A 56,449-nucleotide genomic window follows, 5' to 3' on the forward strand; every position below is an offset into this window, starting at 1 on the left:
TCGACCAGTTTCCGAACATCGACTTTCCCACCGTCGTGGTGGTGATGGACTATCCCGGCGCCTCGCCCGAGATCGTCGAGAGCGAAGTCACCAAGAAGGTCGAAGAGGCCGTCAACACGGTGGCCGGCATCAACTCGCTGTTCTCGCGCTCGTACGAAAGCACCTCGGTCGTCGTGGTCGAGTTCAACCTCGACGTGGACGGCCGCCAGGCGGCTGAAGACGTGCGCGAGAAGGTCGCGCTCATCCGCCCCAACCTGCGCGAAGAGGTCAAGGAGCCGCGCATCTCGCGCTTCGACCCGCAAAGCGCGCCGATCTTCAACGTGGCCGTGCGCGCGTCCGAGGGCGCGTCCGAGGGCGCGGCCGACTGCGCGGCAGGCACGGCCGGCGGCGCATCGTGCAAGAGCAGCCAAGAGCTGACCACCTGGGCCACCCAGGTGCTGCAAAAGCGCCTGCAGAACGTGCGCGGCGTGGGCTCGGTCAGCGTGGTCGGCGGGGTCGAGCGCGAGATCAACCTCTACCTCAAGCCCGCCGCGCTCGAAGCGCTGGGCGTGAGCGTCGATCAGGTCGTGGCCGCCGTGCGCAGCGAAAACCAGGAGTTGCCCATGGGCGCCCTGCGCTCGCTCGAACAAGAGCGTGTGGTGCAGATCAACGCGCGCCTCAAGCGCCCCGAAGACTTCCGCGAGATCGTGGTCGCGCGCAAGGGCGGCCTGCCGGTCAAGCTGTGGCAGGTCGCCGACGTGGTCGATGGCCCGCAAGAGGTCGAGAGCCTCGCGCTCTACAACGGCCAGCGCACGGTGCTGCTGTCGGTGCAGAAATCGCAGGGCGAAAACACCATCGCGGTCGTCGATGGGCTGTACCAGGCGCTGGCCGAAGCCAAGGCGCTCACGCCGGCCGGCGTGGCGGTCGATGTGATCCGCGACAACTCGCGCTCCATCCGCGTGTCGGTGGCCAACGTGAAGCGCACGCTGATCGAAGGCGCGGTGCTCACGGTGCTGATCGTCTTCCTGTTCTTGAACTCGTGGCGCTCGACGGTCATCACCGGGCTCACGCTGCCCATCGCGCTGATCGGCACGTTCTTGTTCATGTACGCCTTCGGCTTCACGATCAACACCATCACGATGATCGCGCTGAGCCTGTGCGTGGGGCTGCTGATCGACGACGCCATCGTCGTGCGCGAGAACATCGTGCGACACGTGCAGATGGGCAAGAGCGCGCACCAGGCCGCGCTCGACGGCACGCAAGAGATCGGCCTGGCGGTGCTGGCGACCACGCTGTCGATCGTGGCGGTGTTCCTGCCGATCGGCTTCATGGGCGGCATCGTCGGCAAGTTCTTCCACGAGTTCGGGCTGACCATCGTGGCGGCGGTGCTGATCTCGATGTTCGTGAGCTTCACGCTCGACCCGATGCTCTCCAGCATCTGGCACGACCCAGCGGCGCACGGCACGCACCGGGGCCCGGCGGTCACGCTGTACGACAAGACCATCGGCCGCGTGACGCTGTGGTTCGACCAGTTCACCGAATGGCTGTCGAACGGCTACCAGCGCATCCTCGGCTGGTCGCTCGCGCACCGCCTCGCCACGCTGGGCATCGCGGGCCTCACGCTGGTGGTGAGCTTCTTTCTGGTACCGGTGCTGGGCGCCGAGTTCGTGCCCAAGGCCGACTTTTCTGAGACGCAGGTCAACTTCTACACGCCGGTGGGCTCGTCGCTCGAAGTCACCGAGCAGCGCGCCCGGCAGATCGACACCGTGCTGCGCGAGATGCCCGAGGTCAGGTACACGGTGACCACGATCAACAGCGGCCAGGCCGCCGGCAAGATCTACGGCGTGACCTACGTGCGCCTGGTGGACCGCCACCTGCGCACGCGCAACATCAACGAGATGGCGATCCCGCTGCGCGAGCGGCTGGCGCGCATCCCGGGCATCACCATCACCAACATCGGCCAGACCGACATGGGCGGCGGCAAGAGCCTGCAGTTCTCGATCCAGGGGCAAGACCTCGACGAGCTGGAGCGCCTGTCGAAAGACATCCTCGCCAAGCTCACGGCCATCCCGGGGCTCGTGGACCTGGACAGCACGCTCAAACCCGACAAACCCACCGTGGCCATCGACGTGAAACGCGATGCCGCCGCCGACGCGGGGCTCAACGTCAACGCGCTGGCCGGCACGCTGCGCACGCTGATCGCCGGCACGCTGGCCGGCAACTGGCGCGCCCCCGATGGCGAGAACTACGACGTCAACGTGCGCGTCGCGCCCGAGAGCCGCGTCAACATCGCCGACCTGCAGCGCGTGCCCATCAACGTGACGCCCGCCGCCGACGGCTCGCCGCGCATCGTGCGGCTGTCGCAGGTGGCCGACATCACGCCTTCGACCGGGCCGAACCAGATCAACCGCCGCGACCTCAACCGCGAGATCAACATCGACGCCAACGCCTTCGGGCGCAGCTCGGGCGACGTGTCGGCCGACATCCGCAAGGTGCTCGACAGCGTGAGCTGGCCACCCGGCTACCGCTACAGCTTCGGCGGTTCGACCAAGAACATGACCGAGTCGTTCAACTACGCGCTGGGCGCGCTGGCGCTGGCCGTGGTGTTCATCTACATGATCCTGGCGAGCCAGTTCCAGAGCTTCCTGCAGCCGCTGGCGCTGATGAGCTCGCTGCCGCTCACGCTGATCGGCGTGGTGCTCACGCTGCTGGTGTTCGGCTCGACGCTCAACATGTTCAGCATCATCGGCATCGTCATGTTGATGGGCCTGGTGACGAAGAACGCCATCTTGCTGGTGGACTTCGCCATTCGCGCCCGCAAGGGCGAACACGGCACCGCGCCGATGACGCGCGAGGCCGCGCTGCTCGAAGCGGCCCAGGTGCGGCTGCGCCCGATCCTGATGACCACGCTGGCGATGATCTTCGGCATGGTGCCGCTGGCCTTTGCGCTGACCGAAGGCTCCGAGCAGCGCGCGCCGATGGGCCAGGCGGTGATCGGCGGCGTCATCACCTCGTCGCTGCTGACGCTGGTGGTCGTGCCGGTCGTCTACTGCTACCTCGACGACTTTTCGACCTGGCTCAAACGCAAGTTCCACGTGGGTTCGGCGGCCGCTTCAGAGCCACTTCACCCACCCCTCGCCAAATAAAATCGACGGCTTCGCGCGGCGCCCGAACGCTGCCGCCCGCCCCTCATCGCCCCGCCAAAAAAGGACCGCCATGAACACCGACCCGCGCCTTGAACAAGCCCGCTTCAACATGATCGAGCAGCAGATCCGCCCCTGGGACGTGCTCGACCCCGGCGTGCTCGAACTGCTGGCCGTCGTCAAGCGCGAAGACTTCGTGCCCGAGGCCTACCGCTCGATGGCCTTCTTCGACACCGAGGTGCCGCTGCCCTCGTCCAACGGCGAGCCCGCGGCGATGCTGTCGCCCAAGGTCGAAGCGCGTCTGCTGCAAGAGCTGGCCGTGCGCCGCCACGAGCGCGTGCTCGAAATCGGCGCGGGCTCGGGCTACATGGCCGCGCTGCTGTCGCACAAGGCCCGCCAAGTGGTCACGGTCGAGAGCGACCCCGTGCGCGCCCAGCTCGCGCGCAACAACCTCAAGCGCGCAGCCATCGCCAACGTGAGCGTGGTCGATGGCGACGCTTCGCGCGCGGTGCCCACCTCGGGGCCGTTCGACGTGATCCTGCTGTCGGGCTCGGTGGCCTCCGTGCCGCAAACGCTGCTGTCGCAGCTGAGCGTGGGCGGCCGGCTCGCCGCCATCGTCGGCCAGGCGCCCGTGATGCGCGCCACGCTGGTCACGCGCGTCAACGAACGCGAGTACCGCAGCGTCGAGCTGTTCGACACCGTCGCGCCGCGCCTGCAGGGCTTCGACGAACCCTCGCGCTTCGTCTTCTGATCGGGCCGGCATGCAGCAAGTCTCTGTTCGCAACGTCGCGACGCTGGTCGAAAGCCTCGGCACCGAACGTGCCCCCGTGTTGCTCGACGTGCGCGAGCCCTGGGAGGTCGAGGCCGCCTCGATCACCGTGCCCGGCGCGAAGAGCGTGTTCATCCCGATGAACGAAATCCCCCAGCGCATGGCCGAACTTGACCCCGCGCAGCCGGTCATCAGCCTGTGCCACCACGGCATGCGCAGCATGCAGGTGGCGGTGTTTCTCGAACGCCAGGGCTTCGCCGAGGTGTTCAACGTGGCCGGCGGCATCGACGCCTGGTCGCGCGAGGTCGATGCCTCGGTGCCGCTGTACTGACCTGTCGTGAACCCCTGATCCGCCCCAAGGAACGTCCGATGTCCGTTGCCCTTTTCTCTCGCGCCCAGCCCGCCCGCGCGCACCCGCTGACCCGCGTCGCCGCCACCGTCGCGCTGGCCTTCGGGCTCGCCCCCTGGGCGCAGGCGCAAAGCCTGTCAGAGCTGTACCAGACGGCGCGCGGCTACGACGCGACCTACCTCGCCGCGCGTGCCGTGGCCGAGTCGGCGCAGTACAAGGCCCAGCAGGCGCACGCGCTGCGCCGCCCGGCCGTCGAGCTGAACGCTTCGGTGGCGCGCGTGGGCAGCGACATCCCCACCGGCGACACCACCCGCACCGACCGCAGCGTGGGCCTCGGCGGGCGCCAGTCGCTCTTCAACCGCGCCAACGACGCCACCATCGCGCAGGCCGAACGTGCGCAAGAGGTGGCCCAGGCCGACCTCGAACTCGCCGAGCAAGAGCTGATCGTGCGCGTGGCGCAGGCCTACTTCGACGTGCTCGCGGCCCAAGACACGCTCGCCACGGCCCGCGCCAACCGCACCGGCATCTCAGAGCAACTCGCCTCGGCGAAGCGCAACTTCGAGGTCGGCACCGCCACCATCACCGACACCCGCGAAACCCAGGCGCGCTTCGACCTCGCCACCGCGCAAGAACTCGCGGCCGAAAACGACCTCCGCCTCAAGCGCATCGCGCTCGACCAACTGGTCGGCCGCAGCAACATCGAACCCCGCCCGCTGGCCGTGCCCGTGGCCCTGCCCGCGCTCGGCACCGAAAGCGTCGAAGACTGGGTCTCGCGCACCGACAGCGCGCCCAACGTGCGCAAGGCCACGCTCGGCTACGAGATCGCCAAGCTCGAAACCGACAAGGCCCAGGCCGGCCACCTGCCCACGGTCGAACTCACCGGCAGCTACGGCCGCGGCCGCACCGAAACCACCGGCACCCAGCTCTCGACACAAGGCGTGACCGCCGGCAGCTTCGTGCCCATCAACAGCGCGTTCACGACCGGTTCGACCACGCAGAGCAACGTCGCCGTGACGCTCAAGCTGCCGCTCTTCGCCGGCTTCTCGGTGCAGAACCGCGTGAAGGAAACGCTGCTGCTCGAAGAGCAGTCGCGCAACAACCTCGACGCCGCCCGCCGCCAGGTCGCCCAGGCCACGCGCCAGGCCTTCTTCGGTGCGCAATCGCTGCAGGCGCAGGTGAAGGCCCTCGAAGCCGCCGAGTCGTCCAGCCAGCTCGCGCTCGAAGCCACCCAGCTTGGCTACAAGGTCGGCGTGCGCGTGAACCTCGACGTGCTCAACGCCCAGACCCAGCTCTTCAGCACCCGCCGCGACCTCGCCCGCGCGCGCTACGACGTGCTGCTGACGCAATTGCGCCTGCGCCAGGCCGCCGGGCAACTGCGACCGGAAGACGTGGATGCGGTGAACCGCGTGCTGGCGCGCTGAGGCGCTTTCACCCGCGCGTCAGCCACGTGCCGCCCACCTTTGGGGGAACCTGCGGCCGCTTGTCGCAGCCACGCGACGCCGTGGGCAAATCGGTGCGGTTGTTCTCGTAGCATCGCGCCGCCGTTCCATAGGGGAGGGGCGTTTTCCCAAACTAGATGAATGAATCAACGATGAAAGCTCTTGCATTGATCGCGGCTGCGGCCGCTTCCATTTCTTTCGCCACCGCCGCTTCGGCCCAAGGCTACGTGGGTGGCTCGGTGGGCGTCGCCCAACAAGACGTTGACTGCACGGGCGTGACCAACTGCGACGACTCCAGCTCGGGCTTCAAGCTGCTGGGTGGCTACAAGCTCAACCAAGACGTGGCACTGGAACTGTCCTACGCCAGCTACGGCAAGGTCAGTGCTACTGACAGCCCGCTCAACATTGAAATCAAAGGCCGCTCTGTCGGCTTTGGCGTCGCCTTCTTTGGTGCGCTGAACCCGTCGCTCACCGGCATCGCACGCCTCGGCTTGGCGTCGAATCGCTCGGAAGTGAAGGTCAGCGCGTTCGGCTTGAGCGCATCCGACAGCGACTCCAAGGTCAAGCCGTACTTCGGCCTGGGCCTGGCCTTCAACGTGACGAAAGAACTGAGCGTCGATGCCGGCATCGACTTCACCCAGCTCGAGTACGAAGGCGAAAAGGCAGATGCCCGCCTGATCAGCGTCGGCCTGCGCTACGCGTTCTGAGATCGTCGAGTCACCCGACCTTCGATCAAAAGCCCGCTTCGGCGGGCTTTTTCACGCCTACTTGATTTCAATCAAGCGGTCTTGTTCGGAAGCGCGTTTTCTGCCGATTCGGGCGGATTCGCGGCGGTTTGTCACGGTGAGGTAGCTCAGGAGTTTCCCGAGGCGGTCGATATGCACAGCAGACCTGCATCGCGCAGGCCTCTCTTCGCATTCAACAAGGGAACCCCATGATCCGAACGCCTCTTCGCCACGGCACGGCAGTTGCGCTGGCTTGCGCCGCGCTGTTTGCAATACCCGGCGCACATGCGCAAGACAACGCCGAGTCGATGTTTTCATTCGCCGGCTTTGGCACGCTCGCTGCCACCCACGCCTCTGAAAAGCGGGCGGACTTCGTGGGCACGATCTACCAGCCGAACGGCACCGGTCGCACCAGCGACTGGGACTTCAATCCCGACAGCCGCCTGGGCGCGCAGGTCACGGGCAAGTTCACGAAAGACCTCACCGGCGTGGTGCAGGTCATCGCGCAGCACCGCTACGACAACAGCCACACCCCGGCCATCGAGTGGGCCAATCTCAAGTACCAGGTCACCCCGGCCTTCAGCGTGCGCGCGGGCCGCATCGCGCTGCCGACCTTCCTGGTGTCCGAGTCGCGCTTCGTGGGCTATTCGCAGCCCTGGGTTCGCCCACCGAGCGAGGTCTACTTCCTCGGGTCGATCACCAGCAGCGATGGCGTTGACGCCACCTACCGCACGCAACTGGGCAGCGTGAGCCACGCCATCCAGGGGTACTACGGCACCAACACCGCCAAGCTGCCCAACAACGGCGAGGTGAAGTCGAAGCCGAGCTGGGGCTTCAACGACACGATGGAGTTCGGCGACACCACGCTGCGAGTGGGCTACCTGAACAACTCGCTCGATCTGAACACCCCGCAGCTCAACCCCTTGTTCACCAACCTCGCCGGCATCGCCGCCGGTGGGCTGAGCATGTTCGGGCCGAGCTACGCCGTGGATGCGCAGCGCCTGCTCGACAAGTACAGCACGCGCGACATGAAGCTCCAGACCTTTTCGCTCGGCGCCAACCACGACGCCGGCAACTGGTTCTTGATGGGTGAGTTCGCGCACTTCAAGGGCGATGGCTTCCTGTCGGACGCGAATTCGCTGTACGCCACCTTCGGCTACCGCATCAACAAGTTCACGCCCTACGTGACCTATGCGCAGACCAAGGCCGACATCTCCGAAGAGTCCGGTATCAACACCGCAGGCCTGCCCGGCATGGTGGCCGGCGGCATTGCCCAGCTGAACGGCGGTATCAACACCACGCTGTACCAGTTCACCGCGACGCAGAAGACACGCTCGATCGGCACCCGCTGGGACGTCGTCAAGAACACGGCCGTGAAGGTGCAGTACGACCACACGACGCTGGGCGCCAACTCGAAGGGCCGGCTGACGAACGCAGAACCGACCCGCCCGAACGGCGGCAAGTTCGAAGTGTTCACGGTCGCCGTGGACTTCTTGTTCTGAGACCGGAGGACGCCTCATGACATCGCTCCGTTTCTCTCTTGCTGCCGCCGCCATCGCGCTGGCCAGCGCCCTGCCCGCGCAGGCGCAGGTCGCCGTGGTGATGGCCCCTGGCGCCGCCGCGCTGACCAAGGACCAGGTGGCCAACATCTACCTCGGCCGCAGCTTCGATCTGAAGCCGGTGGACCTGCCGGAAGCCTCGCCGACACGCGACGTGTTCTATCGCAAGGCCACCGAACGCGAGCTGGCGCAGGTGAAATCCACCTGGGCGCGCATCGTGTTCACCGGCAAGGGCCAGCCCCCCAAAGAGCTGCCCGACGCCGCCGCCGTGAAGAAGGCCGTCGCGGCCGACCCGAAAGCCATCGGCTACATCGACAAGTCGGCCGTGGACGGCAGCGTCAAGGTCGTCCTCAGCCTCGACTGAGCGGCCGCGTAGCACCGCCGGACGGCCCCGCCGAGTGGGCGTCCGACGGTTCGCGCGGCGGGCCGAGGCGAAATCCCCTCAACTCGGCCTGCTTTTCGACCGATAGACGGACCGCAGATGCCACGAGCATCGACGCACGGCAAGGTCCGCCATCGGAGCCGGCCGCCCCAGCGAGTGCCGCTCCACCGACTTCGAGACATTTCCAGGTGACCCCATGAACTTCCGCTCCAAGATCTGGACCATGCCGCTCAGCGCCACGGTCGTGTTCGTCATCGGCATCGCGGTTTGCGTCTTCGTGGGCGCCCGAATCTCGTCGGGGCTGAACACGCTGCAGAGCGTGGACACCCCTTACCTCGAACAACTCGTCCAGCTCGAACGACACGTCGAGCAGTTCCGCCTGACGCTGCAGTCGGCCGCCACCGAGGGCGACGACGCCAAGCTCAAGGAAGCCGAAGCGCTGGGCAACGAAGCGAAGAAATCGCTCGCCACGATCCGCCAGCTCGAAGGCAAGGCCGCCGAGGCCGACCAACTCGCCGGCGCCGTCAACGCCTACATGGGCACCGCCGTCGACGCCGTGAGCTCGATGCTCAAGAAGGCCGAGATGGGCGACAAGTTCACCCAGATGCAGAGCACGCAAGCGACCTTCGACAAGCTGCTCGACCAGAAGCAGCAAGACGCCCGCGCGCACATCGCGTCGCAGTTTTCGGGCCTCGGCCAAGACGTCAAGGCCAGCATCGCCGCGGCCGTGCTCACCGGCCTGATCGCCCTGCTGGTGCTGGGCTTCGTGTCGTGGTTCATCGTGAAGTCGGTCTGGCGTGACCTGGGCGGCGAGCCCACCCGCCTGCGTGAACTGGTCAGCAAGGTGGCCGACGGCGACCTCGAAGTCAGCGTGCCGGTCGATGCCGGCGACCGCAGTTCGCTGAACGCCGCGGTGTCGAGCATGGTCGAGCGCCTGCGCGGCACGGTGCGTTCGATCCGCGAAGCGACCGACTCGATCGCCACCGCCTCGACCGAAATCGCCACCGGCAACTTCGACCTGAGCGCCCGCACCGAGACCACCGCGTCGAACCTGCAGCAAACCGCCAGCTCGATGGAAGAACTCACCGGCACCGTGCGCCAGAGCGCCGAGGCCGCGCAACAGGCCAACCAGCTCGCCGCGTCGGCCGGCAGTGCCGCGCAGCGTGGCGGCGACATCGTCTCGAACGTGGTCACCAACATGGAAGAGATCAACGCCGCCTCGCGCAAGATCAACGAGATCATCGGCGTGATCGACGGCATCGCCTTCCAGACCAACATCCTCGCGCTGAACGCGGCCGTCGAAGCCGCCCGCGCCGGCGAACAAGGCCGCGGCTTCGCGGTGGTGGCGAGCGAAGTGCGCTCGCTGGCCCAGCGCAGCGCGCAGGCCGCCAAAGAGATCAAGACGCTCATCAGCGCGTCGAGCGAAAAGGTCGAGAGCGGCGCGCGCCTGGTGCAAGACGCCGGCGCCGCGATGCAAGAGATCGTCTCGGGCGTGCAGCGCTTCACCGACATCATTGGCGAGATCAGCGCGGCGACCTCCGAGCAATCGAAGGGCATCGACACGGTCAACCAGTCGGTCAACCAGCTCGACCAGATGACGCAGCAGAACGCCGCGCTGGTCGAACAATCGGCCGCGGCCGCTGGCAGCCTGAAAGACCAGGCCGAGCGCCTGACGCAGGCGGTGGCCGTGTTCCGCGTCGAGCGCGCCAACAACCACGCCTCGGCGGTGATCAATAAAGTGCGCGCTTCGGCCGCTGCGGTGGCGCCCTCGCCCGCCCCGGCGCCCGCACCCGCCGCCTACACCCCGCGCCCCGCGGCCGCCGTCCCGGTGGCGGTGAAGCCTGCGCCGGCCGCCCCCAAGCCCGCACCGGCCCCGACACCGGCGTCACCCGCCCCGGCGCCTGTGGCCGCCGTCGCCGCCGCGGCCTCGAAGCCGCCGAGCGACGATTGGGAAACCTTCTGAGCCTGCGCGCGCACTGAGCACACCCCACAACGAACAGCCCCGCTCTCGCGGGGCTGTTTCGTTGGGGCCTCGCGTCACGGCACCCGGGTCGTTTCAACCCCGCCCCTGCCCCCGTCACCGCACGCCGAAACGGTCGAACGCCGCCAGCGCCCCCACCGTGAGCACGGCCGCCACCGGCCCGGCCAGCGGATGCACGATGGCCGCGAGGATGGGCGCGATCAAGAACAACTGCCGCAGGCCCCAGCCGTACAGAAAACCCGCGCGGCGCACATAGGCCGTGCCGGCCGCCGACCACTGCGTGCGTTCGGGCGACCCGACCGGCATGCCTGCCACGAAGCCCGCGTGCGTGTAGTAACGCACCGCCACCGCCGAAGCCACCAGCGCCGCGAACAGCAGCGCCATCAGCAGCAGCTCAAGCGCGAGGCGCGCATCGAGCGTGCGCGCAGCCGCGTCGGCCAGCCCTGCGCGCAGCGTCGGTGCGGCCAGCGTCACGCTGCCCATCAGGCCCAGCACGGCGGTCGATGCGGTCAGCGTGGCCGACATCACCGAGTTGCGCAGCGTCTGCACCGCCAGGATCTCGCTGCCAGGCTGGCGCGAGACTGCGGCGAACCACTCTTCGCGCAGCGCTGCATGCGCGGTGCGCGCCACACGCCCCGGGCGGCGACGGCCGAGCGGCAGCATCGCCAGCTCATAGACGCCCAGCACCGCCAGCGTCGCGCCGGCGGCCAGCCAACTGCCCGGGTCGCTCATCGCGCGGCCCCGCTTGCCGTGCGGGCGCTGCCGCGCCGCTCCAGCAGTTCAAACACCACCATGCCCGCGACCATCGCCACTACGAACAAGGCCGCGCGGCCGTTGCCCATGCCCAGCGCCACCAGGCCCGGCCCCGGGCAGATGCCGGCGATGCCCCAGCCCAGGCCGAAGACCAAGCTGCCCAGCACCAGCCGGCGGTCGATGTGGCGCGCCGTGGGCAGGCGCATCTCTTCCCCGATGAACGAGCGCGTGCGCCGGCCCGCCACCGCGAAACCGACCACGCCGACCGCAATGGCACCGGCCATCACCAACGCGAGCGACGGGTCCCAAGCGCCGGCCAGATCAAGAAAACCCAGCACCTTGGCCGGGTTGGCCATGCCCGAGATCAGCAACCCGAGCCCGAAGACCAGCCCGGTGAGCAAAGACGTGAAGATGTTCATGGCAATCCTTTCAAACTCAGAACGTCAGGTCCAGCAGGTGGCGCATGACGAACACGGTGACGAAGCCCGCCCCCATGAACGCCAGCGTGGCCACCAGCGAGCGCGGCGACAGGCGCGACAACCCGCACACCCCGTGACCGCTGGTGCAGCCCGAGCCATAGCGCGTGCCCACGCCGACCAGCAGGCCGGCGACGACCAGCGCCAAGTCGGTCGCCCCGACCTGCACCGCTGGCAGCACATTGACGAGCCCATAGACCGCCGGCGCGATCAACAAGCCAGCGACGAACGCGGCGCGCCAGGCGATGTCGCCCCGCATGGGCCGCAGCAGCCCGCCCAGCACGCCGCTGATGCCGGCGATGCGGCCGTTCAGCAGCACGAACATCACGGCCGCCAGGCCGATCAAGGCACCCCCGGCCAGCGACGACCAAGGGGTGAATGCGTTCCAGTCGAGGTTCATCACACAGCCTCCTTCGGGCAGTAGAGGCGGTACAGCACCGCCAGGATTTCAAGCAAGGCCGGCTCGGCCACGCTGTAGAAGATGTTCTTGCCTTCGCGCCGCGTGGCCACCACGCCTTCGTTGCGCAGCACGCTCAACTGCTGCGACAGCGTCGGCTGGCGAATGCCCAGTTGTTCTTCGAGATCGCTCACGCACATCTCGCCTTGCGCCAGCTGGCACAGCAGCAACAAGCGTTCGGGGTTGGCCAGCACCTTGAGCGCGGCCACGGCCTGCCCGGCTGCGCCGCGCAGTACCTCGGGGTCGATGGTGGTGGGGGTGTTCTTCACGGATCGTCCTCAAAAAACAGGGGCCGCAGCTGACATGGCGCAAAACGCGGCCCCGTGGCCTGGCGAGATGCTTGATGCGCTCGGTTGACAACAATATATTTGTAGATATATTGTTTGTCAATAGATCGTTTATCACCGGGAGCCACCCATGAACACCCGCACCCCTGCCTCCGCCGCCGTCGAAGCCTTCTTCGACCCTCAGACCTGGACGGTTTCTTACGTGGTGTGGGACCGCGCCACCCGCCGCGCCGCCGTCATCGACCCCGTGCTCGACTACGACCCCAAGTCGGGCCACACCAGCACCGCATCGGCCGACCGCGTGCTCGACTTCGTGCGCCGCGAACAACTCACGGTCGATTGGGTGCTCGAAACCCACGCCCACGCCGACCACATCTCAGCCGCCCCGTACGTGAAAGAGCAGGCCGGCGGCCGCATCGCCATCGGCGAACGCATTCGCCAGGTGCAGACGGTGTTTCGCACGCTCTTCAACTTCGAGCGCGACTTCTTGCCCGACGGCAGCCAGTTCGACCACCTCTTCAGCGACGGCGAAACCTTTCGCATCGGCAACCTCGAAGCGCAGGCGCTGTGGGTGCCGGGGCACACGCCGGCCGACATGGCCTACCGCATCGGCAACGGTGGCAGCAAGGCAGACGGCAGCGCCGGCGACCTCGTGTTCGTCGGCGACACCCTCTTCATGCCCGACGTGGGCACGGCACGGGCCGACTTTCCCGGTGGCGACGCGCACCAGCTCTACCGCTCGGTGCGCCGCCTGCTCGACATGCCGCCCGAGACCACGATCTACGTGTGCCACGACTACCCACCCGGCGAGCGCGAGCCCCGCTGGCAGACCACCGTGGCCGAACAACGCGCCTTCAACATCCACGTGCACGACGGCGTCGATGAAGACGCCTTCGTGAAGATGCGCCAAGCCCGCGACGCCACCCTCGCCGTGCCCACGCTGATCCTGCCGTCCATCCAAGTCAACGTGCGCGGCGGCCACATGCCGCCGGCGGATGACAACGGGGTGACGTATTTGAGGATTCCGATCAATGCGTTGCCGGGGGCGAAGTGACCTGGTGGGCGCTCGGGGCCGCAACGCCTGCCGAGGCCTCTCAAGGACCAGCGCTCGCGATGTCCGCTGTGGGCCTTCGCAGCGCGAAGGCAGAGGACGCGCTTGCTTGTGAAATACGGCGCGCTCGTTCACGGAGCCTGGTGTGCGGCCGGTGCATGGCAGAGCTAGATTTGGGAATCCTCGCTGCCCCTTGCCTTGCCGTGCCATCCCAGTCGCCACACAAAGCCTTTTCGCTCGCGTATCGCCGGCTCGCCCTCATCGGGGTCGCCGTCTTCTTCACTGCCTGCGCCTCGACCACCGATCGACGCGAGGCCAATGTCGACAGGGAGGTGCAGCGTCTTGCCCAGTCAGCCAAGGGCATGACGGCCAAGGTCGCGATTCGCTACTTCTGCTACGACATCGAAGGCAATGCAACGACGGGCACGAAGTCCTGCCGAGGGGCCCCTGGCAAGCTCGCCTTCGAGACGGCCTTGCAGCAATGGGTGCGCACCATTCCGGAGGCTTCGACCGAGCCCTACGACTATTTCATCGGCGCCAACCTCATCTACGAAGACGTCTACACAGACAAAGCCGGCGGATCGGCCGCAGCGGCTGTACTGACGCTCGGAGCCCTGCCCGCGACCCATCGACAGCGCCTCACACTCGACGTGGCACTGTCCAAGCAGCGCAAGAAGCTGTTCGACAAAAAATTCAAGTTGGTGGACGAGGGCAACGTCAACCTGTGGACCCGGGAGGACGACTACGCCCGGATCAACGAGCGCATGCAAAAGCGCCTGATCGCCGATTTCGTGCGCGAGCTGGAAGGCAGCGGCGCCCTCGACCCGCAGTGATGCACACGCGGCCTCATCGCACGGCAGCCGCGGCAGGTACCGCCCCCGCCTGCGCAGCCCGCTCCCGCGCGTGGCTTCGCGGTCTGCGCCAGGCGCTGGCCGGCTGCCTGGCCGTTCTGATGGCCGCAAGCGCGTGTGCGCTCGACTACAGCTTCGACCTGTCGGACGCCGAGATGCGCGAGTTCAAGGCCTCGGCGCCCTACTTCAACCGGCGCTTCGGCCGCATCACAGTCGAGTCTCAGGTAAAGACCGACGCGCTGGACGAATTTCGGGGTGCGCTGCGCGATGCGTTCTTCGCCTCCGACGCCTTCGACGGCGAGGGTGAGGGACGCCTGTCCGTACAGGTCAACGTGTTGGAGCTGTCGCGGTCGACCGGGCTGTTCCCCGTCAGCTACCGCGCCCGCATCCGCTATGAACTGTTCGACAAGACCGAGAAGGTGGGCGCCTGGGAGATCGGCAGCCAAGGCACCTCAACCAACTTTGCGGCAACGATCGAGGCGCACGCCTTGACGCTGGCCCTGCAACGCAACATTCGAGGCTTCTTTCTGGCCCTCAAGTCAGAGTTCGACCCGCGTGACGCCGCGCAGGCCCGCACCGCACTGGACGCGCTGCAAACCGAGCACAAGGCCGACCAGATGAACCTCAGTGCGCTGACGATCTATCTGGTGGGTGGCGGGGCGACCGTGGTCAAGGCGGTGGGCACGGCGGTGGGCACGGCGGCCGAGGCCACGTTGCAAGTCCTGGCGTCGCCTGAGATGGCTGCCGCTCTGTCCCGGGCCCAGGCCGACCAGGCCCGCATGGGCCGCGAGTTGAACGCAACCCTCTCTGCCAACACCCGCCGCGCAGCCCCCACCGGCACGGGCGAAGTGTCTTCCGGCAGCGGCAACCGCAGCGGCCCTGCGGGCAGCGGCGACGCCATGGGCGGCGCTGGCCGTGGCACGTCTTCCGGCCGCGATGCGCCTGCACCCACGGCGGGCGCCACGGCCGGCCGCAGCAGCAGCGCGGGCGGCTCCACGTCCTCGGCGTCCACCGCCGGCACTGTCAGCAGCGCCGGGGGCCGGTCGCCACGAGAACAAGACACCGACGAACGCCAGCGAGCAAAGGCCGAGGCCGAGCGACATGAAGAACAGGCCCGACGCGCCCGAGAAGAGGCCGAGCGTCAACGAAAGGCCAGAGAGGAAGCCGACCGCCTGGCTGCACTGCCCAAGGTCGGCGGGCCGCCAAACAAGGACGGCTGCTGGATACCCGAGCGCAACCGCAGCTGGTGCGTGGTGGTCACCAGGGCCGTCGTGCACCAGGGGGAGACGCGCGTCACCTACCGCAACGACTGTCGATGGGGCATCTACCTCGATCACGGCAACGAGCGCAAGGACGGCAGCTGGGATGCCGGTGCTTCGCACCTCGCGCCGGGGGCATCGACGACCTGGTCGGGCGGCGAGACGGGAGCCTACCGCTACAACTTCACCGGCTCCGACAAGTCCTCGAGCGATTGGGTCTGTTCGGGCCGCGACGTCGATCCGGGCTTCCACACCCGGCTCAGCGGTCAGGCGATGCGCTGAACGCGCTGTCTTGCCGCTGCCATGGCGGCGGGCGGTGGGTCATCGGGGCGAGTTGTCGCCCGGCGGTCAATCGCTGACAAGCAGCGGCCCGATCATTGAGGCCATCCGCTGAGCCGCCCCTCGGTGCGCGCTGGCGAACGCCATCGCCGCCTGGGCGCGTTCAGCGCGCTCGTTGCCATGCAACCAAGCCAACGCCTTCTCGACACCTTCGGCCATGTCGCACACCCGCGCCGAGGCACCCGCCGCGAGCGACAGCTCGGCCGCATCGGCGAAGTTGAAGGTGTGCGGGCCCATCACCAGGGGGCAGCCGCAGGCGGCGGCTTCGATGAGGTTCTGGCCGCCCAGGGGCGCGAAGCTGCCGCCGAGCAGGGCCGCGTCGGCGCTGCCGTAGTAGACGGGCATCTCGCCGATCGAGTCGCCGAGCCACACGTCGGCCTGCAGTGCGTCGGCGCCGGGTGCGTCGCCCCAGCTGCTGCGGCGCGCGACGCGCAGGCCGCGTGATTGCGCGAGCGCGGCGACCTCGTCGAAGCGCTGCGGGTGGCGGGGCACGATGAGCAGCAGCGACCGGTCACGCGCGGGCTGGGCGAGCCACGCGTCGATCAGCATCGCTTCTTCGCCTTCGCGCGTCACGGCGCCCATCACCACCGGCCGGCCGAGCGCCTGGCGCCAGGCACGGCCGCGTTCGATCAAGGCCGGGTCGGGCGACACGTCGAACTTCAGGTTGCCGCACACGCGCACGTCGCGCGCGCCGGCTTCGCGCAGGCGCTGGGCATCGGCTTCGGTCTGCGCGAGCACGAGTGCGAGCGATTCGACGGCGGGGCGCAGCACGGCGTCGAGCCGCTGGCCCTGGCGTTGGCTCTTGGCGCTGAGGCGGGCGTTGGCCAGCACCATGGGCACTTGGGCGGCCTGGGCTTCGAGCAAGAGGTTGGGCCAGATTTCGGTTTCCATCAACACGCCGACGGCCGGCTTGAAGTGCGCGAAGAAGCGCTGCACAACGGCCGGGGTGTCGTAGGGCAGCCAGGTCTGCGCATCGCCTTCGGTCAGCAGGGCCTGCCCGGCTTCGCGGCCGGTGGCGGTGCTGTGCGTGAGCAGCAGGCGCAGGCCGGGGTGCTGGGCGCGCAGCGCGGCAATCAAGGCCGTGGCGGCCTTGGTTTCACCGAGCGACACGGCGTGCACCCACACGCCGCCCGACCAGGGCTTCGCGCCGAGCGCGCGGTAGTCGCCCAGGCGCTCGCCGATGGCGTGGCGGTACAGCGGCTCGTCGCGGCCGCGCCACCACAGCTTGGCCAGGTAGGCCGGCTTCATCAGCGACAGCAGCGTCGAGTAGGCGCTGCGTGCGAACCAGTGCCGGTTCGCGTTCATGGGTGGGATGTTTGCGCGGCGGCGACCGACACACCTTGCCACGCCGACCACACGGCCTCGATGCCGGGCGTGGGCTGGCCTTCGACCGAGACCTGGTGGTGGTGCCCATGCGCCACCTGCGGCCCGGTGCGCCACGCGGTCGGAAAGTTGTAGATCTGCACGTGCGGCAGGCCCAGGGCCACGGCGATGTGACTCAGGCCGCTGTCCACGCCGATGACGCCTTGCGTGGCGCCGAGCCGGTCGGTCAGGGTGGCGAGGTCCATCGCGGGCCACACCTGCGCGCGTTCGCCGAGCGAGCGCGCGATGTGCTGGGCGCGCTCTTGCTCGACCGCGCCGGCATGCGGCAGCGCGAGGTGATAGCCGGCGTGCATGAGGCGCTTGCCGAGTTCGATCCAGTGCGTCTCGGGCCAGAGCTTGTCGTCGCGCGAGGTGCCGTGCACGAGCACCACGGTGGCGGGCCGGGTCGGCGGCAAGGCCCCGCGCAGGCCGAATTGCGGCGCGCCTTGCACGCGGTAGCCGAGCGCACGCGCGGCCAGTTCTCGGGCACGGTCGAGCGCGTGGATGTGCGGCTCGATGACATGCGTGTGGTCGAGCAGCCAGCGCACGGGGCGCTCGTAGCTCGACCCGTCGGTGCGGTTGCCCAGGCCGTGGCTCGGGCCGTGCGCGAGGCGCGCCACCAGCGCGGCCTTGGTGAGGCCTTGCAGTTCGAGCACGGCGTCGTAGCGGGGGGCGCCCAGGCGGGCACGAAAGGCGCGCCATTCGCTGCGCACGGCGCGCGTCCACCAGGCTTTGCGCCAGCGGCGCTGCGCGCATTCGAAGACTTCACCGATGCCTTCGACCTTGCGCACCAGCGGCGCGAAGGCGGGCTCGACGACCCAGTCGATCTGCGCGCCGGGGTGGGCGCTTCGGATGTCGTGCACCACGGGCATGGCGTGCACCACGTCGCCCAGCGACGAGAGCTTGACGATGAGGACTCGCACTTAGCTCAGGCGCCCGACAACACCGGGCCGTGACGCAGCGAACGACATCAGTGCGCCGCCGCCGCGATCTTGGCGTCGGGCTTGACGACCTTGAGCGCCTGCATGAAGTCGCTCTCGATGCGGTGCAACGCTTCGGCCGTGTGGCCCTCGAAGCGCAGCACGAGCACGGGCGTGGTGTTCGACGAGCGAATGAGGCCGAAGCCGTCTTTGTAGTCGGCGCGCACGCCGTCGATGGTGCTCACCTCGGCGCCCGGGAACTTGGCGGTTTCGAGCAGCTTTTCGACCAGCCGCTTCGGCTCGCCTTCTTCGCAGGCCACATTCAGCTCGGGCGTGTTGTGGCTGGTGGGCAAGTCGTTCAAGACCTGGCTCGGGTTCTTGCTGCGCGACAGGATCTCAAGCAGCCGAGCCGCCGTGTAGGTGGCGTCGTCGAAGCCGTACCAGCGCTCGCCGAAGAAGATGTGGCCGCTCATCTCGCCGGCGATCGGCGCCTTCATCTCTTTCATCTTGGCCTTGACCAGCGAGTGCCCGGTCTTCCACATCAGTGGCTTGCCGCCGGCCTTCTTGATGACGGGCGCGAGGCGCTGCGTGCACTTCACGTCGTAGATGATGGTCGCGCCCTTGTTGCGCGAGAGGATGTCAGTGGCAAACAGCATCAACTGCCGGTCGGGGTAGATGATGTGGCCTTCCTTCGTGACCACGCCGAGGCGGTCGCCGTCACCGTCGAACGCGAGGCCGATCTCGGCGCCGGTCTCTTTCACCGTGCGGATCAGGTCGGCCAGGTTCTCGGGCTTGCTCGGGTCGGGGTGGTGGTTCGGAAAGTCGCCATCGACCTCGCTGTACAGCTCGGTCACGTCGCAGCCCAGCGCGCGCAAGATGCCCGGGGCCGACGCACCCGGAATGCCGTTGCCCGAATCGACCACGATCTTCATCTTGCGCTTGAGCTTGCAGTCGCTGGTGATGCGGTGGCTGTACTCGGCGAGGATGTCCATCGTGGCCGAGCGGCCGGTGCCCTTCACATAGTCTTCGGCCTCGATGCGCTGGCGCAGCTTTTGAATGTCGTCGCCATAGATCGCGCGGCCGGCCAGCACCATCTTGAAGCCGTTGTAGTCCTTCGGGTTGTGGCTGCCGGTCACTTGAATGCCACTGTTGCAGCCGTGCTTGCCGCGCGTGGCGGCCACGTAGTACAGCATCGGCGTGGTGACGGCGCCGATGTCCACCACGTCGAGGCCGGTCGAGGCCAGGCCGCGGATCAGCGCGGCCACGAGGCCCGGGCCCGACAGGCGCCCGTCGCGGCCCACGGCCACGGCCTTCTCGCCGGCGGCCACGGCCTCGCTGCCGAACGCGCGTCCCAGGTGTTCGGCGAAGGCTTCGTCGATGGTCTTGCCGACGATGCCGCGAATGTCATAAGCCTTGAAGTTGGACGCGCTGACTTGCATGGGGACGGGCTCCTTCTGTGAAGTGGGCGGATTGTAGGGAGGCCCGCGACCGCCGCGAGACCTCGAACCGCGACCCTGAAAGCGGGTTTCGGGCCAGCGGCAAAGCCCCGGCGACGTGTCCGAAAACGGCCAGTCCCGCCCCGGCCCACTGCCCATAATCGACCGCATGCCCTTCGACCACGCCGCTTCTTACGAAGTCTTCAAGGCCCGCGACGCCCGCTTCGACGGCCGGCTGTTTGTCGGCGTGACATCGACCGGCATTTATTGCCGCCCCATCTGCCGGGTGCGCACGCCGCGCCGCGAGAACTGCCGCTTCTTCGATACGCCGGCGCAGGCCGAGGCCGCATCGTTCAGGCCCTGCCTCAAGTGCCGCCCCGAAGTGGCGCCGGGCCCGGGGTGGACGTGGACCGTGATGGACGCGTCGCGCACCCTCGCCCAGCAGGCGGCGCAATGGCTCGATGAGCGCATCTCGGCGGCCGAAGGCAGCGCGCAGGGCGCGAGCATCGCCGAGCTGGCCGCGCAGCTGGGCGTGAGCGACCGGCACCTGCGCCGCATCTTCCAGGCCGAGCATGGCGTGACGCCGCTGCAGTACCTGCAGACGCGCCGGCTGCTGCTGGCCAAGCAGTTGCTGACCGACACGCGCCTGCCCGTCGGCGACATCGCGCTGGCCAGCGGCTTCGGCAGCCTGCGCCGCTTCAACGCGGCCTTCGCCGACAGCTACCGCATGAACCCGACGCGGCTGCGCGCGCTGGCCGAGCCTGCCTGCACCGCCGCGCCCGAAGCCATCGAGTTGATGCTTGGCCACCGCCTGCCCTACGACGTGGCGGCGATGACGGGCTTTCTGGCGCAGCGCGCCATCGACGGCATCGAATCGGTCGAAGGCTCGCGCATACGCCGCAGCGTGCCGACCGGTGTGTTCGGTGCGCACGCCGGGTGGATCGAAGCCGAGTTCCTGCCCGAACGGCCGGTGGGCGGCGCGCGGGTGCGCGTGCGCTTCACACCGGCATGGGCCGCGCACAGCGCGCGTGTCGTGACGGCCGTGCGCCGCTGGCTCGACCTCGACGCCTCGCCGCAGACCATCGACGCGGCGCTGGCCGACTTGCCGGGCGCGCCGGGGCTGCGCCTGCCCGGGGCCCTCGACGCGTTCGAGCTGGTCGTGCGCGCCGTGCTGGGCCAGCAGGTCACGGTGGCCGCGGCCCGGACGCTCGCGCGCCGCTTGGTCGAGCGCTTCGGCACGCCGGTGGCGAGCCCCTGGGCCGAGGTGCGCCGGGTCTTTCCGGCGCCGCAGGTGCTGGCCGATGCGCCGATCGAGGCCATCGCCGAGTTGGGGATCATCCGCACCCGGGCCGGCGCCATCCAGTCCCTGGCAGCGGCCTGGCCGGTGTGGTCGCGCGAACTCGGCCGGCCGGCGTCGCCCGAGCGCCTGATCGAGCAGTTGCGCGCCCTGCCCGGCATCGGCCCGTGGACGGCGCACTACATCGCGATGCGCAGCCTGGGCTGGCCCGATGCCTTTCCGCCGCGCGACGTGGCCGTCATCAAGGCCATGCAATCGCTCTTTGGCACCCGCTCGCCGGCCGAGGCCGAGCAACAGTCGCAACGCTGGCGCCCCTGGCGCGGCTACGCCGTGCTGCGGCTGTGGAACAGCCTCGCCAGCCCGGCCGCCGTGCCCACGGCTGCCACCCCCTGATCGCCGAAGGACGCCCCATGCCCCTGTTCACCCACCGCAGCCTCGCCACCCTGTGCACCGCGCAAGCCTGGTGGCCGTCCCCGCTCGGGCCGATGCTGCTCGCACGCACCGCCGACGGCCTGGCCGGTGTCTGGTTCATCGACCAGAAAGACTTTCCGTCGCCGCTGCCCGCGCCCGAGCGCGGCGACGACCCTTTGCTGCAGCAGGCCATGGCCGAGCTGGCGGCGTACTTCGCCGGTGAGCGGCAGCGCTTCGAGATGCCGCTCGACCTGCATGGCACGCCGTTCCAAAAGGCCGTGTGGCAGGCGCTGCTGCGCATCGAGGCCGGGGCGCATTGCTGCTACTCAGACATCGCCCGAGAGATCGGCTCGCCGCTCGCGGTGCGTGCGGTGGGCGTGGCCATCGGGCGCAACCCCATCGGCATCATCGTGCCCTGCCATCGGGTGCTGGGGCGCGATGGCAGCCTCACCGGTTACGCGGGTGGCCTGCACCGCAAGCGCGCGCTGCTCGACATCGAGGCCCGGTTGGGGGCGCCGGCTGCGGCCGCCACCGCCGCATCGGCCCAGGCGGTGCTGCTATGACGCCTGCGCAAAGCCTCGAGCTGGCCGTGCTCGCGGCGATCTGGGGCGCGTCGTTCCTCTTCATGCGCATGGGGGCCGATTCGTTCGGCCCGGTGGCGCTGGCGGCGGTGCGTGCCACCGGCTCGCTGCTCTTCCTGGTGCCCATGCTGGCCTGGTACCGGCAAGGCCCGGCACTGCTGCGGCACTGGCGCGCCTTGCTGCTGCTGGGCGCCATCAACTCGGCGCTGCCCTTCCTGTTTTATTCGTACGCGGCGTTGTGGATTCCAGCCGGCCTCTCGTCGGTGTTCAACGCCGCCACGCCGCTCTTCGGCGCGGTGATTGCGTGGGTCTGGCTGGGCGACCGGCTCAATGCCTCGCGCATGGTCGGGCTGGGCATCGGCTTCGGTGGTGTCGCGTGGCTGGTGGCCTCGCGCGGTGGCTTCGAGATGGCGCCGGGCCTGGGCAGCACCCTGGCCATCATCGCCTGCATGGGCGCGGCGATCTGCTACGGCGTGGCCGCCAGCGCAACCCGGCGCTACCTCTCGAACGTGCCGCCGCTGGGCGTTGCCGCCGGCTGCCAGATCGTCGCCTCGTTGCTGCTGCTGCCGCCGGCGTGGTTTGCGTGGCCGGCCGTGAACCCACCCGCCAGCGCCTGGGTCGCGGCCTTGCTGCTGGCCGTGGTGTGCACGGGCATCGCCTTCGTCATGTACTTCCGCCTGATCGCCAGCGCGGGCTCGGCCAACGCGCTGTCGGTGACCTTCCTCGTGCCGCTCTTCGCCATGGCCTGGGGAGGCCTGGTGCTCGACGAGCACGTCACGCTGGCGATGGCCCTGGGCTGTGGCGCCATCCTCGTGGGCACCGGGTTGACAACCGGCCTCGTGTCACTACCCTTGCGCGCCTCGCTCAACAAGCGTCCACCATGACCTCGCTTCGCAAGATCAAACTCAAGCTCGCGCCCCCCAAGCCGCGCAATCCGCTCGTCGCGCCCACAGCAAAACGCAAGGCCGGCGCGCACACAAAATCGAAACGCCATGAACGCCAGGAAGCGCGGCGCCATATCGAGCGGGCATTGAAAGAGTCGCGCTGATTGCGCGGGGCGCGTCACAGCGCCCCAGCATCACCCCGGCAGATGCAGGACCTGCCGGCACAGGTGATGCGCTTCGGTAAGCAGCAGCCTCGGCGATGGACTCGCCGCGACGTTGACGATCACTGAGTCGCCTGGCTGAAGGGCCGGTCACGAGCAGCGCCGCCACCGGTTTCACCGCATGCGTCGAACCCAAGCAGAAGAACGCACAGCACAAAGCAAAACGCCGTCCCTAGGGACGGCGTTTTGCTTGAAACGTTGGCGGAGTGGACGGGGCTCGAACCCGCGACCCCCGGCGTGACAGGCCGGTATTCTAACCAACTGAACTACCACTCCAGATGGCTTCTGCATCTCTGCACAAGCGCCATCAAACTTGGCGTCCCCTAGGGGATTCGAACCCCTGTAGCCACCGTGAAAGGGTGGTGTCCTAGGCCTCTAGACGAAGGGGACAAATTCTTCGTTCATCTTGAACTGCGCGCCACCTCAAGCTTTAACTTTTGGTGGAGGTAAGCGGGATCGAACCGCTGACCTCTTGCATGCCATGCAAGCGCTCTCCCAGCTGAGCTATACCCCCTCTTGGTTTCAACCTTGAAGGCTGCGCTGTTCAAGCGAGACCGCGAGTATAGACCGATTTTTAGAGGCTTTGCAATCGTTTGATGACAACTTCTTTTTCGAACAACTCAAGCACTGCATCCACCGAGGGCGTTTGAGCGCGGCCGCACACCAGCACACGCACGGCGTGCGCGAGTTGCGGCATCTTCAGGCCATGGGCACCGAGCGTCTCTTTGATGGCGGCAGCGATGGTGGCCTTGGTCCATTCGATGGCCTGCAACTTGTCGCGCAAGGTTTGCACGGCAGGCTTCACGGCATCGGTCACGTGCGCGGCCAGGTCTTCGCTCGACGGCACAACCGGTGCGAAGTACATCGCCACCCAGTCGGCCAACTCGACCGTGGTCGAGCAGCGGTCCTTGAACAGGCCGACAACGCGCGCCAGCGACTCAACACCTGCCTCGATGCCGCGACGCGCCAGTTGCGCGCTCACGAGCGCGGCCAGGCGGTCTTCGGCGATGGTCTTGAGGTACTGGGCATTGACCCACGCCAGCTTGGCCGGGTCCCACTGGGCCGGGCTCTTGGACAAGTGGTTGCCATCGAACCAAGCCACGAACTGCTCGCGTGAGAAGAGTTCGTCGTCGCCGTGGCTCCAGCCGAGGCGGGCCAGGTAGTTGAGCATGGCCTCGGGCAGGTAGCCGTTGGCTTCGTACTCGGTCACGCTGACCGCACCACGGCGCTTCGACAACTTGAGCCCGTCGTCGCCCAGGATGATCGGCAAGTGCCCGAACAAGGGCAGCGGCGCACCGAGCGCGTGGAAGATGTTGATCTGCCACGGCGTGTTGTTGATGTGCTCGTCGCCGCGGAAGACGTGGCTGATGCGCATGTCCCAGTCATCGACGACCACGGCGAAGTTGTAGGTCGGCACGCCGTCGGTGCGCACGATGATCAAGTCGTCGATCTCGCGGTTGGCGATGGTGATGGGGCCTTTGACAAGGTCGTCCCAGGTCACCGCGCCGTCCAGCGGATTGCAAAAGCGGATCACCGGCTTCACGCCTTCGGGCACCGGCGGCAGCGTCTTGCCCGGCTCGGGGCGCCAGCGGCGGTCGTAGAGCGTCTTCTCGCCCCGGGCCTTCTGCGCGTCACGCATCGCGTCGAGCTCTTCGGGCGTGGCGTAGCAGCGGTAGGCCTTGCCTTCGGCGATGAGCTGTTCGGCCACCGCCTCGTAGCGGTCGAGCCGCTGCATCTGGTAGATCGGGCCTTCGTCGGCATCGAGGCCGAGCCAATTCATCGCGGCGATGATTTGCTCGACCGAGTCTTGCGTCGAGCGGGCCACGTCGGTGTCTTCGATGCGCAGCACGAACTCGCCGCCGTGGTGGCGCGCGAACGCCCAGGAATACAAGGCCGTGCGCGCGGTGCCCAGGTGCAGAAAGCCGGTGGGCGATGGCGCGATGCGGGTGCGGATCTTCGTGGTCATGCGATCAGGGCGATGCGGTCAGGGTGAGAGCAATCAAAGGGACGACAGACCACGCAGCAGGTCGGCCTTGAGGTCTTCGACATCGTCGAGCCCCACGGCCACGCGGACCATGCCCTGCGTGATGCCGGCGGCTAGGCGCTGCTCTTCGGTCAAGCGGCCATGCGAGGTGCTGGCCGGGTGCGTGATGGTGGTCTTGGTGTCGCCCAGGTTGGCGGTGATCGAGCACACCTGCGTGTGGTCGATCACATGGAAGGCGTTCTTGCGCGCCAGCGCCGGGCCGCCCGTCTGCTGGCCCTTGACGATGAACGACAGCACCGCGCCACCGCTGCCCGATTGCTGCGCCATCGCCAGCTCGTGCTGCGGATGCGACTTGAGCCCCGGGTAGAACACACGCTCGATGGCCGGTTGCTGTTCGAGCCACGTGGCCAGTTCGAGCGCCCGCTCGCCTTGCGCCTTCATGCGGATCGACAGCGTCTCCATGCCCTTGAGCACGACCCACGCATTGAAGGGCGACAGCGACATGCCGGCACTGCGCATCACGGGCATGAACTTCTCGTCGATGTGCTTCTGGCTGGTGCAAATGGCGCCGGCCAGCACACGGCCCTGGCCGTCGAGGTACTTGGTGCCCGAATGCACGATGAAATCGGCCCCGTACTCGGCCGGGCGTTGCAGCGCGGGCGAGCAGAAGCAGTTGTCCACCGCGAGCCAGGCACCGGCCACCTTGGCGACTTCGGCCAGCGCGCGGATGTCGCACACCTCGGTCAGCGGGTTGGTCGGCGACTCGGCGAACAAGAGCCGGGTGTTCGGCTTGATCGCGTCGCGCCACGCGCTCACGTCGGTCTGCGACACGAAGCTCGTTTCGACGCCGAACTTCGCGAACTCGCGGCCGAGCAACATGATGGTCGCGCCGAACACGCTTTGCGAGCAGACGACATGGTCGCCCGCCTTCAGCAGGCCCATGCCGAGCAGCAGGATGGCGCTCATGCCGCTCGACGTGCCGATGCACGCCTCGGTGCCTTCGAGCGCGGCCAGGCGACGCTCGAACATCATCACCGTCGGGTTGGTGAAGCGCGAATAGATGAAGGCTTCTTCTTCGTTCGCAAAGCGCGCGGCGGCGGTGGCCGCATCGGGCTGCACGAAGCTGCTGGTGAGAAAAAGCGCTTCGGAGTTTTCGCCCCAGGCACTGGGCGGCAGGCCCTCGCGAACGGCCAGCGTGTCGAGCCGGGCGTCCGCCGGTAGCTGCTTGCGCGGGAGGGTCTTCTTCGCTTGGCTCATCCGGTTTGCTCCGATGCGTTCTGCAGCGCGAGGCGCGAGCGGTCGGCGCCCTCTTCTTCTTCGCCTTGCGATTTGCGCTGCGTGGCCATGGCATCGAAATCGGCGGCCGACACGTCGCCCGTGATGTAGCGACCATCGAAGCACGAGGCCTCGAAGCTCGCGATCTGCGGGTTCAGGGCGCCGACGACCTTCTTCATCGAATCGACGTCTTGGTAGATCAGCGCATCGGCGCCGATGAACTGGCGGATTTCTTCGATGCTGCGGTTGTGCGCGATCAGCTCTTCACTGGTGGGCATGTCGATGCCGTACACGTTGGGGTAGCGCACCGGCGGCGCAGCCGAGGCCATGTAGACCTTGCGCGCACCGGCATCGCGAGCCATCTGCACGATTTCCTTCGAGGTGGTGCCGCGCACGATCGAGTCGTCCACCAGCAGCACATTGCGGCCCTTGAACTCGACCTCGATGGCGTTGAGCTTCTGGCGCACCGACTTCTTGCGCACGCCCTGCCCCGGCATGATGAAGGTGCGGCCGACATAGCGGTTCTTCACGAAGCCTTCGCGGTAGGGCTTGCCGATCTTTTGCGCGAGTTGCATGGCCGAGGGCCGGCTCGACTCGGGGATCGGGATCACCACGTCGATCTCGCTCGGCGGAATGGTCGACACCAGGCGCTGCGCCAGCGTCTCGCCCATGTTGAGGCGGGCCTGGTAGACCGAGATGCCGTCCATCACCGAGTCGGGACGTGCCAGGTACACGAACTCGAACATGCACGGATTGAGCGACGGGTTCTCGGCGCACTGCTGCGCGTGCACCTTGCCGTTGAGGTCGATGAAGATCGCCTCGCCCGGCTGCACGTCGCGGGTCACCTTGTGGCCCGTGCCTTCGACCGCGACCGATTCGCTCGCCACCATCACCTCGTGGCCTTCGGGCGTGTCGCCCTCGCCGTAGCACAGCGGGCGGATGCCGAACGGGTCGCGGAAGGCCAGCAGCCCGTGGCCGGCGATCAGCGCGATCACCGCGTACGAGCCCTTCAAGCGCTTGTGCACCGCGCCCACGGCCTTGAAGATGTCGCCGGGCGACAGCGGCAGGTCGGTGGTCGCGCGCTCCAGCTCGTGCGCCAGCACGTTGATCAGCACCTCGGTGTCGCTCGTGGTGTTGATGTGGCGGCGGTCGATGGCGAACAACTCGTCTTTCAGCGAATGCGCGTTCGTCAGGTTGCCGTTGTGCACGAGCACGATGCCGTAGGGCGCGTTGACGTAGAACGGCTGCGCCTCTTCTTCGCTGTAGGCGTTGCCGGCGGTCGGGTAGCGCACCTGGCCCAGGCCCACGGTGCCGGGCAAGGCCCGCATGTTTCGCGTGCGGAACACGTCGCGCACCATGCCGCGCGCCTTGTGCATGAAGCACTTGGTGCCCTGCATCGTGACGATGCCGGCGGCGTCTTGGCCGCGGTGCTGCAACAGCAGCAGCGCGTCGTAGATCAACTGGTTGACCGGTGCCTTCGAAATCACACCGACGATGCCACACATAGCTCAGGTCCTTGGGTTCGCGCGGCTTTCAGGCCGGCAGATGCTGGGAAATTTGTTCAGGCAGCAGCGGCTTCAGGCCGTGCAGGGCGGCATGCAGCCAGCCCGCCCCGGCCGAGGCCTGCCACGCATTCGACTTCATCAGAGGCGTGAGGCCCACCACGGTCGCCACGGCCAGCAGCACGAGCACGCCGCGCAGCAAGCCGAACACGGCACCGAGCAGCCGGTCGGGCACGCTCAGCGGCGTGGCATGCACGAGCATGCGCAGCACGCGCGCGACGATGCTCCAGACGATCAGCGCCACGACGAAGGTCGCCGCAAACGCGGCGGCATGGTTCATCGCCGAGTGCGGCTCGCCGATGGGGACGTACGGTGCGGCCAGCGGCGAGAGCCACTGCGCGGCGATCCACGCGGCCAGCCAACCGAGCAGCGACATCAGTTCGAACACTAGCCCGCGCACGATGCCCACGACGACCGAGAAGCCGAGGACCACCAGCAAGGCGATGTCCACCCAGGCCATGTCGAGGCTCACAGCGTCAGCACCGACGAGGGCAACCCCGCCGACTTGAGCTTGCCGGCCGCGCGGTCGGCTTCGTCGCGCGAGGCGAACGGCCCCACGCGCACGCGGATGCGGTTGCCGCCCGAGGTTTCGACGACTTGCGTGTAGGTCTTCAGGCCCAGCTTTTCGACCTTCTGGCGCACCTCGCGGGCGGCGCCCGTCTCGGCGAAGGCGCCGACCTGCACGACGAAGCGGCCGGCCGATGCGGCGGGGGCCTCGCGGCCGTCGAGCAAGGCCTGCGCACGGGCGGCCTCGTTGGCACGCATCGGGGCCGATGCAGCCGGCGTGCGCGCCTCGGCGCGGCGGGCTTCGGTTGGGGTCGGGGTTTCGCGGGGCCGGGCGGGCTCGGCGCGCGGGGCCGAGGCCACCGGGGCGGGCGTCGGTGCCACCTCGCGGCCGGCTTCAGCGGGCGACTCCGTGACCACCTCGCTGCGCGCCACTGCAGGATCGGGTGGCGCGGGACGGCGCGACGACGACGGGGCCGGCCCCAAGCTGCCCTCGCGGCGCGCGATCTCGATGGGCACATCGACCGACACGGGCCGGGGCTGGGTCTCGAACAGCAGCGAGAAGCCGATCACCCCCAACACCACCAGCACCACGGCGCCGATGAGGCGTTGCCGCGCGCGGGTGCGGGCCTGCTGAACCGAATCGACCGACTCGGTGAGGGGTGCCGCCTTGGGCGAGTCACCGGAAGTGCGCTTCAGAAAGGACAGCAAACCCATGCAGAGCCGGTTCCAGGTGAGGCGAGAGACGTTGCGGCGATCAGGTGGCGCGGGTGCGGCACCCGGCGGATGCGGGCTGGATGCAGGGTCTCAGCCCATGTGTTTTGCGGTCAGACGAGGCAGACCGTCTTTCAACACACCGCCCACGGTGAAGAACGAACCGAAGGCAACGATTCTATCAGCGGGGTCTGCTGCACCCAGGGCCGCGAGCAGGGCTTCCCGCGGGTCGGAATGCACGCTCGTGCCCACCGGACCGGGCCCTTGGAGCCCGGCCGACTGGTGCATCGCGAGCAGCTGCTCACCGGTCGCAGCGCGAGGAATCGGCAGGTCGCAGAAGTACCAGTGGTCCACCAGCGGCGCCATGCGCGCGAGGATGGCCGGGATGTCCTTGTCGGCCATCGCGCCAAACACCACGTGCGTGCGCGGAAAGAAACCCATCTGGTCGAGGTTTTGTGCGAGCGCCGACACGGCGTGCACGTTGTGCGCCACGTCGAGCACGAGCGTGGGCTGGCCGGGCACGATCTGGAAGCGCCCGGGCAGCTCGACCATCGCCAGCCCGTTGCGCACCGCCTGCGCGTTGATGGGCAGGTGCTCGCGCAGCGCCTCGAAGGCGGCCAGCGCGCCCGAGGCGTTCAGCAACTGGTTGGCCCCGCGCAGCGCCGGATAGGCCAGGCCGTTGAAGCGCTTGTTGCGCCCGCCCCAGCCCCACTGCTGCTTGTCGCCGGCGTAGTTGAAGTCGCGCCCGATCAGCCACAGGTCGGCGTCGATCTCCTTCGCGTGGTCGATCAGGCTTTGCGGCGGCATCGGATCGCTGACGATGGCCGGTTTGCCAGTGCGCAGGATGCCGGCCTTCTCGCGCCCGATCGACTCACGGTCGGGCCCGAGGTAGGCGATGTGGTCGATGTCGATGCTCGTGATCACCGCGCAGTCGGTGTCGATGATGTTGACGGCATCGAGGCGACCGCCAAGACCCACTTCGAGGATCACGAAGTCGAGCGCGGCCTGCGAGAGCAAGCGCAGGATGACCAGCGTGGTGAACTCGAAGTAGCTGAGCGTGATGTCGCCACGTGCTTCTTCCACGGCTGCGAAGTGCGGCAGCAACTCGTCCGCCTTCACCATCTCGCCGTTGACGCGGCAGCGCTCTTCGAAGTGCACGAGGTGCGGCTTGATGTACAGGCCCACGCGGTAGCCGGCCTGCAGGCCAATGGTCTCGAGCATCATGCAGGTCGAACCCTTGCCGTTGGTGCCGGCCACCGTGATGACGGGCACCTTGAACGAGAGGCCGAGTCGATCCTTGACCGCACGCACGCGGTCGAGCGTCATGTCGATCTCTTGGGGGTGGATGCGCTCGCAGTGGGCGAGCCAATCGGCAAGGGTGGTGGGAATGGACATGGCGTTCGGTTGCAAGGCCGGAGCGGCCCTTAGGTACCTCAGGACGGACGGAGGTTGGAGCGGGTTCGGTGCATGCGCCATCTAACCCGTGCGCATGCCTCCATCACCGTTCGGGCTGAGGTATCGAAGCCCTCGCTCAATCCGTCACAAAACAAAGCGTGAAAAAACAAAGGCGGCCGAAGCCGCCTTCCTGCTTCAGACACCGTGGATCACGCCACCGCGTCGGCGCTCAGGCGTTGCAGCATCGACAGCGCCCGCGCGATCGTCGCGCGCATCTCGCGGCGGTCCACGATCATGTCGATGGCGCCCTTTTGCATCAGGAACTCGGCGCGCTGGAAGCCCTCGGGCAGCTTTTCGCGCACGGTGTTCTCGATCACGCGCGGCCCGGCAAAGCCGATCAGCGCCTTGGGCTCGGCCACCACGACATCGCCCACAAAGGCGAAGCTGGCCGACACGCCGCCCATGGTGGGATCGGTCAGCACGCTGATGTAAGGCAGCTTCGCCTTCGCCAGGCGCGTGAGCGCGGCGTTGGTCTTGGCCATCTGCATCAGGCTCAAGAGGCCTTCTTGCATGCGCGCGCCACCCGAAGCGGCGAAGCTGATGAAAGGCACCTTCTGCTCGACGGCGGTCTCGACGCCACGCACGAAGCGCTCGCCGACCACCGAGCCCATCGAGCCGGCCATGAAGTCGAACTCGAAGCAGGCGGCCACCACCGGGATGGTGTGCACCGAGCCGCCGATGACCACCAGCGCATCGGTTTCGCTCGAGGTTTCGAGCGCGTCTTTCAGGCGCTCGGGGTAGCGCTTGCTGTCCTTGAACTTGAGCGCATCGACGGGGATGACCTCTTGCCCGATCTCGTAGCGGCCTTCGCCGTCGAGGAAGGCGTCGAGCCGGGCGCGCGCGCCGATGCGGTGGTGGTGACCGCACTTGGGGCAGACGTTGACGTTCTGGTCGAGGTCGTTCTTGTAGAGCACCGTCTCGCACGACGGACACTTGATCCACAGACCTTCGGGCACCGTGCGGCGTTCGCTCGGATCGGTCTGCTGCATCTTGGGGGGCAGCAGTTTTTCCAACCAGCTCATGCGGGGGCTCCTTTCAGCGAATCGAGGGCGGCGCGGATTTCAGCGATGAACGCCGCGCCGGCAAGGGCGACATTGTCGCGGTTTTGGGTTTCGAGCAATTGCACGATGCGGGATCCGATCACGACCGCGTCGGACACCGCACCCACGGCCTTGGCCGTCTCGGCGTCGCGGATGCCGAAGCCCACGCCCACCGGCACGCTCACGTGCTGGCGGATGCGCGGCACCATGTCGGCCACAGCCTTCACGTCGAGGTGCCCCGCGCCGGTCACGCCCTTGAGCGACACGTAGTAGACATAGCCCGTCGCGATGCGGCCGATGTCTTTCATGCGCTGCTCGGTCGAGGTGGGTGCCAGCAGGAAGATCGGGTCCAGCCCCTGCGAAGTCATGCGCTGGGCGAAGGCCTCGCACTCTTCGGGCGGGTAGTCCACCACCAGCACGCCATCGACACCCGCGGCCCTAGCGTCGCGCACGAAGGCGTGTTCGCCCAGACGCTGGTCGTAGCGCTCGATGGGATTGGCGTAGCCCATCAGCACGATGGGCGTCTCGTTGTCTTGCTGGCGGAAGGCGCGCACGTAGTCGAGCACCTGCGGCATGCCGACTTTCTTGGCGAGCGCCCGCTCGGCCGCGCGCTGGATCACCGGGCCGTCGGCCATCGGGTCGCTGAAGGGCACGCCCAGCTCGATGACATCGGCCCCGGCCTTGGCCATGGCGAGCATCAGCTCGACCGTGGCCTCGGGGTACGGGTCACCCGCCGTCACGTAAGGGATCAGCGCCTTGCGGCCCTGCGTCTTGAGCGTCTCGAACCTTGCGCGGATGCGGCTCATTGCGCACCGCCCTTCAGCGCCGCGGCACCCTTGACCGAACGCCCCGCCTGCGACGGCCGGTCATAGAAGCCTTCGACACCCGACAGGTCGGCCACGGTGCCGATGTCCTTGTCGCCACGTCCCGACAGGTTGACGAGGATGTGCTGGTCGGGGCGCATCGTAGGCGCGAGCTTCATCGCGTGCGCAAAGGCGTGCGACGACTCCAGCGCCGGGATGATCCCTTCGGTGCGGCACAAGAAGTGGAAGGCCGCCAGCGCCTCGGCATCGGTGATGCCGACGTATTCGGCGCGGCCGATGTCCTTCAGGTACGCGTGCTCGGGGCCGACACCGGGGTAGTCGAGGCCGGCCGAGATCGAGTGCGTCTCGGTGATCTGGCCGTTGTCGTCTTGCAGCAGGTAGGTGCGGTTGCCGTGCAGCACGCCGGGCGTGCCCTTGGTGAGGCTGGCCGAGTGCTTGTCGGTGTCGAGGCCCTCGCCGGCCGCTTCAACGCCGATCAGCCGCGTGCCTTCGAACGGGATGTACGGGTAGAAGATGCCCATCGCGTTGCTGCCGCCACCCACGCACGCGATCACGGCGTCGGGCTGGCGCTCAGGCGTGCCGATCATGCCGGGCATCTGCGTGATGCACTCGTCGCCGATGACGCGCTGGAAGTCGCGCACCATCGCCGGGTAAGGGTGCGGGCCGGCCACGGTGCCGATGATGTAGAACGTGTTTTCGATGTTGGTGACCCAGTCACGCATCGCTTCGTTCAGCGCGTCTTTCAGGGTCTTCGAGCCACTGTCAACCGGCACCACCTTCGCGCCCAGCAGGTGCATGCGGTAGACGTTGGGCGACTGCCGTTTGACGTCTTCGCTGCCCATGTAGACCACGCATTCCATGCCGTAGCGCGCGCAGATGGTGGCGGTGGCCACGCCGTGCTGGCCGGCGCCGGTTTCGGCGATCACGCGCGGCTTGCCCATGCGACGCGCGAGCAGCGCCTGGCCGATGGTGTTGTTGACCTTGTGCGCGCCGGTGTGGTTGAGGTCTTCGCGCTTCAGGTAGATCTGCGCGCCGCCGAGTTCGCGGCTGGTGCGCGCGCAGTGGTACACGGGGCTCGGGCGGCCGACGAAGTGCGCCAATTCGTACTGGTATTCGGCCATGAAGACCGGGTCTCGGCGCGCTTCGTCGTAGGCCGCCTTCAACTCGTCGAGCGCGTGGATCAGCGTTTCGGCGACGAAGGTGCCGCCATAGGGCCCGAAGTGCCCGCGGGCATCGGGTTGGTCGTAGTTCAGCATGGTGTCTCGGTGTTCAGGTCGGGGGGGCATCGGCCAGACTGTCGGCCAGTCTCACGGCCTCGCAGAACCGGCGGATCGCGTCGGCATCCTTGATGCCTTTGGTCGCGGTCTCGACGCCGGAGCTCACATCAACGGCCCAGGGCCGCACCTGCTGCACGCCGCTCGTCACATTTGCGGCATGCAACCCACCAGACAAAACGAGCGGACGGGGCACGTGCCGAGGAATGAGAGACCAATCGAAGACCTTTCCGCCGCCGCCATAACCCTCGACATGGGCGTCGAGCAACAGCCCCTGGGCGTCGGGAAACTGAGCCGCGAAGTCTAGCAAATCGAACCCTGGCGCCATGCGTGCGGCCCGCAGGTAGGGCCGGCCCGGCGCACGGCAATCGGCCGCGGTTTCGTCCCCGTGAAACTGCAGCATCAGCGTGGGGATGGCCTGCACTGCGGCCTGGATGTGCCCCGGACCGGCATTCACGAACAAGCCCACCGGTGTGACGAACGGCGGCAGGCGGCGCGCCAGTTCCGCACCGCGTGCGATCGACACATGGCGCGGGCTGCGTTCGTAGAAGACCAGGCCGATGGCGTCGGCCCCGGCTTCGACGGCGGCGTCTACGTCGGCCTCGCGGGTGAGGCCACAGATCTTGATGCGGGTGCGGTGCGGCATGGCGGGTTGGTTCGCGCCCTGTTCAGGCGGGCAGCCAGTCCATCGCCGGGGTGTGCGTGGGCAGGCCGAGTTCGGCATCGTAGTACGGGCCCACGAAGTAAAGCCCGTCGGGGGAAAAGGTCGGCGCGGCCCGCTCGCGTGAACGCGAATCGCGCACCTCGGCCATCCAGGCCGGCGGGCGGTTGCCGCTGCCGATGGCGACGAGGCAGCCCATGATGTTGCGGATCATGTGGTGCAGGAAGGCGTTGCCGTCGAAGTCGAAACGCCAATACGGGCCGCGCCGGCGGATGTCGATGCCGCGCAGCGTCTTGACCGGCGAAAGCGCCTGGCACGCCGCGGCACGAAAGGCGCTGAAGTCGTGCTCGCCCAGCAAGTGCGTCACGGCCTCGCGCATCGCGGCCTCGTCGAGCGGGCGAAACACCCAGCCGGCCTGCCCTGCCTCGACAGCCGGGCGCACCGGCGATTCGAGCAGCACATAGGCATAGCGCCGGCCACGCGCGCTGCTGCGGGCATGAAAGCTGTCGTCCACCGCGTGGCACCACTGCACGGCGATGTCGCTCGGAAGGTAGCGGTTGGTGCCACGCACCCATGAGTTCAACTCGCGCTCGACCGGTGCGTCGATGTGCACGACCTGGTTGAGGCCGTGTACGCCGGCATCGGTGCGGCCGGCACACAGCGTTGCCACGGGCTGCGCGGCAAAGGCCGAGAGTGCGGCTTCGAGCTTGTCCTGCACGGTCTGGCCGCTCGGCTGGCTCTGCCAACCGGTGTAGGCCTGCCCCCGGTAGCTGATGCCCAGCGCCAGCCTCATCGTGTGGTCTTCGTCAGGTCAAAGAAAAACGCCGCCGGGTGAGCGGCGGCGTCTTGGGGGTGTGGGCGATCAACCCAGCGTGTCGAGCATCGCCTGGGCGCGCGACTTGGTGCTGCCGCTGGACTTGGCAATCACCTCTTGCAGCAGGTCGCGGGCGCCTTCCATGTCGCCGATCTGGCGGAACTCTTCGGCCAGTTCGAGCTTGCGGTGGATCGGGTCGGCATCGTCGTCCGGGATCGCCGAGTCGAGGTCCAGCGCACCGAAGTCGGAGTCGGGCACCGACTCGGCCGGCGGCGGTGCGACCGGCTTGATCACCGTCGTGTCGCCACCCAGGTCGAGAGAAATCGACGACAGGTCGAAATCCATCGACGCCGGGGCGGGTGCGGGTGCAGCCTTCGGTGCCGGCGCTGGAGCAGGCGGCGCGTCGAGCGGTAGGTCGAAGCTCATCGGCTCATCCAGCGAAGCCGGAGCGACCGGCGCAGGCGCCAGCGGCTGGGTGGCCTCTTGGTGGAAAGGCGCCGGGCTCGCGGCAGGCGTCGAGGTGTCGAGGTCCAGGTCGAGATCGACCGAAGCCCCCGAGTTCGGGCCGAAGCCGCTCGACGGCGTACCGCTGCTGCCGAACTCGGACGGCGATGGCAGCACCGATTGCGGCATCGTGCTCGCGCCGAGCAGTTCGGACGGACGGCCACCATCGCCCGCGGTCGAGACCGGCGCACCGCCCGGTTGGTACAGCGGGTTCTCGGGGTCGATCTGGCGACCGATTTCTTGCGCCTTGAGCCAGTCTTCGCCTTGGCCGTTGGTCAGGCCGAACAGCTGCGTGGCCAGGAGCTCGAAGCCCTTGGTGTCGCGGCGCTTGGCGTACACCTCGAGCAGCTTGGTGCGGATGGCCAGGCGGTCTGGCGTCGCACGCATCGCTTCCTTGAGGATTTCTTCGGCCTGCAGGTCGCGACCATAGGCGAGGTACACGTCGGCTTCGGCCACCGGGTCCACATCGCCGATGGCGTCGAGCTGGCTGAGCGAATAGCTCATCGACGACGAGGCACCGCCGGCGTCGCGCGTGTCGATGCGCTGGCCGCCGCTCGCACCGAAGAACGAGTCGGGTTGCAGGCGACTTTCGAGGAACGAGGTCTCGCCGCTGTCCTTCTTCGAACGCTTGGTGAAGCGGTAGATGCCGAAGCCGATCAGCAAGGCCAGCAGACCGCCGCCGAGCGCCAGGGCCAGCGGGTTGTCTTCGATCAGGCTCGACAGCATGCCCGGCTCTTCGATCGGGGCCGGCGCAGGGGCAGGCACGGGCAGCGGAGCGGACGCGACCACCACCGGGGCACTGGCGGCCTCGACCGCGCTGGCCACCAGCACCGGCGCGCTCGCAACCACGGGGGCACTTGCGACCACGGGCTCAGGGACCACGGGCTCAGGGACCACAGGCGCTGGGGCCGAAGCCACAGGCGGCGGGGGCGGCGGGGGCGGCGGGGGCGGCGGCGGGGGCGGCGGAGCCACCGGCGCGGCAGCCACCACCGGAGCCGGCGGGGTCACGGCAGGCGCCGGCGCCTTCGCGGCGCCCTTGCCCGTGCCCGAAGCGGCGGATGCGGCCGACGACAGCTTGCGCAACTCTTCGACGTTGCGCGACAACTCGGCCACACGCGTCTGCGTGTCTTTCTTTTCGAGCTGCTTCGACACCTTTTCTTCAGGCGCCGAGGCCTTCGCACTGCCCTTGCTCAAGGTGAGCTTGTCGGGCGCAGCGGCAGCGGCTTGCTTGCGGTCTTCGACCGCGCTCTGCACCTTGCCACCCGCCTGACGCGAGGCCGATTCGGCCTTGGTTTCGGGCACGCCGCTCGCCAGGCGCTGGCGGTACGCGCCGAAATCGGCGCTTTGTGCCTGGATGACCTGACGCGCTTCGGCCGGCGTCACCGCCTTGACCGCGTCGCCCGAGGGCACCGACAGCACCACGCCCGACTTGAGCCGGTTCATGTTGTTGCCGACGAAGGCATCGGGGTTGTTCTGGTACAGCGCCACCAGCATCTGGTCGAGCGACACGCCTGCGCGCTGCGTGCGGCCAGCGATGCGGGAAAGCGTGTCACCGGAGCGCACACGGTACTCGTCAACATTCGCCGATGCCGCCGGCGCCGGGCGGGCGGCCGTCGAGCGCGGCTCGCTCGGTGCGGGTGTCTCGGCGGGTGCCGCAGCGGGGCGCGGCGCGGGTGCCGGGGCGGGCCGGCGCTCGGCCCGCGGTGCAGGCGCTTCAACCGGCGCGGGGCTGAACGAGGGTGCGGTGGCCGGCGCTGGAGCCGGCGTCTGCGCGGTGCGCGTGTTCGGTGGATCGAACAACAGCGTGTATTCGCGGACGAGGCGGCCGGTGTTCCACGAAATTTCGAGGATCACGTCCACGAACGGCTCTTGCACCGCCCGGTCGCTGCTGATGCGAAGGTACGGGCGGCCATCGGTGCGGCGCTGCAGTTCGACCTTCGTGCTGGGCAGCACGATGTTGTAGTCAACGCCCGCGGCCCGATAGGACTCGGGCGGCGCCACGCGAATGCGCAGGTTGCTTTCTTCCTCGGGCGTGATGCTGGTGATGGCGATTTCAGCGCGGAGCGTTTCGCCCAGCGCCGACTGCACATTCAAGCGCCCGAGGCCCAGCGCATAAGCGCTGTTGGCCCATCCCATCGCGGCCAAAGCGACCGCGGTCAGAGCGATTCGCCCTGCGAATTGCGACTTTTTCTTCAAGGCGTCTCCCGATTGGACGGTGCGGGGCTGAGCGAGACCCCGGGCTGAAGGACGTTGCCGCGGAGACTCGTCATCTGCACCCTCGGCGGAAAAATGTAGAAAACACAATAACATCAAGCAGATACGGTGACAAGCTCATGCAATGGCTGACGTTAGCCGCCACTGCGTAACCTCGGGTTCAGGAGCAGCCCTTCGTTGCACCCGAACAACGTGCCACCGCCCTGCCCGGCGGCTTAACGCGCGTCAAGCCTCAAGCAAGATGCGCAGCATGCGGCGCAGCGGTTCGGCCGCGCCCCACAACAACTGGTCACCGATGGTGAACGCGCCCAGGTACTCGGGGCCCATCGCCATCTTGCGCAGCCGGCCCACGGGAATCGTCAGCGTGCCCGTCACCGCCACCGGCGTGAGGTCGCGGATCGTCGCTTCACGCGTGTTCGGCACCACCTTCACCCAGGCGTTGTCGGCGGCGATCATCGCTTCGATGTCGGCCAGCGGCACGTCTTTCTTGAGCTTGAACATCAGCGCCTGGCTGTGGCAACGCATCGCGCCGATGCGCACGCAGAAGCCATCGACCGGCGTCGCGGGCGTGCCGAAGCCTTCGCCCTGGCCGAGGATCTTGTTGGTCTCGGCGCCGCCCTTCCACTCTTCCTTGCTGGTGCCGTTGCCCAGATCCTTGTCGATCCACGGGATCAGTGAGCCACCCAGCGGCACGCCGAAGTTGGCCGTCTCGGCCTCGGTCAGCGCACGCTGCTTGCCGATGATCTGGCGGTCGATGTCGAGGATGGCGCTCTTCGGGTCGTCGAGCAGGCCCTTGACCTCGGCGTTCAGCGTGCCGAACTGCGTCAGCAACTCGCGCATGTGCTGCGCGCCACCGCCTGACGCGGCCTGGTAGGTCTGCGTGCTCATCCACTCGACGAGCCCGGCCTTGTACAGCGCGCCCACGCCCATCAGCATGCAGCTGACCGTGCAGTTGCCGCCGATCCAGTTCTTGCCGCCGCTCTTGAGCGCGTTCTGGATGACAGGCAGGTTGACGGGGTCGAGCACGATGACCGCGTCGTCTTTCATGCGCAGCGTCGAGGCGGCGTCGATCCAGTGGCCGTTCCAGCCAGCGGCGCGCAGCTTCGGGAAGACTTCGGTCGTGTAGTCACCGCCCTGCGCGGTGATGATGATCTCGCAGCGCTTGAGCGCCTCGATGTCGTAGCCGTCTTTCAGCGTGGTCTCGTTCTTGGCGAACGCCGGGGCCTTGCCACCCGCGTTGCTGGTGCTGAAGAACACGGGTTCGATCAGCGCGAAGTCGCCTTCGGCTGCCATGCGATCCATCAGGACCGAACCCACCATGCCGCGCCAGCCCACCAGGCCGACCAGTTTCGTCGTCATCGTCGTTCCTATCTGCTCAGTCGATTGTTGTGACTCTTGCTGCGCGCTTCAGCCCTGGGCCTTGAGCGCGGCGACGACTGCGTCGCCCATCTCACGCGTGCCGACCTTCGTCGTGCCTTCGCTGTAAATATCGGCGGTGCGCAGGCCTTTGGCCAGCACCGTCTTCACGGCGGCTTCGATGCGCTGCGCCGCCTTTTCTTGGTTGAGACTGAAGCGCAGCATCATCGCGGCCGAAAGAATCGTCGCCAGTGGGTTCGCGATGCCTTTGCCGGCGATGTCGGGCGCCGAGCCGTGGCTGGGCTCGTACAGGCCCTGGTTCTTCGCGTTCAGCGAGGCCGAGGGCAACATGCCGATCGAGCCCGTCAGCATGGCCGCTTCGTCGCTGAGGATGTCGCCGAACATGTTGCCGGTGACCACCACGTCGAGCCGCTTCGGGGCCTTCACGAGCTGCATCGCGGCGTTGTCCACGTACATGTGTTCGAGTTCGATGTCGGGGTACTGCGCGTGCACCTCGGTGACCACGTCGCGCCAGAACTGGAAGGTTTCAAGCACGTTGGCCTTGTCCACGCTCAAGACCTTCTTGCTGCGCTTGCGTGCGGCCTGGAAAGCCACGTGCGCAATGCGTTCGATCTCGGGGCGCGAGTAGCGCATCGTGTCGAAGGCTTCGTCGGCCCCCTGGAAGGCGCCATCGGGCGACTGGCGGCGGCCGCGCGGCTGGCCGAAGTAGATGTCACCGGTCAGCTCGCGAATGATCAGCAGGTCGAGGCCGGCCACCAACTCGGGCTTGAGCGACGAGGCGTGGGTCAGTTCTTCATAGCAAATGGCCGGGCGGAAGTTGGCGAACAACTCGAGGTTCTTGCGCAGGCCGAGGATGGCCTGCTCGGGCCGCAACGGGCGGTCGAGCTTGTCGTACTTCCAGTCACCGACCGCGCCGAACAGCACCGCGTCGGCGCTCTTGGCGAGGTTCAGCGTGGCCTCGGGCAGCGGGTGGCCGTGCGCCTCGTAGGCAGCACCGCCGACCTTCGCTTCTTCCATCTCGAACTGGAGGTCGAGGCAGTTCAAGGCCTTCACGGCCTCGGCCACGATTTCGGTGCCGATGCCGTCGCCCGGCAGGATCGCAATCTTCACAAGAGGTCTTTCTTCAAGTCTTCAAAAAAGGCGGATCACAGCGAGTGCGCGAGCCAGGGCTTTTGCAGCAAACGCTCGGCTTCATAGGCCTTGATCTTGTCGGCGTGGCGCAGCGTGAGGCCGATGTCGTCGAAGCCGTTCACCAGGCAGTACTTGCGGAACGACGCGATCTCGAACGGCAGCTCGGCGCCATCGGGCTTGATGACGACCTGGCGCTCCAGATCGACCGTCAGCTCGTAGCCGACGAAGGCATTCACCTCGTCGAACAAGCGGTCGATGACTGGCTCGGGCAGCACGATGGGCAGCAGGCCGTTCTTGAAGCTGTTGTTGAAGAAGATGTCGGCATAGCTCGGCGCGAGGATGGCGCGGAAGCCGTACTGGTCGAGCGCCCAGGGCGCGTGCTCGCGCGACGAGCCGCAGCCAAAGTTCTGGCGCGTCAGCAGCACCGAGGCGCCCTTGTAGCGCGGCTGGTTCAGCACGAAGTCGGGGTTCGGCTTGCGCGTGGCCGGGTCTTGCCCGGGCTCGCCGTGGTCGAGGTAGCGCCACTCGTCGAACAGGTTGGGACCGAAGCCCGAGCGCTTGATCGACTTCAGGAACTGCTTCGGGATGATCGCGTCGGTATCGACGTTCTCGCGGTCGAGCGGCGCGACCAGGCCCTTGTGGATGCGGAAGGCTTGCATGGGGGTCTTTCCTTTCGGCCTCAGGCGATGCGGCGCACGTCGACGAAGTGGCCTTCGATGGCGGCGGCGGCAGCCATCGCGGGGCTCACGAGGTGGGTGCGGCCACCGGCACCTTGGCGGCCTTCGAAGTTGCGGTTCGAGGTCGAGGCGCAACGTTCACCCGGCTCCAGCCGGTCGGCGTTCATCGCCAGGCACATCGAGCAGCCCGGCTCACGCCATTCGAAACCGGCGTTCTTGAAGACGACGTCGAGGCCTTCGCGCTCGGCCTGCTCTTTCACCAGGCCCGAGCCCGGCACCACCAGCGCGAGCTTCACGTTCGACGCGATCTTGCCGCCCAGGCGGCGCACCACGGCGGCGGCTTCGCGCATGTCTTCGATGCGCGAATTCGTGCACGAGCCGATGAAGACCTTGTCGATGCGGATGTCGGTGATGGGCTTGTTGGGCTCCAGCGCCATGTACTGCAGCGCACGTTCCATCGCGCCGCGCTTGTTCGGATCCTTCTCGCGGTCGGGGTCGGGCACGCGGTCTTCGATCGACAGCACCATCTCGGGTGAGGTGCCCCAGGTGACCTGCGGGCGGATCTGTGCGGCATCCAGCTCGACCACGGTATCGAACTTGGCGTCGGCGTCGCTGTGCAGCGTGCGCCAGTAGGTGACGGCCTGCTCCCATTCGACGCCACTCGGCGTGAACGGGCGGCCCTTGACGTAGTTGATCGTGGTGTCGTCCACCGCCACCAGGCCGGCACGCGCGCCGGCTTCGATGGCCATGTTGCACACCGTCATGCGACCTTCCATGCTGAGCGCACGCATGGCCGAGCCGGCGAATTCGATGGTGTAGCCCGTGCCGCCGGCCGTGCCGATCTTGCCGATGATGGCGAGCACGATGTCCTTCGCGCTGCAGCCCTTGGGCAGTTGGCCCTCGACCTTCACCAGCATGTTCTTGGCCTTGCGCGCCAAGAGCGTCTGCGTGGCCAGCACGTGCTCGACCTCGCTGGTGCCGATGCCGTGCGCAAGCGCGCCGAACGCGCCGTGCGTCGAGGTGTGCGAGTCACCGCAGACCACCGTCATGCCGGGCAGTGTGGCGCCCTGCTCCGGGCCGATCACGTGGACGATGCCCTGGCGCTTGTCGCTCATCTTGAACTGCGTGATGCCGAAGCGGTCGCAGTTCGCGTCGAGCGTATCGACCTGCAGGCGCGAGATCGGGTCGGCGATGCCCTGCGAGCGGTCGGTGGTCGGCACGTTGTGGTCGCTGACCGCCAGGTTGGCCGACAGGCGCCAGACCTTGCGGCCCGCCAGGCCGATGCCTTCGAAGGCCTGCGGGCTCGTCACCTCGTGCAGCAGGTGGCGGTCGATGTAGAGCACGGCGGTGCCATCGTCTTCGGTGTGGACGACGTGCTCGTCCCAGATCTTGTCGTAGAGGGTGCGGCCCATGGCGGGGTGTCCTTGGCTGGCGTTTCGCTCGCGAAGAAACGCCAAAAAAACGTCGGATCAGAGAAGCGCCGGGAAAGCGCGAGGAAAGACGCGAATTTTAGGCGCTTGTAAACAAAAACCCCGGCGATTTGCCGGGGTCTCGTGATTCGGTGCCGGCCTGGGCCGGCTCCCAGGCGCGATCAGGCGCGTTGCGAAATCGGGGTGACGTCGCGTTTGATCGAGCCGTGGAATAGCTGGCGCGGGCGACCGATCTTGTACTCGGGGTCGCCGATCATCTCGTTCAACTGGGCGATCCAGCCGACCGTGCGGGCCAGAGCGAAGATGGCCGTGAACAGGCTCACCGGGATGCCGATGGCGCGCTGCACGATGCCCGAGTAGAAATCGACGTTCGGGTACAGCTTGCGCGACACGAAGTAGTCGTCTTCGAGGGCGATCTTCTCGAGCGCCATCGCCAGCTTGAACAGCGGGTCGTTCTGCAGGCCCAGCGCGCCCAGCACCTCGTGGCAGGTTTCGCGCATCAGCTTGGCGCGCGGGTCGTAGTTCTTGTAGACCCGGTGGCCGAAGCCCATCAGCTTGACGTTGGAGTTCTTGTCCTTGACCTGCTTGATGAACTCGCCGATCTTCTCGACGCCGCCCATCTTCTGCACGTCTTCGAGCATGGTCAGTGCCGCTTCGTTGGCACCACCGTGCGCCGGGCCCCACAGGCAGGCCACGCCGGCGGCGATGGCGGCGAACGGGTTCGTGCCCGACGAGCCGCACAGGCGCACCGTCGAGGTCGAGGCGTTCTGTTCGTGGTCGGCGTGCAAGATGAAGATGCGGTCCATCGCGCGGGTCAGCACGTCGTTCTGCTGGTACTCCTCGCACGGCGTGGCGAACATCATGCGCATGAAGTTGCCGGCGTACGACAGGTCGTTCTTCGGGTAGATGTACGGCTGGCCGATGCCGTACTTGTAGGCCATGGCCACCAGCGTGGGCATCTTGGCGATCAGGCGGATCGCCGCGATCTCGCGGTGCTGCGGGTTATTGATGTCGGTGCTGTCGTGATAGAAGGCCGACAGCGCGCCGACCAGGCCCGTCATCACGGCCATCGGGTGAGCGTCACGACGGAAACCGCGCAGGAAGAACTGCATCTGCTCGTTGACCATCGTGTGGCGCATGACGGTCTGCTCGAACTCGGCCTTCTGGTCACCGTTGGGCAGTTCGCCCTTCAGCAGCAGGTAGCAGGTTTCGAGAAAGTCGCAGTTCGTCGCGAGCTGCTCGATCGGGTAGCCGCGGTACAGCAACTCGCCCTTGTCACCGTCGATGTAGGTGATGGTCGATTGGCAAGCGGCGGTGGACAGGAAGCCCGGGTCGTAGGTGAACTTGCCGGTCTGCGCGTACAGCTTGCGGATGTCGATGACGTCGGGGCCGATCGTGCCTTTGTAGACCGGCAGCTCCATGGCGGGGCTGCCATCGGAGAACGACAGGGTGGCTTTCACGTCAGACGGGGTCATGGGCATTCCTTAGAAAAAAACAAACCAGAAAGACACGCTGTGGTCATTGCGGGGTACGCATCAGGCGCAGCACTTCGATCACGTCGGGCTGGGCCAGATCACCCTCGGGTTCTTTGCGGGCAAGCAGCAAATCGAGAAGGTCGTTGTCCGACAGCTCCATCAGCGCCCGCAAGCCTTGGGCCTGATTCTCTGTCAGAGTCGATTCGTGCCGGGCGAAAAAGCGCTCCACGAAGAGGTCGTTCTCGAGCAGGCCACGCCGACAACGCCACTTGAGTTTGCTCAGGCTGCGTGCATCCACCAGATCGGATTGCATATCGACGGTGCGTGGGTTGCTCGAAAACGGTGCGTTCGCAGAATGCCTCAAACGGCGCGGCGGACCATCAATTCCTTGATCTTGCCAATGGCCTTGGTGGGGTTCAGACCCTTCGGGCACACATCGACGCAGTTCATGATGGTGTGGCAACGGAACAGGCGGTACGGGTCCTCGAGGTTGTCGAGGCGGTCGCCCGTGGCCTGGTCGCGGCTATCGGCAATGAAGCGGTACGCCTGCAGCAGGCCAGCCGGGCCGACGAACTTGTCGGGGTTCCACCAGAAGCTCGGGCAGCTCGTCGAGCAGCTCGCGCACAGGATGCACTCGTACAGGCCGTTCAGCTCATCGCGCTCTTCTGGCGACTGCAGGCGCTCTTTGTCGGGCGGAGGCGTGTCGTTGACGAGGTACGGCTTGATCGAGTTGTACTGCTTGAAGAACTGCGTCATGTCCACGATCAGGTCGCGGATCACGGGCAGGCCGGGCAGCGGCTTCAGCACGATCGGGTCTTTCAGCGTGCGCATGTTGGTCAGGCACGCAAGGCCGTTCTTGCCGTTGATGTTCATCGCGTCGGAGCCGCAGACGCCCTCACGGCACGAGCGGCGGAAGCTCAGCGTCGGATCGACCGCCTTCAGCTTCATCAACGCGTCGAGCAGCATGCGCTCGCTGCCGTCGAGTTCGACCTCGATGGTCTGCATGCGCGGCTTCGCGTCGGTGTCCGGGTCGTAGCGGTAAATCTGGAAAACACGCTTGGTCATGACAGGGATTCCTGACGCAGAAATTAGAAGGAACGAACCTTGGGCGGGATCGACTCGGCCGTCAGCGGCTTCAAGTTCACCGGCTTGTAGTCGAGGCGGTTGCCGTCGCGGTACCAGAGGGTGTGCTTCATCCACTCGGTGTCGTTGCGACCGTTCGGGTACTGGGCGCTGTCGCCGTAGTCGTTGACCGTGTGCGCGCCGCGGCTTTCCTTGCGGGCGGCCGCCGAGATCATCGTGGCCAGCGCCACTTCGATCAGGTTTTCGACTTCCAGCGCTTCGACGCGCGCGGTGTTGAACACCTTGGACTTGTCGGCCAGGTGGATGCTCTTCACACGCTCGGCCACGGCTTTGATCTTGGTGACGCCTTCATCCATCGACGCCTGGGTGCGGAACACCCCAGCGTGCTGCTGCATGGTCGAACGGATGTCGTTGGCCACGTCTTGCGCGTACTCGCCGCCGGTGCTGGTCTCGTACTTCGCCAGACGCGACAGCGTGTAGTCGGCGGCGTCCTTCGGCAGCTCCTTGTGCGACTGCGCCTTCAGGTTGCTCTCGACGATGTGGTTGCCGGCCGCGCGGCCGAACACCAGCAGATCGAGCAGCGAGTTCGTGCCCAGGCGGTTCGCGCCGTGCACGCTCACGCAGGCGCATTCGCCGACGGCGTAGAGGCCGTTGATCACCGCGTTGGGTTTCTCGCCATTGGGCACCACCACCTGGCCGTGCACGTTGGTCGGAATGCCACCCATCTGGTAATGGATGGTCGGCACCACGGGGATCGGCTCCTTCGTGATGTCCACGTTGGCGAAGTTGTGCCCGATCTCGAAGACCGACGGCAGGCGCTTCATGATCGTCTCGGCGCCCAGGTGGGTCATGTCGAGGACGACGTAGTCCTTGTTCGGCCCGCAGCCACGGCCTTCCTTGATTTCCTGGTCCATGCAGCGCGAGACGAAGTCACGCGGGGCCAGGTCCTTCAGCGTCGGCGCGTAACGCTCCATGAAGCGTTCGCCGTTGCAGTTGCGCAGAATCGCGCCCTCGCCGCGGCAGCCTTCAGTCAGCAGCACGCCGGCGCCGGCCACGCCGGTCGGGTGGAACTGCCAGAACTCCATGTCTTCGAGCGGAATGCCCGCACGCGCCGCCATGCCCAGGCCATCGCCGGTGTTGATGAAGGCGTTGGTGGAGGCCGCGAAGATGCGTCCTGCCCCGCCTGTTGCGAGCAGCACGGTCTTGGCTTCGAGGATGAAGACTTCGCCCGTTTCCATTTCGAGCGCGGTCACGCCGACCACGTCGCCCGAGGCGTCACGGATCAGGTCGAGCGCCATCCACTCGACGAAGAACTGCGTGCGGGCCTTCACGTTTTGCTGGTACAGCGTGTGCAGCATCGCGTGGCCAGTGCGGTCGGCCGCGGCGCAGGCGCGCTGCACGGGCTTCTCGCCGTAGTTGGCGGTGTGGCCGCCGAACGGGCGCTGGTAGATGGTGCCGTCGGCGTTGCGGTCGAAGGGCATGCCGAAGTGCTCAAGCTCGTAGACGACCTTGGGCGCCTCACGGCACATGAACTCGATGGCGTCCTGGTCGCCCAGCCAGTCGGAGCCCTTCACCGTGTCGAAGAAGTGGTAGTGCCAGTTGTCTTCGCTCATGTTGCCGAGCGAGGCACCGATGCCGCCTTGCGCGGCGACCGTGTGCGAACGGGTCGGGAACACCTTCGACAGCACGGCCACGTTCAGGCCGGCGAGCGACAGTTGCAGCGAGGCGCGCATGCCGGAGCCACCGGCACCGACGATGACGACGTCGAACTTGCGCTTGGAAAGAGAAGAGGTTGAGCTCACGTTCACAGTCTCCACAACACCTGGATCGCCCAACCGGCACAACCCACCAGCCACACGATGGTGGCCACTTGAAGCACCAGCCGCACGACGACGGGCTGCACGTAATCCATGAACACATCGCGCATGCCAACCCACACGTGGTAGGCCAGGGCGATGATCACGGTGAAGGTCAGCACCTTCATCCACTGGGCCGAGAAGATGCCAGCCCACTTGTCGTAACCCATCTCGCCCGGCAGCAGCACCTGGACGATGAGGACCAGGGTGAAAAGCGCCATCACCAGCGCCGTGGCGCGCTGGGCGAGCCAGTCTCGCAGGCCGTAGTGCGCGCCGACCACGACGCGCTTGGAACCAAAGTTCTGTGTCATGTTGGGATTTGCCTCAGGAGGACGACTCAAAAGAAGAGCTTGTAGCCCAGCGCCAGGGTCAGGATCACGCTGACGGCGAGCGTGAAGACCGCCGAGTTCGCACCGAACTCTTTGCTGACCGAGTGGGTCACGTCCATCCAGAGGTGGCGCAGACCGGCGATGAAGTGATGCAGATAGGCCCAGATCAGCGCCAGCACCACGAGCTTGAGGAACCACGCCGGAAACACCCAGATACCGCCGATGAAGGCGCTGGTGAAGACGCTGTACGAGATTTCAGAGGTCAGGCTGGTGTCGAGCATCCAGATGATGAACGGCAGCAGCGCAAACATCAGCACGCCGCTCACGCGATGGAGGATGGACACCCAACCCGCGGCCGGAAGCCGGTATTGAGTCGCGTCGATGAGACGCATGGTGCCTGGTCTTTTCTTTGCGATCTCTGCCATACCCAACCTTGTGAAATCCAGATGAAACCGAAGGATTTTATTGCAACGCACCAGCGACGCCCGTCTTAGGGGCGACACCGCATGCACGAAGGACCACTAACTCAGCTCATTGCGGTAGTAATGCGACTGCGTGTTGTAGAGCCCGCGTCGCCATTCCACCGGCTTGTCGTCGTAGGTGCGTGACAGCCGCTCCACACTCAAAAGCGGCGACCCCACCGGCAGGTGGAGCAACTCGGCCGCGGCGGCATCGGCTGCCACGGCACGCAACTGTTCTTCGGCGCGAATCATGCGCACCCCGAACTCGGTCTCGAAGAGACCGTACATCGGGCCTTTGTACTCGCTCAGGCGCTCGGCCGTCAGACCCTTGAACAAATGCCCGGGCAGCCAGATGTCGTCGAGGATGACCGGGGTGCCGCGAAAGTGCAGCACACGACGCACCTGCACCACCGGGTCGCCCGACTTCAATTCGAGCGCGCGTGCGATTTCAGCCGGCGCGCGCAGGCGGCGGCAATCGATGAAGCGGCGCTCCATGCCACCGGTCTGGCCGTCGTCGGGCGTCAGACGCAGAAAGCGGAACTGAATCTTCTGCTCGGAATGCGTCGCAACGAAGGTGCCTTTGCCCTGGCGGCGCACGAGCAGGTTTTCGTCGGACAAGGCGTCGATCGCCTTGCGCACCGTGCCCTGGCTGACCTTGTAGCGGGCCGCCAGCTCCAGTTCGCTCGGAATGGCCTCGCCCGGCTTCCATTCGCCCGACTGGAGGCTGCGCGTGATCAGCGACTTGATCTGCTGGTACAGCGGGCTGAACGCGGGCCCGCCCACCTCGCCGCTGGGGGCGACATCGGCCATCGAAGGCAAGCCGACAGGAGTGAGCGAGGTGACCATGACCACGATTGCAGCACAGCCGAACAGCGCCGTCCATGCGTCGCATGCAAGATGTCTTATATAAGACATAAGAGTCTTGACGCCCTACGGGTTGCCCCCTAGACTCTTTTAAACTAGCGGGCTTGGCTCGGCCAGCGCACCTCGGCGCGCCATCAGTTTTCTTTCATCCTCGAACCCCTTCGGAGTCTTCCATGAGCAAGAAACCCGTTCGCGTCGCCGTCACCGGCGCTGCTGGCCAAATCGGCTATGCCCTCCTGTTCCGCATCGCCTCGGGCGAAATGCTGGGCAAAGACCAGCCGGTCATCCTGCAGCTGCTCGAAATCCCCGACGAGAAGGCCCAGAACGCGCTCAAGGGCGTGATCATGGAACTCGACGACTGCGCCTTCCCGCTGCTGGCCGGCATCGAAGCGCACAGCGACCCGATGACCGCCTTCAAGGACACCGACTACGCCCTGCTCGTCGGCGCCCGCCCCCGCGGCCCCGGCATGGAACGCAAGGACCTGCTCTCGGCCAACGCCCAGATCTTCACCGCCCAGGGCAAGGCCCTGAACGCCGTGGCCTCGCGCAACGTCAAGGTGCTGGTCGTCGGCAACCCCGCCAACACCAACGCCTACATCGCGATGAAGTCGGCCCCCGACCTGCCGCGCAAGAACTTCACCGCCATGCTGCGCCTGGACCACAACCGCGCGCTGAGCCAGATCGCTGCCAAGACCGGCAAGCCGGTGTCGGCCATCGAGAAGCTTGCCGTGTGGGGCAACCACTCGCCCACCATGTACGCCGACTACCGCTTCGCCACCATCGAAGGCAAGTCGGTCAAGGACATGATCAACGACGACGTGTGGAACCGTGACACCTTCCTGCCGACCGTCGGCAAGCGCGGCGCAGCCATCATCGCCGCCCGCGGCGTGTCGTCGGCCGCTTCGGCCGCCAACGCCGCCATCGACCACATGCGTGACTGGGCCCTGGGCACCAACGGCAAGTGGGTCACGATGGGTGTGCCGTCGAACGGCGAATACGGCATCCCGAAGGACGTCATGTTCGGCTACCCCGTCACCTGCGAAGGCGGCGAGTACAAGCTGGTCGAAGGCCTGAGCATCGACGCCTTCTCGCAAGAGTGCATCAACAAGACGCTGGCCGAGCTGCAAGAAGAGCAAGACGGCGTCAAGCACCTGCTGTAAATCGGCCCCTGAACGGCCCGCGGCGCCTGCGGGCGCCGCAAACCAAAGGCCGGCACGCTTTGCATGCTGGCCTTTTTTTCGACTCCGCCCCGCCTGCCCTTCGCCCCTGTGTCCATGACCGCAGCCGCTGTGCATCCCTGCGAAGCGTTGTTCGACGCCGGTGAAACGGCGCCGTCGCTGCCCGTCTGCGACCACTACTCGGGCGTCGAGGCACGCATGCACAAGAGCCTGCAGCTGCAGGCCGAGCTGGGCCCGGTGTTCGACGTGACGCTCGACTGCGAAGACGGCGCCCCCGTCGGCGGCGAGGCCGAGCACGCGCACCTGGTGGCCGAGCTGGCGATGTCGCCGCGCAACGTGCACGACCGCGTGGGGGCCCGGGTGCACCCGGTCGATCACCCGGCCTTCGCCGACGACGTGGCCACCCTGGTCGGCCGTGCCGGCACGCGCCTGGCCTACCTGATGGTGCCCAAGGTCGCGAGCGCCGCGCAGTTGCAGGCCGGCATCACCGAAATCGACCGCCAGCGTGCAGCGCACGGCCAGACGCACCCGTTGCCCATCCACGCGCTGATCGAAACCCACGGCGCGCTGCACGAGGTGCACGCCATCGCCGCGCACCCGCGCATCGAGTCGCTGTCGTTCGGCCTGATGGATTTCGTCTCAGCGCACCGGGGGGCCATTCCCCAGGCCGGCATGAGCGCCCAGGGGCAGTTCGAGCATCCGCTGGTGGTGCGGGCCAAGGTCGAGATCTCGGCCGCCTGCCACGCCCATGGCAAGACGCCGTCGCACTGCGTCGTCACCGAATTCAAGAAGCTCGACCTGCTGCAGGCCGCTGCCACGCGCGCCGCGCGCCAGTTGGGCTACCTGCGGATGTGGAGCATCCACCCCGACCAGATCCGTCCCATCGTCGAAGCCTTCGCGCCCACCGTGGCCGAAACCGACCAGGCGATCGAGATCCTGCTGGCCGCGCAAGCCGCGAACTGGGCCCCCATCAGCCACCGCGACACGCTGCACGACCGCGCGAGCTACCGCTACTTCTGGCATGTGCTCGACCGCGCCCGGCGCACCGGCCAGCCGCTGCCGCAAGAAGTGGCGCTCGCGTTCTTCGGCGACGAGGCCCGCGCATGAACCGCTGTGTGGGTAGGACGCCGCATGGCACGGTGCCGGGTGTCAATCAAATGTTTCAGCACGGCGGTGCGCTGACGTCCGGCGGCTATCACGCGCTCGCCCATGACAAGCGCGCGGCCACCGCCTATGTTTGTGACTTCACTCACGGGGGCCTTCGCCGCTTGCGCGCCACCGAGGGTGAGGCCCGTCTGACCCGCCCGGCCCTGCGCGTGGCGGCCATTCGGGGCTGGGTGCAATTTGTTGCAAACGGGGCCAGACCGACGGAAGACACCTGTAAGCGGCATTCCACAATCGGAGCCCCTTCAACCCTTGGAGTCACTCCATGATCCGTTCCGTCGTGCTTGCCGCAGCTTTCGCATTCACCAGCGCCAGCGTCCTCGCGCAATCGGCTCCGGCGCCGAAGCCCGCCGCCGCCAAACCCGCCGCGGCCAAGGGCAAGAAGGTCGAAAAGGCTTTGCCGGCTGCCGACCAGGCCCAGCTGCAAGCCGCCGAGTACACGCACTACGGCCTGTACGACTGCGAATTCAAGCAGTCGATCGACGTGTCGATCAACCCCAAGGCCCCCGGCTACGTCGATGTGAAGTTTGGCAAGGCCGTCTACACGATGAAGCCCGTGCTGTCGTCCACCGGCGCGCTGCGCCTCGAAGACGTGACCGGCAAGACCCTGCTGCTGCAGATCGCCAACAAGTCGATGCTGATGGACGTGAAGGCTGGTCGCCGCCTGGTGGACAACTGTGTCCACGAAAAGCAGCGCGCCGCGGCCGACGCCGCCAACAAGTAAACCCCCCAGCGACCGCATGACCCGCCGCGCACCGTTCATCCGCCCTGCCGCCCCGGCCCTCGCCGTGGCCTGGGCGCCCTGCGGCGGCGGGTTCGCCTGGCCTTCCGGTTCTCGTCTCGGCACGCACCCCTCGATGGCGACGTGGGCGCCCGCACCACGTCGGCGCCCCACGCACCTCACGCCCCCCGGCTTTCAGACTTCGTGAAAGCCGTGCCGTGAACTGACATCCCTGTTTTCGGGCATTCGCGCGTTGCGAGCGCCCTCCTGAGTCTGCAAGCTTCTTGCTCTGTTTTTCACCCGTTCCCGCTTTACCGCGTCAGACGATTTCGACCCACCGGAGAACTCCATGCTTCAAGCCTATCGCCAACACGTCGCCGAGCGCGCCGCCCTCGGCATTCCGCCGCTGCCGCTGTCGGCCCAGCAGACCGCTGAACTGATCGAACTGCTGAAGGCCCCGCCGGCCGGCGAAGGCGCGAACCTCGTTCACCTGCTGACGCACCGCGTGCCGGCCGGTGTGGACGACGCGGCGAAGGTGAAGGCTTCGTACCTGGCCGCCGTGGCCCATGGCACCGAGGTGTGCTCGCTGGTGTCGCGCGAACAGGCGACCGAACTGCTGGGCACCATGCTCGGCGGCTACAACATCAGCCCGCTGATCGACCTGCTGGACGACGCCACCGTGGGCGCCGTGGCCGCCAAGGGCCTGAAGAACACGCTGCTGATGTTCGACCAGTTCCACGACGTGAAAGAAAAGGCCGACAAGGGCAACGCCAACGCGAAGGCCGTGCTGCAAAGCTGGGCCGACGCCGAGTGGTTCACGTCGCGCCCTGAAGTGCCGCAAAGCATCACCGTCAGCATTTTCAAGGTGCCTGGCGAGACCAACACCGACGACCTGTCGCCTGCGCCCGACGCCTGGAGCCGCCCCGACATCCCGCTGCACGCGCTGGCGATGCTGAAGAACAAGCGCGACGGCGCGCCCTTCACGCCCGAGGAAGACGGCAAGCGCGGCCCGATCAAGTTCATCGAAGAGCTGCGCGCCAAGGGCAACCTCGTGGCCTACGTGGGCGACGTGGTCGGCACCGGCTCGTCGCGCAAATCGGCAACCAACAGCGTGCTGTGGTTCACCGGTGAAGACATCCCGTTCGTCCCGAACAAGCGCTTCGGCGGCGTGTGCCTGGGTTCGAAGATCGCCCCGATCTTCTACAACACGATGGAAGACGCCGGCGCGCTGCCCATCGAACTCGATGTGTCCCAGATGAACATGGGCGACGTGGTCGAACTGCGCCCCTACGACGGCAAGGCGCTCAAGAACGGCCAAGTCATCGCCGAGTTCAAGGTCAAGAGCGACGTGCTGTTCGACGAAGTGCGTGCCGGTGGCCGCATCCCGCTGATCATCGGCCGCGGCCTGACCGCCAAGGCGCGTGAAGCGCTGGGCCTGCCGCCCTCGACCTTGTTCCGCCTGCCGCAAAGCCCGGTCGATACGAAGAAGGGCTTCTCGCTCGCACAAAAGATGGTCGGCCGCGCCTGTGGCCTGCCCGAAGGCCAGGGCGTTCGCCCGGGCACGTATTGCGAACCGCGCATGACCTCGGTCGGCTCGCAAGACACCACCGGCCCGATGACCCGCGACGAGCTGAAAGACCTGGCCTGCCTGGGCTTCAGCGCCGACCTCGTGATGCAGTCGTTCTGCCACACCGCCGCTTACCCGAAGCCGGTCGATGTGAAGATGCACCACGAGCTGCCCGACTTCATCAGCCACCGGGGTGGCATCGCGCTGCGCCCGGGCGACGGCGTGATCCACTCGTGGCTCAACCGCTTCCTGTTGCCCGACACCGTGGGCACCGGCGGCGACTCGCACACCCGCTTCCCGATCGGCATTTCGTTCCCGGCCGGCTCGGGCCTCGTGGCCTTCGCCGCCGCCACCGGCGTGATGCCGCTGGACATGCCCGAATCGGTGCTGGTGCGCTTCAAGGGCAAGCTGCAGCCGGGCGTCACGCTGCGTGACCTGGTCAACGCGATCCCGCTGTACGCCATCAAGGCTGGTCTGCTGACCGTGGCCAAGGCCGGCAAGAAGAACATCTTCTCGGGCCGCATCCTCGAAATCGAAGGTCTGCCCGACCTGAAGGTCGAGCAAGCATTCGAGCTGAGCGACGCCTCGGCCGAGCGCTCGGCCGCTGGCTGCACGGTGCACCTGAACAAAGAGCCGATCATCGAGTACATCAACAGCAACATCACGCTGATGAAGAACATGATCGCCAACGGCTACGCCGACGCGCGCACGCTGCAACGCCGCATCGCGTCGCAAGAAGCCTGGCTCAAGAACCCGCAGCTGCTCAAGGGCGATGCCGACGCGGACTACGCCGCCGTGATCGAGATCGACCTGGCCGACATCCACGAACCCATCGTGGCCTGCCCGAACGACCCGGACGACGTGAAGACGATGTCCGAAGTCGCCGGCGCCAAGATCGACGAGGTATTCATCGGCTCGTGCATGACCAACATCGGCCACTTCCGTGCGGCGTCGAAGCTGCTCGAAGGCAAGCGCGACATCCCGGTCAAGCTGTGGGTCGCACCGCCGACCAAGATGGACGCGCAGCAGCTGACCGAAGAAGGCCACTACGGCGTGCTCGGCACGGCCGGCGCCCGCATGGAAATGCCGGGCTGCTCGCTGTGCATGGGCAACCAGGCCCAGGTGAAAGAAGGCGCGACGGTGTTCTCGACCAGCACCCGCAACTTCCCGAACCGCCTGGGCAAGAACAGCAACGTGTACCTGGGCTCGGCCGAGTTGGCCGCCGTGTGCTCGAAGCTGGGCCGCATCCCGACCAAGGCCGAGTACCTGGCCGACATCGGCGTGCTCGACAGCAACAGCGACAAGATCTACAAGTACCTGAACTTCGACCAGATCGGCGAATACGTCGAGAAGGCGAAGACGGTCACGGCCTGATCGGTCGCGCGGCCCACGCCGCGCTGAGGCCCCCAGCCGCAAGCCCCGGTGCGCAAGTGCCGGGGCTTTTTCACGCCGGGGCCCCGCAAGCGAGTGCTGTCGATGTTTGCCCCGAGGCAGGCGCGCGCGCCGCACGGGACAATCCGGCCCTCGCCGGCCCCGCGCCGCAGAAAAGCAATTCGTGAGGGAGATTTCTCATGGCCGCCACCCGGTGCCGTTCACTTTCTTTCTGGCTGTCGCTTGGCGTGCAGGGCCTGCTGGCCGTGCTGCTGACCGGCTGCATCCCCAAGCCCACCACCCCGCCCAGCACCTTCGGCATCAACTTCGATGCCACGCGCGCGCGCCAGTTCTTGCCCGGCCAGGCCACCAAGACGCAGGTGCTGGCCGAGCTGGGGCAACCCAAGGCAAGTGACGCGTTCAGCGCCGTGCGCGACCTGAGCGGCCGCACGCTCGCGCAGCCGGTGCCCATCGATCGGCTGACCTATTACTTCAGCGACCGCGCCGCGCCCGCCGCCAAGCCGGGCATGCACGCGTACCGCTCGGCGGTGTTCCTGTTCGCCGGTGAGAGCCTGATCGACGCCACACACCGCAGCAGCTTTCCGGCCGAGTCGATCGACTTCGACGAGGCCAAGGTCAAGTCCATCGTGCGCGGCAAGACGCGCCAGGGCGACGTGAGCCGCCTGCTGGGCACGCCCTCGGGCACGGCGCTCTACCCCTCGGCACGCGACGTGGGCGGCAGCGCCTGGACCTACGACGCGCTCTCGTACGACAAGCAGGCCAACCGCCTGAGTACGAAGAAGCTCGTCGTGTACTTCAACCGCGCCAAGGTGGTGACACACGTCGAGCTGGACGTGTCGGAGAGCTGATCGGCCACCCAGCCTTTCGGCCCGCCCCTGAGCCAAGCGTTTGCCTCGGCGAGGGACTGCCCTCCGCCGCTCAGTTGCGCCTTCGTTTGGCGTGCGAATGACCGACCCGTGCCGCGAACGATTCACGTGTCTGACCACACGCCGCGCGCCTGTCGGACGGCGCCGCGAAGTTGCGGCAAACGTCGGTTCGAGCGTCCACAAGGGGGTTCAAGGCATGTGGATTGCCGGGATGAGCAGGCTGGGACGTCCAGTCACCAAGGAGAAACATCCATGCGCAAGAACTTCCTCGCCATCACCCTCATCGCCGCTTCGATGGGCTTCGGCGGTGCCACCCTGGCACAGACCACGTCGCCCTACACCCCCGCGGGCACCCCGGGCACGCAAAGCACTTCGGGGGGTCTGTCGCCCGAGGCCAAGGACGCCAAGGAAGAAGCCAAGGGCGAATACAAGGCCCGCAAGAAAATTGCCGACGCCGAGAAGTCGCTGAACAAGGCCGAATGTGAAACCACGTCCGACGGCATGGCTGAGCACGCCTGCAAGAAGAACGCACGTGCCACTGCCAAGCAGCAAAAGGCCGAGGCACAGATGATCTACGAGAACGAGAAGAAGGCGATCCGCGAGAACGACCGCTGATCGGCCCTACCGCTGCGCGCGGCTTGGGGCGCGGGGGCGAGAGCCTCGCGCCCGCGCTTTTCAGTCGCGCTCGGGGGCGATCTCGGTGGCGTAGTCCACCAGCTCTCCGAGCAGGTCCTGGCCGCGCTCGTCGGCCGTTTCCTGCAGTTGGTCGATCTTCTCGAAGAAGGCTTCGAGCGTGAGAAAGCCGTCCACCCCGTCGTGCAGGCGGTGGATGCAGTGGTCGAGCCATTGCTGGCGCTCAGGCTCGGTCAACGTCTCGGGGAAGTTGCGCGCGCGGTAGCGGAACAACAGCTCTTCGAGCCGGTGGTCGGCGAAGGCCGGGCGCTTGTCGGCCAGTTGCGCGGGCGTGAGCGACCGCAGCCGGGTCAGCGCGCGGCGGTCGTCGTTGCCGAGGAAGCCGCCGTAGAGGTCTTCATCGACGTCGGGCTTCTTCGGGGCCTCGGGCCGGTCGAAGATCGCGGGCCACATGCCGGCCAGCTTGTTGGCGTGGCGCGCCGCGGTCTCGGCGTGGCGCAGCGCCTGGT

At 67.1% G+C, this 56,449-nt stretch carries 52 protein-coding genes and 3 tRNA genes (2 of these 55 cut by a window edge); 21 read left to right on the top strand and 34 right to left on the bottom strand.

The annotated features are described in order from the left end of the window. From AC1KAT_RS07620 to AC1KAT_RS07655, 8 genes are all read left to right on the top strand, one after another. A protein-coding gene (locus AC1KAT_RS07620) for an efflux RND transporter permease subunit (protein ID WP_480324439.1) crosses the window boundary here: on the top strand, nt 1-3,125 show its 3' portion. The gene continues 100 nt to the left of window position 1, outside the view; the window shows 3,125 of its 3,225 coding nt (coding positions 101-3,225); the start codon falls outside the window, past its left edge; it ends in the stop codon at nt 3,123-3,125. Between the two features lie 70 nt (nt 3,126-3,195). Beyond that, nucleotides 3,196-3,873 carry a protein-L-isoaspartate O-methyltransferase family protein gene (locus AC1KAT_RS07625; RefSeq protein WP_480324441.1) on the top strand — a complete coding sequence of 226 codons (678 nt, stop codon included), beginning with the start codon at nt 3,196-3,198 and terminating at the stop codon, nt 3,871-3,873. Between the two features lie 10 nt (nt 3,874-3,883). Further along, on the top strand, nt 3,884-4,222 hold the full coding sequence (locus AC1KAT_RS07630) for a rhodanese-like domain-containing protein (RefSeq protein ID WP_480324443.1): 339 nt from the start codon (nt 3,884-3,886) through the stop codon (nt 4,220-4,222). 38 nt (nt 4,223-4,260) lie between these two features. Then, nucleotides 4,261-5,661, top strand: coding sequence for a TolC family outer membrane protein (locus tag AC1KAT_RS07635; protein WP_480324445.1), 1,401 nt, complete (start codon nt 4,261-4,263; stop codon nt 5,659-5,661). A gap of 170 nt (nt 5,662-5,831) precedes the next feature. Beyond that, entirely contained in the window at nt 5,832-6,386 is a 555-nt protein-coding gene (locus AC1KAT_RS07640) for an outer membrane beta-barrel protein (protein WP_480324447.1), read from the top strand. 227 nt (nt 6,387-6,613) lie between these two features. After that, nucleotides 6,614-7,906: a porin gene (locus AC1KAT_RS07645; protein ID WP_480324449.1), complete on the top strand. Its 1,293-nt coding sequence runs from the start codon at nt 6,614-6,616 to the stop codon at nt 7,904-7,906. Between the two features lie 16 nt (nt 7,907-7,922). Continuing rightward, nucleotides 7,923-8,327 (top strand): hypothetical protein, encoded by a 405-nt coding sequence (locus AC1KAT_RS07650; protein WP_480324451.1) that lies wholly within the window; start codon nt 7,923-7,925, stop codon nt 8,325-8,327. Nucleotides 8,328-8,541: 214 nt separating this feature from the next. Continuing rightward, nucleotides 8,542-10,308 (top strand): methyl-accepting chemotaxis protein, encoded by a 1,767-nt coding sequence (locus tag AC1KAT_RS07655; protein WP_480324453.1) that lies wholly within the window; start codon nt 8,542-8,544, stop codon nt 10,306-10,308. A 114-nt stretch (nt 10,309-10,422) separates the two neighbouring features. On the opposite strand, the gene AC1KAT_RS07660 is transcribed toward AC1KAT_RS07655, so the two are convergent. From AC1KAT_RS07660 to AC1KAT_RS07675, 4 genes are read right to left on the bottom strand one after another with little or no spacing between them, the layout of a single operon-like run. Next, nucleotides 10,423-11,058, bottom strand: coding sequence for a DUF599 domain-containing protein (locus AC1KAT_RS07660; protein ID WP_480324455.1), 636 nt, complete (start codon nt 11,056-11,058; stop codon nt 10,423-10,425). Then, a complete protein-coding gene (locus AC1KAT_RS07665; RefSeq protein ID WP_480324457.1) occupies nt 11,055-11,498 on the bottom strand; it encodes a DUF6691 family protein in 444 nt (147 codons plus the stop codon). Before AC1KAT_RS07665 ends, AC1KAT_RS07660 begins: the two co-directional genes overlap by 4 nt. 16 nt (nt 11,499-11,514) lie before the next feature. After that, entirely contained in the window at nt 11,515-11,955 is a 441-nt protein-coding gene (locus AC1KAT_RS07670) for a YeeE/YedE family protein (protein WP_480324458.1), read from the bottom strand. Further along, complete coding sequence (locus AC1KAT_RS07675; protein WP_480324459.1) at nt 11,955-12,281, bottom strand: ArsR/SmtB family transcription factor; 327 nt, start codon at nt 12,279-12,281, stop codon at nt 11,955-11,957. The genes AC1KAT_RS07670 and AC1KAT_RS07675 overlap by 1 nt, the downstream gene beginning before the upstream one ends. 148 nt (nt 12,282-12,429) lie before the next feature. Here AC1KAT_RS07675 and AC1KAT_RS07680 point away from each other — a divergent pair, with 148 nt between their 5' ends. The 3 genes from AC1KAT_RS07680 to AC1KAT_RS07690 all read left to right on the top strand — a co-directional run bounded on the left by AC1KAT_RS07680 (nt 12,430) and on the right by AC1KAT_RS07690 (nt 15,742). Next, complete coding sequence (locus tag AC1KAT_RS07680) at nt 12,430-13,353, top strand: MBL fold metallo-hydrolase (RefSeq protein WP_480324461.1); 924 nt, start codon at nt 12,430-12,432, stop codon at nt 13,351-13,353. 155 nt (nt 13,354-13,508) lie between these two features. After that, complete coding sequence (locus AC1KAT_RS07685) at nt 13,509-14,183, top strand: hypothetical protein (protein ID WP_480324463.1); 675 nt, start codon at nt 13,509-13,511, stop codon at nt 14,181-14,183. A 119-nt stretch (nt 14,184-14,302) separates the two neighbouring features. Further along, nucleotides 14,303-15,742 (top strand): hypothetical protein, encoded by a 1,440-nt coding sequence (locus tag AC1KAT_RS07690; RefSeq protein ID WP_480324465.1) that lies wholly within the window; start codon nt 14,303-14,305, stop codon nt 15,740-15,742. A gap of 66 nt (nt 15,743-15,808) precedes the next feature. On the opposite strand, the gene AC1KAT_RS07695 is transcribed toward AC1KAT_RS07690, so the two are convergent. The 3 genes from AC1KAT_RS07695 to AC1KAT_RS07705 are packed head-to-tail and all read right to left on the bottom strand — an operon-like array spanning nt 15,809 to nt 19,520. Beyond that, nucleotides 15,809-17,104, bottom strand: coding sequence for a 3-deoxy-D-manno-octulosonic acid transferase (locus tag AC1KAT_RS07695; RefSeq protein ID WP_480324467.1), 1,296 nt, complete (start codon nt 17,102-17,104; stop codon nt 15,809-15,811). Next, complete coding sequence (gene waaC / locus AC1KAT_RS07700) at nt 17,101-18,084, bottom strand: lipopolysaccharide heptosyltransferase I (RefSeq protein ID WP_480324469.1); 984 nt, start codon at nt 18,082-18,084, stop codon at nt 17,101-17,103. The genes AC1KAT_RS07695 and waaC overlap by 4 nt, the downstream gene beginning before the upstream one ends. Before the next feature lie 47 nt (nt 18,085-18,131). Then, nucleotides 18,132-19,520 carry a phosphomannomutase/phosphoglucomutase gene (locus AC1KAT_RS07705; protein ID WP_480324471.1) on the bottom strand — a complete coding sequence of 463 codons (1,389 nt, stop codon included), beginning with the start codon at nt 19,518-19,520 and terminating at the stop codon, nt 18,132-18,134. Between the two features lie 166 nt (nt 19,521-19,686). Between AC1KAT_RS07705 and AC1KAT_RS07710 the strand changes: the two genes are divergently transcribed. Genes AC1KAT_RS07710 through AC1KAT_RS07725 form a run of 4 tightly spaced genes read left to right on the top strand, consistent with a single transcriptional unit; the run spans nt 19,687 to nt 22,854 of the window. Further along, on the top strand, nt 19,687-21,207 hold the full coding sequence (locus AC1KAT_RS07710) for a DNA-3-methyladenine glycosylase 2 family protein (RefSeq protein WP_480324473.1): 1,521 nt from the start codon (nt 19,687-19,689) through the stop codon (nt 21,205-21,207). 17 nt (nt 21,208-21,224) lie between these two features. Next, nucleotides 21,225-21,788 (top strand): methylated-DNA--[protein]-cysteine S-methyltransferase, encoded by a 564-nt coding sequence (locus AC1KAT_RS07715; protein WP_480324475.1) that lies wholly within the window; start codon nt 21,225-21,227, stop codon nt 21,786-21,788. After that, a complete protein-coding gene (locus tag AC1KAT_RS07720; protein ID WP_480324477.1) occupies nt 21,785-22,690 on the top strand; it encodes a DMT family transporter in 906 nt (301 codons plus the stop codon). Before AC1KAT_RS07715 ends, AC1KAT_RS07720 begins: the two co-directional genes overlap by 4 nt. Further along, a complete protein-coding gene (locus AC1KAT_RS07725; RefSeq protein WP_480324479.1) occupies nt 22,687-22,854 on the top strand; it encodes a hypothetical protein in 168 nt (55 codons plus the stop codon). Before AC1KAT_RS07720 ends, AC1KAT_RS07725 begins: the two co-directional genes overlap by 4 nt. A 256-nt stretch (nt 22,855-23,110) precedes the next feature. Here the strand turns inward: AC1KAT_RS07725 and AC1KAT_RS07730 are convergent. From AC1KAT_RS07730 to AC1KAT_RS07855, 26 genes are all read right to left on the bottom strand, one after another. Next, a tRNA-Asp gene (locus AC1KAT_RS07730) sits at nt 23,111-23,187 on the bottom strand. A gap of 38 nt (nt 23,188-23,225) precedes the next feature. Beyond that, nucleotides 23,226-23,301: transfer RNA gene (locus AC1KAT_RS07735), tRNA-Glu, on the bottom strand. A 48-nt stretch (nt 23,302-23,349) separates the two neighbouring features. Then, nucleotides 23,350-23,425 (bottom strand) — tRNA-Ala (locus AC1KAT_RS07740). A 60-nt stretch (nt 23,426-23,485) separates the two neighbouring features. Then, the gene (gene gltX / locus AC1KAT_RS07745) at nt 23,486-24,877 is read right to left on the bottom strand and encodes a glutamate--tRNA ligase (protein ID WP_480324481.1); all 1,392 of its coding nucleotides are present in this window, start codon (nt 24,875-24,877) and stop codon (nt 23,486-23,488) included. A gap of 33 nt (nt 24,878-24,910) precedes the next feature. Next, nucleotides 24,911-26,152: an O-succinylhomoserine sulfhydrylase gene (locus AC1KAT_RS07750; protein ID WP_480324483.1), complete on the bottom strand. Its 1,242-nt coding sequence runs from the start codon at nt 26,150-26,152 to the stop codon at nt 24,911-24,913. Further along, nucleotides 26,149-27,675: an amidophosphoribosyltransferase gene (gene purF, locus AC1KAT_RS07755; RefSeq protein ID WP_480324485.1), complete on the bottom strand. Its 1,527-nt coding sequence runs from the start codon at nt 27,673-27,675 to the stop codon at nt 26,149-26,151. Before purF ends, AC1KAT_RS07750 begins: the two co-directional genes overlap by 4 nt. Before the next feature lie 28 nt (nt 27,676-27,703). Continuing rightward, nucleotides 27,704-28,204 carry a CvpA family protein gene (locus tag AC1KAT_RS07760; RefSeq protein ID WP_480324487.1) on the bottom strand — a complete coding sequence of 167 codons (501 nt, stop codon included), beginning with the start codon at nt 28,202-28,204 and terminating at the stop codon, nt 27,704-27,706. Continuing rightward, entirely contained in the window at nt 28,201-28,953 is a 753-nt protein-coding gene (locus AC1KAT_RS07765; protein WP_480324489.1) for an SPOR domain-containing protein, read from the bottom strand. The genes AC1KAT_RS07760 and AC1KAT_RS07765 overlap by 4 nt, the downstream gene beginning before the upstream one ends. A 90-nt stretch (nt 28,954-29,043) precedes the next feature. Further along, entirely contained in the window at nt 29,044-30,345 is a 1,302-nt protein-coding gene (gene folC / locus AC1KAT_RS07770; RefSeq protein WP_480324491.1) for a bifunctional tetrahydrofolate synthase/dihydrofolate synthase, read from the bottom strand. A 209-nt stretch (nt 30,346-30,554) separates the two neighbouring features. Next, nucleotides 30,555-31,427 (bottom strand): acetyl-CoA carboxylase, carboxyltransferase subunit beta, encoded by an 873-nt coding sequence (gene accD, locus AC1KAT_RS07775; RefSeq protein WP_480324493.1) that lies wholly within the window; start codon nt 31,425-31,427, stop codon nt 30,555-30,557. After that, entirely contained in the window at nt 31,424-32,251 is an 828-nt protein-coding gene (gene trpA / locus AC1KAT_RS07780; protein ID WP_480324495.1) for a tryptophan synthase subunit alpha, read from the bottom strand. The genes accD and trpA overlap by 4 nt, the downstream gene beginning before the upstream one ends. Further along, the gene (trpB, locus tag AC1KAT_RS07785) at nt 32,248-33,525 is read right to left on the bottom strand and encodes a tryptophan synthase subunit beta (RefSeq protein ID WP_480324497.1); all 1,278 of its coding nucleotides are present in this window, start codon (nt 33,523-33,525) and stop codon (nt 32,248-32,250) included. Before trpB ends, trpA begins: the two co-directional genes overlap by 4 nt. Before the next feature lie 13 nt (nt 33,526-33,538). Beyond that, the gene (locus AC1KAT_RS07790; RefSeq protein ID WP_480324499.1) at nt 33,539-34,189 is read right to left on the bottom strand and encodes a phosphoribosylanthranilate isomerase; all 651 of its coding nucleotides are present in this window, start codon (nt 34,187-34,189) and stop codon (nt 33,539-33,541) included. Between the two features lie 22 nt (nt 34,190-34,211). Beyond that, nucleotides 34,212-34,997 (bottom strand): tRNA pseudouridine(38-40) synthase TruA, encoded by a 786-nt coding sequence (gene truA / locus AC1KAT_RS07795; RefSeq protein ID WP_480324502.1) that lies wholly within the window; start codon nt 34,995-34,997, stop codon nt 34,212-34,214. 69 nt (nt 34,998-35,066) lie between these two features. Further along, nucleotides 35,067-37,718: a motility hub landmark protein FimV gene (locus tag AC1KAT_RS07800; protein WP_480324504.1), complete on the bottom strand. Its 2,652-nt coding sequence runs from the start codon at nt 37,716-37,718 to the stop codon at nt 35,067-35,069. A 243-nt stretch (nt 37,719-37,961) separates the two neighbouring features. Continuing rightward, a complete protein-coding gene (gene asd / locus AC1KAT_RS07805; RefSeq protein WP_480324506.1) occupies nt 37,962-39,095 on the bottom strand; it encodes an aspartate-semialdehyde dehydrogenase in 1,134 nt (377 codons plus the stop codon). A gap of 48 nt (nt 39,096-39,143) precedes the next feature. Then, nucleotides 39,144-40,223, bottom strand: a complete 1,080-nt coding sequence (gene leuB / locus AC1KAT_RS07810) for a 3-isopropylmalate dehydrogenase (RefSeq protein ID WP_480324508.1) — start codon at nt 40,221-40,223, stop codon at nt 39,144-39,146. A gap of 35 nt (nt 40,224-40,258) precedes the next feature. Next, a complete protein-coding gene (gene leuD, locus AC1KAT_RS07815; protein WP_480324510.1) occupies nt 40,259-40,903 on the bottom strand; it encodes a 3-isopropylmalate dehydratase small subunit in 645 nt (214 codons plus the stop codon). Between the two features lie 20 nt (nt 40,904-40,923). Continuing rightward, a complete protein-coding gene (leuC, locus tag AC1KAT_RS07820; protein ID WP_480324512.1) occupies nt 40,924-42,333 on the bottom strand; it encodes a 3-isopropylmalate dehydratase large subunit in 1,410 nt (469 codons plus the stop codon). A gap of 179 nt (nt 42,334-42,512) precedes the next feature. Then, entirely contained in the window at nt 42,513-43,826 is a 1,314-nt protein-coding gene (gene gltA / locus AC1KAT_RS07825; RefSeq protein ID WP_480324514.1) for a citrate synthase, read from the bottom strand. A 43-nt stretch (nt 43,827-43,869) separates the two neighbouring features. Beyond that, the gene (locus AC1KAT_RS07830) at nt 43,870-44,139 is read right to left on the bottom strand and encodes an FAD assembly factor SdhE (RefSeq protein WP_480324516.1); all 270 of its coding nucleotides are present in this window, start codon (nt 44,137-44,139) and stop codon (nt 43,870-43,872) included. Nucleotides 44,140-44,186: 47 nt separating this feature from the next. Continuing rightward, the gene (locus AC1KAT_RS07835; RefSeq protein ID WP_480324518.1) at nt 44,187-44,891 is read right to left on the bottom strand and encodes a succinate dehydrogenase iron-sulfur subunit; all 705 of its coding nucleotides are present in this window, start codon (nt 44,889-44,891) and stop codon (nt 44,187-44,189) included. A 23-nt stretch (nt 44,892-44,914) separates the two neighbouring features. Beyond that, nucleotides 44,915-46,642 (bottom strand): succinate dehydrogenase flavoprotein subunit, encoded by a 1,728-nt coding sequence (gene sdhA / locus AC1KAT_RS07840; protein ID WP_480326514.1) that lies wholly within the window; start codon nt 46,640-46,642, stop codon nt 44,915-44,917. 71 nt (nt 46,643-46,713) lie between these two features. Beyond that, nucleotides 46,714-47,076, bottom strand: a complete 363-nt coding sequence (gene sdhD / locus AC1KAT_RS07845; protein ID WP_480324520.1) for a succinate dehydrogenase, hydrophobic membrane anchor protein — start codon at nt 47,074-47,076, stop codon at nt 46,714-46,716. 26 nt (nt 47,077-47,102) lie between these two features. Further along, nucleotides 47,103-47,519, bottom strand: coding sequence for a succinate dehydrogenase, cytochrome b556 subunit (gene sdhC / locus AC1KAT_RS07850; protein WP_480324522.1), 417 nt, complete (start codon nt 47,517-47,519; stop codon nt 47,103-47,105). Between the two features lie 96 nt (nt 47,520-47,615). After that, nucleotides 47,616-48,401 carry a GntR family transcriptional regulator gene (locus tag AC1KAT_RS07855; RefSeq protein ID WP_480324524.1) on the bottom strand — a complete coding sequence of 262 codons (786 nt, stop codon included), beginning with the start codon at nt 48,399-48,401 and terminating at the stop codon, nt 47,616-47,618. 191 nt (nt 48,402-48,592) lie between these two features. Here AC1KAT_RS07855 and AC1KAT_RS07860 point away from each other — a divergent pair, with 191 nt between their 5' ends. From AC1KAT_RS07860 to AC1KAT_RS07885, 6 genes are all read left to right on the top strand, one after another. After that, a complete protein-coding gene (locus AC1KAT_RS07860; RefSeq protein WP_480324526.1) occupies nt 48,593-49,579 on the top strand; it encodes a malate dehydrogenase in 987 nt (328 codons plus the stop codon). A gap of 114 nt (nt 49,580-49,693) precedes the next feature. Next, nucleotides 49,694-50,704 carry an HpcH/HpaI aldolase/citrate lyase family protein gene (locus AC1KAT_RS07865; protein WP_480324528.1) on the top strand — a complete coding sequence of 337 codons (1,011 nt, stop codon included), beginning with the start codon at nt 49,694-49,696 and terminating at the stop codon, nt 50,702-50,704. A 322-nt stretch (nt 50,705-51,026) separates the two neighbouring features. Next, a complete protein-coding gene (locus tag AC1KAT_RS07870) occupies nt 51,027-51,485 on the top strand; it encodes a hypothetical protein (RefSeq protein ID WP_480324530.1) in 459 nt (152 codons plus the stop codon). A 346-nt stretch (nt 51,486-51,831) separates the two neighbouring features. Beyond that, nucleotides 51,832-54,423, top strand: a complete 2,592-nt coding sequence (gene acnB / locus AC1KAT_RS07875; RefSeq protein ID WP_480324532.1) for a bifunctional aconitate hydratase 2/2-methylisocitrate dehydratase — start codon at nt 51,832-51,834, stop codon at nt 54,421-54,423. A 197-nt stretch (nt 54,424-54,620) separates the two neighbouring features. Further along, nucleotides 54,621-55,289 (top strand): outer membrane protein assembly factor BamE domain-containing protein, encoded by a 669-nt coding sequence (gene bamE / locus AC1KAT_RS07880; protein WP_480324534.1) that lies wholly within the window; start codon nt 54,621-54,623, stop codon nt 55,287-55,289. A 270-nt stretch (nt 55,290-55,559) separates the two neighbouring features. After that, the gene (locus tag AC1KAT_RS07885) at nt 55,560-55,922 is read left to right on the top strand and encodes a hypothetical protein (protein WP_480324536.1); all 363 of its coding nucleotides are present in this window, start codon (nt 55,560-55,562) and stop codon (nt 55,920-55,922) included. A 60-nt stretch (nt 55,923-55,982) separates the two neighbouring features. On the opposite strand, the gene sbcB is transcribed toward AC1KAT_RS07885, so the two are convergent. Further along, nucleotides 55,983-56,449, bottom strand: the 3' portion of a protein-coding gene (gene sbcB / locus AC1KAT_RS07890) for an exodeoxyribonuclease I (RefSeq protein ID WP_480324538.1). Its footprint extends 967 nt past the window's final position; only the last 467 of its 1,434 coding nucleotides appear in the window; its start codon lies off the right edge, out of view; the stop codon is at nt 55,983-55,985.

The organism is Piscinibacter sp. PDB5-1 (genome assembly GCF_056676035.1).

Coding starts and splice junctions, on each gene's coding strand:
- AC1KAT_RS07625 (WP_480324441.1), top strand. CDS start 3,196: ATGAACACCGACCCGCGCCTTGAACAAGCCCGCTTCAACATGATCGAG.
- AC1KAT_RS07630 (WP_480324443.1), top strand. CDS start 3,884: ATGCAGCAAGTCTCTGTTCGCAACGTCGCGACGCTGGTCGAAAGCCTC.
- AC1KAT_RS07635 (WP_480324445.1), top strand. CDS start 4,261: ATGTCCGTTGCCCTTTTCTCTCGCGCCCAGCCCGCCCGCGCGCACCCG.
- AC1KAT_RS07640 (WP_480324447.1), top strand. CDS start 5,832: ATGAAAGCTCTTGCATTGATCGCGGCTGCGGCCGCTTCCATTTCTTTC.
- AC1KAT_RS07645 (WP_480324449.1), top strand. CDS start 6,614: ATGATCCGAACGCCTCTTCGCCACGGCACGGCAGTTGCGCTGGCTTGC.
- AC1KAT_RS07650 (WP_480324451.1), top strand. CDS start 7,923: ATGACATCGCTCCGTTTCTCTCTTGCTGCCGCCGCCATCGCGCTGGCC.
- AC1KAT_RS07655 (WP_480324453.1), top strand. CDS start 8,542: ATGAACTTCCGCTCCAAGATCTGGACCATGCCGCTCAGCGCCACGGTC.
- AC1KAT_RS07660 (WP_480324455.1), bottom strand. CDS start 11,058: ATGAGCGACCCGGGCAGTTGGCTGGCCGCCGGCGCGACGCTGGCGGTG.
- AC1KAT_RS07665 (WP_480324457.1), bottom strand. CDS start 11,498: ATGAACATCTTCACGTCTTTGCTCACCGGGCTGGTCTTCGGGCTCGGG.
- AC1KAT_RS07670 (WP_480324458.1), bottom strand. CDS start 11,955: ATGAACCTCGACTGGAACGCATTCACCCCTTGGTCGTCGCTGGCCGGG.
- AC1KAT_RS07680 (WP_480324461.1), top strand. CDS start 12,430: ATGAACACCCGCACCCCTGCCTCCGCCGCCGTCGAAGCCTTCTTCGAC.
- AC1KAT_RS07685 (WP_480324463.1), top strand. CDS start 13,509: ATGGCAGAGCTAGATTTGGGAATCCTCGCTGCCCCTTGCCTTGCCGTG.
- AC1KAT_RS07690 (WP_480324465.1), top strand. CDS start 14,303: ATGGCCGCAAGCGCGTGTGCGCTCGACTACAGCTTCGACCTGTCGGAC.
- AC1KAT_RS07695 (WP_480324467.1), bottom strand. CDS start 17,104: ATGAACGCGAACCGGCACTGGTTCGCACGCAGCGCCTACTCGACGCTG.
- AC1KAT_RS07705 (WP_480324471.1), bottom strand. CDS start 19,520: ATGCAAGTCAGCGCGTCCAACTTCAAGGCTTATGACATTCGCGGCATC.
- AC1KAT_RS07710 (WP_480324473.1), top strand. CDS start 19,687: ATGCCCTTCGACCACGCCGCTTCTTACGAAGTCTTCAAGGCCCGCGAC.
- AC1KAT_RS07715 (WP_480324475.1), top strand. CDS start 21,225: ATGCCCCTGTTCACCCACCGCAGCCTCGCCACCCTGTGCACCGCGCAA.
- AC1KAT_RS07720 (WP_480324477.1), top strand. CDS start 21,785: ATGACGCCTGCGCAAAGCCTCGAGCTGGCCGTGCTCGCGGCGATCTGG.
- AC1KAT_RS07725 (WP_480324479.1), top strand. CDS start 22,687: ATGACCTCGCTTCGCAAGATCAAACTCAAGCTCGCGCCCCCCAAGCCG.
- gltX (WP_480324481.1), bottom strand. CDS start 24,877: ATGACCACGAAGATCCGCACCCGCATCGCGCCATCGCCCACCGGCTTT.
- AC1KAT_RS07750 (WP_480324483.1), bottom strand. CDS start 26,152: ATGAGCCAAGCGAAGAAGACCCTCCCGCGCAAGCAGCTACCGGCGGAC.
- purF (WP_480324485.1), bottom strand. CDS start 27,675: ATGTGTGGCATCGTCGGTGTGATTTCGAAGGCACCGGTCAACCAGTTG.
- AC1KAT_RS07765 (WP_480324489.1), bottom strand. CDS start 28,953: ATGGGTTTGCTGTCCTTTCTGAAGCGCACTTCCGGTGACTCGCCCAAG.
- folC (WP_480324491.1), bottom strand. CDS start 30,345: ATGTCCATTCCCACCACCCTTGCCGATTGGCTCGCCCACTGCGAGCGC.
- accD (WP_480324493.1), bottom strand. CDS start 31,427: ATGAGCTGGTTGGAAAAACTGCTGCCCCCCAAGATGCAGCAGACCGAT.
- trpA (WP_480324495.1), bottom strand. CDS start 32,251: ATGAGCCGCATCCGCGCAAGGTTCGAGACGCTCAAGACGCAGGGCCGC.
- trpB (WP_480324497.1), bottom strand. CDS start 33,525: ATGCTGAACTACGACCAACCCGATGCCCGCGGGCACTTCGGGCCCTAT.
- AC1KAT_RS07790 (WP_480324499.1), bottom strand. CDS start 34,189: ATGCCGCACCGCACCCGCATCAAGATCTGTGGCCTCACCCGCGAGGCC.
- truA (WP_480324502.1), bottom strand. CDS start 34,997: ATGAGGCTGGCGCTGGGCATCAGCTACCGGGGGCAGGCCTACACCGGT.
- asd (WP_480324506.1), bottom strand. CDS start 39,095: ATGACGACGAAACTGGTCGGCCTGGTGGGCTGGCGCGGCATGGTGGGT.
- leuD (WP_480324510.1), bottom strand. CDS start 40,903: ATGCAAGCCTTCCGCATCCACAAGGGCCTGGTCGCGCCGCTCGACCGC.
- leuC (WP_480324512.1), bottom strand. CDS start 42,333: ATGGGCCGCACCCTCTACGACAAGATCTGGGACGAGCACGTCGTCCAC.
- gltA (WP_480324514.1), bottom strand. CDS start 43,826: ATGACCCCGTCTGACGTGAAAGCCACCCTGTCGTTCTCCGATGGCAGC.
- AC1KAT_RS07830 (WP_480324516.1), bottom strand. CDS start 44,139: ATGCAATCCGATCTGGTGGATGCACGCAGCCTGAGCAAACTCAAGTGG.
- AC1KAT_RS07835 (WP_480324518.1), bottom strand. CDS start 44,891: ATGACCAAGCGTGTTTTCCAGATTTACCGCTACGACCCGGACACCGAC.
- sdhA (WP_480326514.1), bottom strand. CDS start 46,642: ATGCGCGCCTCGCTGCAACTGTCGCTCGCCGGCCTGAACGTGGCCGTG.
- sdhD (WP_480324520.1), bottom strand. CDS start 47,076: ATGACACAGAACTTTGGTTCCAAGCGCGTCGTGGTCGGCGCGCACTAC.
- sdhC (WP_480324522.1), bottom strand. CDS start 47,519: ATGGCAGAGATCGCAAAGAAAAGACCAGGCACCATGCGTCTCATCGAC.
- AC1KAT_RS07855 (WP_480324524.1), bottom strand. CDS start 48,401: ATGGTCACCTCGCTCACTCCTGTCGGCTTGCCTTCGATGGCCGATGTC.
- AC1KAT_RS07860 (WP_480324526.1), top strand. CDS start 48,593: ATGAGCAAGAAACCCGTTCGCGTCGCCGTCACCGGCGCTGCTGGCCAA.
- AC1KAT_RS07865 (WP_480324528.1), top strand. CDS start 49,694: ATGACCGCAGCCGCTGTGCATCCCTGCGAAGCGTTGTTCGACGCCGGT.
- AC1KAT_RS07870 (WP_480324530.1), top strand. CDS start 51,027: ATGATCCGTTCCGTCGTGCTTGCCGCAGCTTTCGCATTCACCAGCGCC.
- acnB (WP_480324532.1), top strand. CDS start 51,832: ATGCTTCAAGCCTATCGCCAACACGTCGCCGAGCGCGCCGCCCTCGGC.
- bamE (WP_480324534.1), top strand. CDS start 54,621: ATGGCCGCCACCCGGTGCCGTTCACTTTCTTTCTGGCTGTCGCTTGGC.
- AC1KAT_RS07885 (WP_480324536.1), top strand. CDS start 55,560: ATGCGCAAGAACTTCCTCGCCATCACCCTCATCGCCGCTTCGATGGGC.